General features: G+C 60.7%; 60 protein-coding genes, 2 tRNA genes and 1 pseudogene (1 of these 63 only partly in view). 56 read left to right on the forward strand and 7 right to left on the reverse strand.

Features of this window, described 5'->3' with window-relative positions; all coding sequences use genetic code 11:
- The 44 genes from MF6396_RS22945 to bfr all read left to right on the forward strand — a co-directional run.
- Positions 1-852: elongation factor Tu (locus MF6396_RS22945; RefSeq protein ID WP_078481645.1), on the forward strand; the 852-nt coding region annotated here is incomplete at its 5' end.
- A 53-nt stretch (positions 853-905) separates the two neighbouring features.
- Positions 906-981 (forward strand) — tRNA-Trp (locus tag MF6396_RS22950).
- A 45-nt stretch (positions 982-1,026) separates the two neighbouring features.
- Positions 1,027-1,395, forward strand: coding sequence for a preprotein translocase subunit SecE (gene secE / locus MF6396_RS22955; protein WP_043861940.1), 369 nt, complete (start codon positions 1,027-1,029; stop codon positions 1,393-1,395).
- 9 nt (positions 1,396-1,404) lie between these two features.
- Complete coding sequence (gene nusG / locus MF6396_RS22960; RefSeq protein WP_043861939.1) at positions 1,405-1,938, forward strand: transcription termination/antitermination protein NusG; 534 nt, start codon at positions 1,405-1,407, stop codon at positions 1,936-1,938.
- A 119-nt stretch (positions 1,939-2,057) separates the two neighbouring features.
- The gene (gene rplK, locus MF6396_RS22965; RefSeq protein ID WP_028944937.1) at positions 2,058-2,489 is read left to right on the forward strand and encodes a 50S ribosomal protein L11; all 432 of its coding nucleotides are present in this window, start codon (positions 2,058-2,060) and stop codon (positions 2,487-2,489) included.
- Complete coding sequence (gene rplA, locus MF6396_RS22970; RefSeq protein WP_043861938.1) at positions 2,489-3,184, forward strand: 50S ribosomal protein L1; 696 nt, start codon at positions 2,489-2,491, stop codon at positions 3,182-3,184. The genes rplK and rplA overlap by 1 nt, the downstream gene beginning before the upstream one ends.
- 200 nt (positions 3,185-3,384) lie before the next feature.
- Positions 3,385-3,885: a 50S ribosomal protein L10 gene (rplJ, locus tag MF6396_RS22975; protein WP_043861937.1), complete on the forward strand. Its 501-nt coding sequence runs from the start codon at positions 3,385-3,387 to the stop codon at positions 3,883-3,885.
- 78 nt (positions 3,886-3,963) lie between these two features.
- A complete protein-coding gene (gene rplL, locus MF6396_RS22980) occupies positions 3,964-4,329 on the forward strand; it encodes a 50S ribosomal protein L7/L12 (RefSeq protein WP_043861936.1) in 366 nt (121 codons plus the stop codon).
- A 219-nt stretch (positions 4,330-4,548) separates the two neighbouring features.
- Positions 4,549-8,622 carry a DNA-directed RNA polymerase subunit beta gene (gene rpoB / locus MF6396_RS22985; RefSeq protein ID WP_043861935.1) on the forward strand — a complete coding sequence of 1,358 codons (4,074 nt, stop codon included), beginning with the start codon at positions 4,549-4,551 and terminating at the stop codon, positions 8,620-8,622.
- A 64-nt stretch (positions 8,623-8,686) separates the two neighbouring features.
- The gene (gene rpoC, locus MF6396_RS22990) at positions 8,687-12,886 is read left to right on the forward strand and encodes a DNA-directed RNA polymerase subunit beta' (protein ID WP_054916698.1); all 4,200 of its coding nucleotides are present in this window, start codon (positions 8,687-8,689) and stop codon (positions 12,884-12,886) included.
- 203 nt (positions 12,887-13,089) lie between these two features.
- Positions 13,090-13,461: a 30S ribosomal protein S12 gene (rpsL, locus tag MF6396_RS22995; protein ID WP_003186084.1), complete on the forward strand. Its 372-nt coding sequence runs from the start codon at positions 13,090-13,092 to the stop codon at positions 13,459-13,461.
- A gap of 120 nt (positions 13,462-13,581) precedes the next feature.
- Positions 13,582-14,052 (forward strand): 30S ribosomal protein S7, encoded by a 471-nt coding sequence (gene rpsG / locus MF6396_RS23000; RefSeq protein ID WP_008089143.1) that lies wholly within the window; start codon positions 13,582-13,584, stop codon positions 14,050-14,052.
- 30 nt (positions 14,053-14,082) lie between these two features.
- Positions 14,083-16,230, forward strand: a complete 2,148-nt coding sequence (gene fusA, locus MF6396_RS23005; RefSeq protein ID WP_043861933.1) for an elongation factor G — start codon at positions 14,083-14,085, stop codon at positions 16,228-16,230.
- Between the two features lie 30 nt (positions 16,231-16,260).
- Positions 16,261-17,454: an elongation factor Tu gene (gene tuf / locus MF6396_RS23010; protein WP_043861932.1), complete on the forward strand. Its 1,194-nt coding sequence runs from the start codon at positions 16,261-16,263 to the stop codon at positions 17,452-17,454.
- 143 nt (positions 17,455-17,597) lie between these two features.
- Entirely contained in the window at positions 17,598-17,909 is a 312-nt protein-coding gene (gene rpsJ, locus MF6396_RS23015) for a 30S ribosomal protein S10 (RefSeq protein WP_003186070.1), read from the forward strand.
- 81 nt (positions 17,910-17,990) lie between these two features.
- A complete protein-coding gene (gene rplC, locus MF6396_RS23020; RefSeq protein ID WP_043861931.1) occupies positions 17,991-18,626 on the forward strand; it encodes a 50S ribosomal protein L3 in 636 nt (211 codons plus the stop codon).
- Positions 18,627-18,638: 12 nt separating this feature from the next.
- Positions 18,639-19,241: a 50S ribosomal protein L4 gene (rplD, locus tag MF6396_RS23025; RefSeq protein WP_010220305.1), complete on the forward strand. Its 603-nt coding sequence runs from the start codon at positions 18,639-18,641 to the stop codon at positions 19,239-19,241.
- The gene (rplW, locus tag MF6396_RS23030) at positions 19,238-19,537 is read left to right on the forward strand and encodes a 50S ribosomal protein L23 (protein ID WP_009397515.1); all 300 of its coding nucleotides are present in this window, start codon (positions 19,238-19,240) and stop codon (positions 19,535-19,537) included. Before rplD ends, rplW begins: the two co-directional genes overlap by 4 nt.
- A gap of 14 nt (positions 19,538-19,551) precedes the next feature.
- Complete coding sequence (gene rplB / locus MF6396_RS23035) at positions 19,552-20,376, forward strand: 50S ribosomal protein L2 (protein ID WP_078481646.1); 825 nt, start codon at positions 19,552-19,554, stop codon at positions 20,374-20,376.
- Between the two features lie 16 nt (positions 20,377-20,392).
- On the forward strand, positions 20,393-20,668 hold the full coding sequence (gene rpsS / locus MF6396_RS23040; RefSeq protein WP_002555486.1) for a 30S ribosomal protein S19: 276 nt from the start codon (positions 20,393-20,395) through the stop codon (positions 20,666-20,668).
- 11 nt (positions 20,669-20,679) lie between these two features.
- The gene (gene rplV, locus MF6396_RS23045) at positions 20,680-21,012 is read left to right on the forward strand and encodes a 50S ribosomal protein L22 (RefSeq protein WP_003103908.1); all 333 of its coding nucleotides are present in this window, start codon (positions 20,680-20,682) and stop codon (positions 21,010-21,012) included.
- Between the two features lie 13 nt (positions 21,013-21,025).
- Positions 21,026-21,712 (forward strand): 30S ribosomal protein S3, encoded by a 687-nt coding sequence (rpsC, locus tag MF6396_RS23050; protein ID WP_010220308.1) that lies wholly within the window; start codon positions 21,026-21,028, stop codon positions 21,710-21,712.
- Positions 21,713-21,724: 12 nt separating this feature from the next.
- Positions 21,725-22,138 (forward strand): 50S ribosomal protein L16, encoded by a 414-nt coding sequence (gene rplP / locus MF6396_RS23055; protein ID WP_003255479.1) that lies wholly within the window; start codon positions 21,725-21,727, stop codon positions 22,136-22,138.
- Positions 22,138-22,329 (forward strand): 50S ribosomal protein L29, encoded by a 192-nt coding sequence (gene rpmC / locus MF6396_RS23060; protein WP_002555481.1) that lies wholly within the window; start codon positions 22,138-22,140, stop codon positions 22,327-22,329. Before rplP ends, rpmC begins: the two co-directional genes overlap by 1 nt.
- Before the next feature lie 2 nt (positions 22,330-22,331).
- Entirely contained in the window at positions 22,332-22,598 is a 267-nt protein-coding gene (rpsQ, locus tag MF6396_RS23065) for a 30S ribosomal protein S17 (RefSeq protein ID WP_008374160.1), read from the forward strand.
- 23 nt (positions 22,599-22,621) lie between these two features.
- Entirely contained in the window at positions 22,622-22,990 is a 369-nt protein-coding gene (rplN, locus tag MF6396_RS23070) for a 50S ribosomal protein L14 (RefSeq protein ID WP_002555479.1), read from the forward strand.
- Between the two features lie 11 nt (positions 22,991-23,001).
- Positions 23,002-23,316 (forward strand): 50S ribosomal protein L24, encoded by a 315-nt coding sequence (gene rplX / locus MF6396_RS23075; protein ID WP_008374158.1) that lies wholly within the window; start codon positions 23,002-23,004, stop codon positions 23,314-23,316.
- Between the two features lie 20 nt (positions 23,317-23,336).
- The gene (gene rplE / locus MF6396_RS23080) at positions 23,337-23,876 is read left to right on the forward strand and encodes a 50S ribosomal protein L5 (protein ID WP_043861930.1); all 540 of its coding nucleotides are present in this window, start codon (positions 23,337-23,339) and stop codon (positions 23,874-23,876) included.
- A gap of 13 nt (positions 23,877-23,889) precedes the next feature.
- Positions 23,890-24,195: a 30S ribosomal protein S14 gene (gene rpsN, locus MF6396_RS23085; protein WP_043861929.1), complete on the forward strand. Its 306-nt coding sequence runs from the start codon at positions 23,890-23,892 to the stop codon at positions 24,193-24,195.
- Positions 24,196-24,403: 208 nt separating this feature from the next.
- Complete coding sequence (rpsH, locus tag MF6396_RS23090; protein WP_010220313.1) at positions 24,404-24,796, forward strand: 30S ribosomal protein S8; 393 nt, start codon at positions 24,404-24,406, stop codon at positions 24,794-24,796.
- Between the two features lie 12 nt (positions 24,797-24,808).
- Entirely contained in the window at positions 24,809-25,342 is a 534-nt protein-coding gene (gene rplF / locus MF6396_RS23095) for a 50S ribosomal protein L6 (protein ID WP_043861928.1), read from the forward strand.
- Positions 25,343-25,352: 10 nt separating this feature from the next.
- Positions 25,353-25,703 (forward strand): 50S ribosomal protein L18, encoded by a 351-nt coding sequence (gene rplR / locus MF6396_RS23100; protein ID WP_043861927.1) that lies wholly within the window; start codon positions 25,353-25,355, stop codon positions 25,701-25,703.
- A 3-nt stretch (positions 25,704-25,706) separates the two neighbouring features.
- Positions 25,707-26,207, forward strand: a complete 501-nt coding sequence (rpsE, locus tag MF6396_RS23105) for a 30S ribosomal protein S5 (RefSeq protein WP_043861926.1) — start codon at positions 25,707-25,709, stop codon at positions 26,205-26,207.
- Positions 26,208-26,209: 2 nt separating this feature from the next.
- Positions 26,210-26,386, forward strand: a complete 177-nt coding sequence (gene rpmD / locus MF6396_RS23110) for a 50S ribosomal protein L30 (protein WP_010220317.1) — start codon at positions 26,210-26,212, stop codon at positions 26,384-26,386.
- A 3-nt stretch (positions 26,387-26,389) separates the two neighbouring features.
- Positions 26,390-26,824, forward strand: coding sequence for a 50S ribosomal protein L15 (gene rplO / locus MF6396_RS23115; protein WP_010220318.1), 435 nt, complete (start codon positions 26,390-26,392; stop codon positions 26,822-26,824).
- Positions 26,825-28,156, forward strand: coding sequence for a preprotein translocase subunit SecY (secY, locus tag MF6396_RS23120; protein ID WP_043861925.1), 1,332 nt, complete (start codon positions 26,825-26,827; stop codon positions 28,154-28,156).
- A gap of 28 nt (positions 28,157-28,184) precedes the next feature.
- Positions 28,185-28,301: a 50S ribosomal protein L36 gene (gene rpmJ / locus MF6396_RS23125; protein WP_002555468.1), complete on the forward strand. Its 117-nt coding sequence runs from the start codon at positions 28,185-28,187 to the stop codon at positions 28,299-28,301.
- A 131-nt stretch (positions 28,302-28,432) separates the two neighbouring features.
- Positions 28,433-28,789 carry a 30S ribosomal protein S13 gene (gene rpsM, locus MF6396_RS23130; RefSeq protein ID WP_043861924.1) on the forward strand — a complete coding sequence of 119 codons (357 nt, stop codon included), beginning with the start codon at positions 28,433-28,435 and terminating at the stop codon, positions 28,787-28,789.
- 30 nt (positions 28,790-28,819) lie between these two features.
- The gene (gene rpsK, locus MF6396_RS23135; RefSeq protein WP_002555466.1) at positions 28,820-29,209 is read left to right on the forward strand and encodes a 30S ribosomal protein S11; all 390 of its coding nucleotides are present in this window, start codon (positions 28,820-28,822) and stop codon (positions 29,207-29,209) included.
- 15 nt (positions 29,210-29,224) lie between these two features.
- A complete protein-coding gene (rpsD, locus tag MF6396_RS23140) occupies positions 29,225-29,845 on the forward strand; it encodes a 30S ribosomal protein S4 (RefSeq protein WP_043861923.1) in 621 nt (206 codons plus the stop codon).
- A 22-nt stretch (positions 29,846-29,867) separates the two neighbouring features.
- Positions 29,868-30,869 carry a DNA-directed RNA polymerase subunit alpha gene (locus MF6396_RS23145; RefSeq protein ID WP_003186012.1) on the forward strand — a complete coding sequence of 334 codons (1,002 nt, stop codon included), beginning with the start codon at positions 29,868-29,870 and terminating at the stop codon, positions 30,867-30,869.
- 43 nt (positions 30,870-30,912) lie between these two features.
- A complete protein-coding gene (gene rplQ / locus MF6396_RS23150) occupies positions 30,913-31,299 on the forward strand; it encodes a 50S ribosomal protein L17 (RefSeq protein ID WP_002555463.1) in 387 nt (128 codons plus the stop codon).
- Positions 31,300-31,474: 175 nt separating this feature from the next.
- Positions 31,475-32,923 (forward strand): catalase, encoded by a 1,449-nt coding sequence (locus MF6396_RS23155; protein WP_078481647.1) that lies wholly within the window; start codon positions 31,475-31,477, stop codon positions 32,921-32,923.
- A 155-nt stretch (positions 32,924-33,078) separates the two neighbouring features.
- A complete protein-coding gene (gene bfr, locus MF6396_RS23160; protein WP_043861921.1) occupies positions 33,079-33,543 on the forward strand; it encodes a bacterioferritin in 465 nt (154 codons plus the stop codon).
- 99 nt (positions 33,544-33,642) lie between these two features.
- Here bfr and uvrA read toward each other — a convergent pair whose 3' ends face one another.
- Positions 33,643-36,477, reverse strand: a complete 2,835-nt coding sequence (gene uvrA / locus MF6396_RS23165; RefSeq protein ID WP_043861920.1) for an excinuclease ABC subunit UvrA — start codon at positions 36,475-36,477, stop codon at positions 33,643-33,645.
- 129 nt (positions 36,478-36,606) lie between these two features.
- Here uvrA and MF6396_RS23170 point away from each other — a divergent pair, with 129 nt between their 5' ends.
- Together MF6396_RS23170 and MF6396_RS23175 are read left to right on the forward strand one after the other, a co-directional pair.
- The gene (locus MF6396_RS23170; protein ID WP_054916437.1) at positions 36,607-38,001 is read left to right on the forward strand and encodes an MFS transporter; all 1,395 of its coding nucleotides are present in this window, start codon (positions 36,607-36,609) and stop codon (positions 37,999-38,001) included.
- A gap of 9 nt (positions 38,002-38,010) precedes the next feature.
- Entirely contained in the window at positions 38,011-38,526 is a 516-nt protein-coding gene (locus MF6396_RS23175) for a single-stranded DNA-binding protein (protein WP_043861918.1), read from the forward strand.
- A 174-nt stretch (positions 38,527-38,700) separates the two neighbouring features.
- Here the strand turns inward: MF6396_RS23175 and MF6396_RS23180 are convergent, their stop codons facing one another.
- Positions 38,701-39,273, reverse strand: coding sequence for a hypothetical protein (locus MF6396_RS23180; protein WP_052504272.1), 573 nt, complete (start codon positions 39,271-39,273; stop codon positions 38,701-38,703).
- A 193-nt stretch (positions 39,274-39,466) separates the two neighbouring features.
- On the opposite strand from MF6396_RS23180, the gene fdnG reads away from it, so the two are divergent.
- The 7 genes and pseudogenes from fdnG to MF6396_RS23220 all read left to right on the forward strand — a co-directional run bounded on the left by fdnG (position 39,467) and on the right by MF6396_RS23220 (position 48,572).
- On the forward strand, positions 39,467-42,532 hold the full coding sequence (fdnG, locus tag MF6396_RS23190) for a formate dehydrogenase-N subunit alpha (protein ID WP_153046111.1): 3,066 nt from the start codon (positions 39,467-39,469) through the stop codon (positions 42,530-42,532).
- Positions 42,532-43,479 carry a formate dehydrogenase subunit beta gene (gene fdxH, locus MF6396_RS23195; RefSeq protein ID WP_043861915.1) on the forward strand — a complete coding sequence of 316 codons (948 nt, stop codon included), beginning with the start codon at positions 42,532-42,534 and terminating at the stop codon, positions 43,477-43,479. Before fdnG ends, fdxH begins: the two co-directional genes overlap by 1 nt.
- Positions 43,476-44,129, forward strand: coding sequence for a formate dehydrogenase subunit gamma (locus MF6396_RS23200; protein WP_078481649.1), 654 nt, complete (start codon positions 43,476-43,478; stop codon positions 44,127-44,129). Before fdxH ends, MF6396_RS23200 begins: the two co-directional genes overlap by 4 nt.
- Positions 44,126-45,033, forward strand: a pseudogene (fdhE, locus tag MF6396_RS23205) (formate dehydrogenase accessory protein FdhE). The gene MF6396_RS23200 and the pseudogene fdhE overlap by 4 nt, the downstream one beginning before the upstream one ends.
- A 102-nt stretch (positions 45,034-45,135) precedes the next feature.
- Positions 45,136-46,560: an L-seryl-tRNA(Sec) selenium transferase gene (selA, locus tag MF6396_RS23210; protein WP_078481650.1), complete on the forward strand. Its 1,425-nt coding sequence runs from the start codon at positions 45,136-45,138 to the stop codon at positions 46,558-46,560.
- Entirely contained in the window at positions 46,557-48,470 is a 1,914-nt protein-coding gene (selB, locus tag MF6396_RS23215) for a selenocysteine-specific translation elongation factor (protein ID WP_078481651.1), read from the forward strand. The genes selA and selB overlap by 4 nt, the downstream gene beginning before the upstream one ends.
- 6 nt (positions 48,471-48,476) lie before the next feature.
- A tRNA-Sec gene (locus tag MF6396_RS23220) sits at positions 48,477-48,572 on the forward strand.
- A 14-nt stretch (positions 48,573-48,586) separates the two neighbouring features.
- Here MF6396_RS23220 and MF6396_RS23225 read toward each other — a convergent pair.
- Positions 48,587-49,579, reverse strand: a complete 993-nt coding sequence (locus MF6396_RS23225; RefSeq protein ID WP_078481652.1) for an asparaginase — start codon at positions 49,577-49,579, stop codon at positions 48,587-48,589.
- A gap of 79 nt (positions 49,580-49,658) precedes the next feature.
- On the reverse strand, positions 49,659-51,107 hold the full coding sequence (locus tag MF6396_RS23230; RefSeq protein WP_078481653.1) for an alanine/glycine:cation symporter family protein: 1,449 nt from the start codon (positions 51,105-51,107) through the stop codon (positions 49,659-49,661).
- Between the two features lie 168 nt (positions 51,108-51,275).
- On the opposite strand from MF6396_RS23230, the gene MF6396_RS23235 reads away from it, so the two are divergent.
- On the forward strand, positions 51,276-52,094 hold the full coding sequence (locus tag MF6396_RS23235) for a helix-turn-helix domain-containing protein (RefSeq protein ID WP_078481654.1): 819 nt from the start codon (positions 51,276-51,278) through the stop codon (positions 52,092-52,094).
- A gap of 12 nt (positions 52,095-52,106) precedes the next feature.
- Here the strand turns inward: MF6396_RS23235 and MF6396_RS23240 are convergent, their stop codons facing one another.
- Complete coding sequence (locus MF6396_RS23240) at positions 52,107-52,949, reverse strand: alpha/beta hydrolase (protein ID WP_054916428.1); 843 nt, start codon at positions 52,947-52,949, stop codon at positions 52,107-52,109.
- A 254-nt stretch (positions 52,950-53,203) separates the two neighbouring features.
- Between MF6396_RS23240 and MF6396_RS23245 the strand changes: the two genes are divergently transcribed.
- Positions 53,204-54,088: a sugar nucleotide-binding protein gene (locus MF6396_RS23245; protein ID WP_043861906.1), complete on the forward strand. Its 885-nt coding sequence runs from the start codon at positions 53,204-53,206 to the stop codon at positions 54,086-54,088.
- Positions 54,081-55,010, forward strand: a complete 930-nt coding sequence (locus tag MF6396_RS23250; protein WP_078481655.1) for an NAD-dependent epimerase/dehydratase family protein — start codon at positions 54,081-54,083, stop codon at positions 55,008-55,010. The genes MF6396_RS23245 and MF6396_RS23250 overlap by 8 nt, the downstream gene beginning before the upstream one ends.
- 102 nt (positions 55,011-55,112) lie before the next feature.
- Here the strand turns inward: MF6396_RS23250 and MF6396_RS23255 are convergent, their stop codons facing one another.
- Entirely contained in the window at positions 55,113-55,796 is a 684-nt protein-coding gene (locus MF6396_RS23255; protein ID WP_078481656.1) for an OmpW/AlkL family protein, read from the reverse strand.
- 110 nt (positions 55,797-55,906) lie between these two features.
- Positions 55,907-56,169, reverse strand: partial view of a DUF3299 domain-containing protein gene (locus MF6396_RS23260; RefSeq protein ID WP_043861948.1) — the 3' portion only. Its footprint extends 250 nt past the window's final position; the window shows 263 of its 513 coding nt (coding positions 251-513); the start codon falls outside the window, past its right edge — the gene reads right to left on this strand; it ends in the stop codon at positions 55,907-55,909.

Below are 56,169 nucleotides of genomic sequence, written 5' to 3' on the forward strand. Positions count from 1 at the left end.
CAAACCCGTGAGCACATCCTGCTGTCCCGTCAGGTTGGCGTTCCGTACATCGTGGTCTTCCTGAACAAGGCTGACCTGGTAGACGACGCTGAGCTGCTGGAGCTGGTCGAGATGGAAGTTCGCGACCTGCTGTCCACCTATGATTTCCCAGGCGACGATACCCCGATCATCATTGGTTCGGCTCGTATGGCGCTGGAAGGCAAAGCCGATAACGAAATGGGCACCACCGCTGTCAAGCGTCTGGTCGACACCCTGGATAGCTACATTCCAGAGCCTGAGCGCGCTATCGACAAGCCGTTCCTGATGCCAATCGAAGACGTATTCTCGATCTCGGGTCGTGGTACCGTTGTTACCGGTCGTATCGAGCGTGGCATCGTCCGCGTTCAAGACGCCCTGGAAATCGTTGGTCTGCGTGACACCACCACCACCACCTGCACCGGTGTTGAGATGTTCCGCAAGCTGCTGGACGAAGGTCGTGCTGGCGAGAACTGCGGCGTGCTGCTGCGCGGCACCAAGCGTGACGACGTTGAGCGTGGCCAGGTTCTGGTCAAGCCGGGTTCGGTCAAACCGCACACCAAGTTCACCGCAGAAGTCTATGTTCTGAGCAAGGAAGAAGGCGGCCGTCACACTCCGTTCTTCAAAGGCTACCGTCCACAGTTCTACTTCCGTACTACTGACGTGACTGGTAACTGCGAGCTGCCAGAAGGCGTTGAAATGGTAATGCCAGGTGACAACATCCAGATGACTGTCACTCTGATCAAGACCATCGCGATGGAAGACGGTCTGCGCTTCGCTATCCGTGAGGGCGGTCGTACCGTCGGTGCGGGTGTAGTAGCAAAGGTTATTGAATAAGTAGTTGATTTCTCTCGATCAGGCCGGCATAATGGTCGGCCTGATAAGCTTTTAGGTCAGTAGCTCAATTGGCAGAGCGACGGTCTCCAAAACCGTAGGTTGGGGGTTCGATTCCCTCCTGACCTGCCAGATTCACCTTGTGTGTCTGGCTTTCTTTTCACAGGATCCTCCTAGATGACTCCCAAGTCTGAAGCCCAAGACTCTCGTTTTGATCTGCTCAAGTGGCTGGCTGTTGTCGCTTTGGTGGTGGTAGGCGTGGTCGGAAATCAATATTACTCCGCTTCGCCGATTCTGTATCGCGTTATTGCACTCCTCGCTCTTGCTGCTGTTGCTGGCTTTGTTGCCTTGCAGACTGCAAAGGGCAGGTCGTTCTTTGCGCTGGCAAAGGAAGCTCGCACCGAGATTCGTAAAGTCGTATGGCCAACCCGCCAAGAGACCATGCAGACCACCCTTATTGTGGTGGCTGTTGTCCTGGTCATGGCGCTGCTGTTGTGGGGGCTCGATTCCCTGCTCGGCTGGTTGATTTCCTTGATTGTTGGCTAAGGGTGTCCTGTGGCTAAGCGTTGGTATGTTGTGCATGCTTACTCGGGTTACGAGAAGCATGTGATGCGCTCGCTCATCGAGCGCGTAAAGCTGGCTGGCATGGAAGATGGCTTCGGCGAGATTCTGGTCCCCACTGAAGAAGTGGTTGAAATGCGCAATGGCCAGAAGCGCAAAAGCGAGCGTAAGTTCTTCCCGGGCTACGTGCTGGTTCAGATGGACATGAACGAAGGGACTTGGCACTTGGTCAAGGACACCCCTCGTGTCATGGGCTTCATTGGTGGTACCGCAGACAAGCCTGCACCCATCACCGATAAAGAAGCCGAGGCCATTCTGCGTCGCGTTGCCGATGGCAGCGACAAGCCGAAGCCGAAAACGCTGTTCGAGCCAGGTGAAGTGGTTCGTGTTGTAGACGGTCCGTTTGCTGATTTCAACGGCACGGTCGAAGAGGTTAACTACGAGAAGAGCCGGCTCCAGGTAGCGGTGCTCATCTTCGGTCGCTCTACTCCGGTGGAGCTTGAGTTCAGCCAGGTCGAAAAGGTCTAGCAGAACGACGCATCCCATACCCCGCAGCCCTATGTGCTGCGGGGTTTTGTCGTCACTGGGATAAAACGCAAGTAATCCGGGGAGCCTTCTGGCGCTTGTACCCGATATTGGAGTAGCTCATGGCTAAGAAGATTCAGGCTTACATCAAGCTGCAAGTAAAGGCCGGCCAGGCCAACCCAAGTCCACCCGTCGGCCCAGCACTGGGTCAACACGGTGTGAACATCATGGAATTCTGCAAGGCCTTCAACGCCCGTACCCAGGGTCAAGAAGCCGGCCTGCCGACTCCTGTGATCATCACTGTATACAGTGACCGTAGCTTCACTTTCGAAACCAAAAGCACCCCTGCTTCGGTTCTGCTGAAGAAAGCAGCTGGCCTGACCAGCGGTTCTGCGCGTCCGAACACCGTCAAAGTCGGTACTGTGACCCGTGCTCAGCTGGAAGAGATCGCAAAAACCAAAAATGCTGATCTGACCGCTGCTGACATGGAAGCGGCCGTGCGTACCATCGCCGGTTCCGCTCGCAGCATGGGCCTCAACGTGGAGGGTGTGTAATGGCTAAGCTGACCAAGCGCCAAAAGGCTATCGCTTCGAAAATCGAAGCGGGCAAAGTCTACAACTTCGAAGAAGCAGCAGTGCTGCTGGCCGAACTGTCTACCGTGAAGTTCAGCGAGTCCTTCGACGTAGCCGTTAACCTGGGCGTTGACCCACGTAAATCCGACCAGGTCGTTCGTAGCGCTACCGTGCTGCCACACGGCACTGGCAAGACCGTACGTGTTGCCGTGTTCACCCAGGGGCCAGCTGCCGAGGCCGCTCTGGCTGCCGGCGCTGACCGTGTAGGCATGGACGATCTGGCTGCCGAAATGAAAGGCGGCGACCTGAACTATGACGTCGTTATTGCCTCCCCGGACGCAATGCGTGTTGTAGGTCAGCTGGGTCAGGTTCTGGGTCCTCGCGGCCTGATGCCTAACCCTAAAGTTGGCACCGTAACTCCAGACGTAGCCACCGCGGTCAAAAACGCCAAGGCTGGTCAGGTTCGCTACCGTACCGACAAAAACGGCATCATCCACACTTCCGTTGGCAAGATCGGCTTTGAAGCCGTCAAGCTGAAGGAAAACGTTGAAGCCCTGATCGCTGATCTGAAGCGTATCAAGCCAGCTTCCTCGAAAGGTATCTACGTCAAGCGCGTTACCCTGAGCACCACCATGGGCCCAGGTCTGGTAATCGATCAAGGTTCCCTGAACGCGTAAGACCGCGATGGGCGCGAGCAATTGCGCCCGTCAGCAAAAATTGGGGTCCCTGCCTGGCGGGGGCTATCCAAGACCGTAGGCGGCGCAAGCCTTAAACCTCAAGCCTACGCAGATGGTGCCCCTGATTCCTTACCGAGTCAGACACCAAAACGACATTCGGCTTCGGCTGGATGAAACGGTAACAAGCAGGAGTTTTACCCGTGGCAATTAAACTCGAAGACAAGAAGGCCATCGTCGCTGAAGTCAACGAGGCTGCCAAAGTCGCTCTGTCCGCTGTCGTGGCTGATGCCCGTGGTGTGACTGTAGGCGCAATGACCGGACTCCGTAAAGAGGCTCGTGAAGCTGGCGTTTACGTACGTGTTGTACGTAACACCCTGCTCAAGCGCGCTGTTGCCGACACTGAATTCAGTGTCCTCAACGACGTGTTCACCGGCCCTACCCTGATCGCGTTCTCCAACGAACACCCGGGCGCTGCTGCCCGTCTGTTCGCTGAGTTCGCCAAGGGTCAGAGCAAGTTCGAGATCAAGGCAGCTGCGTTCGACGGCAAGTTCCTTGCCGCAAACCAGATCGACGTGTTGGCTTCCCTGCCGACCCGCGACGAGGCCATTGCGAAGCTGATGAGCGTGATCCAAGGCGCGACCAGCAAGCTGGCTCGTACTCTGGCAGCCGTTCGCGACCAGAAAGAAGCTGCTGCTGCCTAAGGCACCGCAAGCCCTTTCGAAATCATACGTTTAATTTGATGGCTGCGTAGGCTGTCACCCCAATACAGGATTTAAGTCATGTCTCTGACTAACGAGCAAATCATCGAAGCAATCGGCCAGAAAACCGTTCTGGAAGTTGTTGAGCTGATCAAAGCAATGGAAGAAACCTTCGGCGTTACCGCTGCTGTTGCCGCTGCTGGCCCAGCTGCTGCCGCTGCCGTTGTTGAAGAACAAACCGAGTTCAACGTTGTTCTGGTTGCCGCTGGCGACAAGAAAGTAAACGTGATCAAGGCTGTTCGTGAACTGACCGGCCTGGGCCTGAAAGAAGCCAAGGAAAAGGTTGATACCGCTCCTCAAGTCGTTGCTGAAGGCGTTTCGAAAGAAGCCGCTGACAAAGCCAAGGCTGACCTGGAAGCAGCAGGCGCTACCGTCGAACTGAAGTAATTTCGACTGTGCGTCTCCAGCCCGAGCGACAAGCGAAAGGCTGATGGCTGGTGGCTTTTGCCACCGGCCTTTTTCCGTTATTGGCAGCCGATCAGGTCGGCGCCGATGACGAGCGGTAACCACCGATGACGGTGGCGCAAACCATGGGGTTTGCACGATTTTCTGGCTGCTCCCGTCGGGAGAAGCCAAACAAGCAGGTGACCAAGCTGGGGAACGCTGATGGCTTACTCATACACTGAGAAAAAACGTATCCGCAAGGACTTTAGCAAGTTGCCGGACGTCATGGATGTGCCTTACCTCCTGGCCATCCAGCTGGATTCGTATCGTGAATTCTTGCAGGCGGGAGCGACTAAAGATCAGTTCCGCGACGTGGGCCTGCATGCGGCCTTCAAATCGGTTTTCCCGATCATCAGCTACTCCGGCAATGCTGCCCTGGAGTACGTTGGCTATCGTCTGGGCGAACCGGCCTTTGATGTCAAAGAATGCGTACTGCGCGGGGTAACCTACGCGGTACCGCTGCGCGTGAAAGTCCGCCTGATCATTTTCGACAAAGAATCGTCGAACAAAGCGATCAAGGACATCAAAGAGCAAGAAGTCTACATGGGTGAAATCCCCCTGATGACTGAAAACGGTACCTTCGTAATCAACGGTACCGAGCGTGTTATCGTTTCCCAGCTGCACCGCTCGCCAGGCGTGTTCTTCGACCACGACCGTGGCAAGACGCACAGCTCGGGCAAGCTGCTGTACTCGGCGCGGATCATTCCTTACCGCGGCTCGTGGCTGGACTTCGAATTCGATCCGAAAGACTGTGTATTCGTCCGTATCGACCGTCGTCGCAAGCTGCCGGCTTCCGTGCTGCTGCGCGCGCTGGGCTACACCACCGAAGAAGTGCTGAACGCGTTCTACACCACCAACGTATTCCACGTGGCGGGCGAAAAGCTCAGCCTGGAACTGGTGCCACAGCGCCTGCGTGGTGAAATCGCGGTCATGGACATCCATGACGACAGCGGCAAGGTGATTGTCGAGCAGGGTCGTCGTATTACCGCTCGCCACATCAACCAGCTGGAAAAGGCTGGTGTCAAATCCCTGGACGTGCCGCTGGAATACGTTCTGGGCCGCACCACCGCCAAGGCGATCGTGCACCCGGCTACCGGTGAAATCCTGGCCGAATGCAACACCGAGCTGACCACCGAAGCACTGGTGAAGATCGCCAAGGCTCAGGTCGTTCGCATCGAGACCCTGTACACCAACGACATCGACTGCGGTCCGTTCATCTCGGATACCCTGAAGATCGACTCCACCAGCAACCAACTGGAAGCGCTGGTCGAGATCTATCGCATGATGCGTCCTGGCGAGCCGCCAACCAAGGACGCCGCAGAGACCCTGTTCAACAACCTGTTCTTCAGCGCCGAGCGTTACGACCTGTCGGCTGTTGGTCGCATGAAGTTCAACCGTCGTATCGGTCGTACCGAGATCGAAGGTTCGGGCGTGCTGAGCAAGGAAGATATCGTCGAGGTCCTCAAGACCCTGGTCGACATCCGTAACGGCAAAGGCATCGTCGACGACATCGACCACCTGGGTAACCGTCGCGTGCGCTGTGTCGGCGAAATGGCCGAGAACCAGTTCCGCGTTGGTCTGGTGCGTGTAGAGCGCGCGGTCAAAGAGCGTCTGTCCATGGCTGAAAGCGAAGGCCTGATGCCGCAAGACCTGATCAACGCCAAGCCGGTAGCGGCGGCGGTGAAGGAGTTCTTCGGTTCGAGCCAGCTGTCCCAGTTCATGGACCAGAACAACCCGCTGTCCGAGATCACCCACAAGCGTCGTGTCTCGGCACTCGGCCCTGGTGGTCTGACCCGTGAGCGCGCAGGCTTCGAAGTCCGTGACGTACACCCGACCCACTACGGCCGCGTGTGCCCGATCGAGACCCCTGAAGGTCCGAACATCGGTCTGATCAACTCCCTGGCGGCCTATGCCCGCACCAACCAGTACGGTTTCCTTGAGAGCCCGTACCGCGTGGTGAAAGAGGGTGTGGTTACCGACGACATCGTGTTCCTGTCGGCGATCGAAGAAGCTGATCACGTCATCGCACAGGCTTCGGCCACGATGGACGCGAAGAAGCAACTGATCGACGAACTGGTAGCGGTCCGTCACCTGAACGAATTCACCGTCAAGGCGCCGGAAGACGTCACCCTGATGGACGTTTCGCCAAAGCAGGTAGTTTCTGTTGCCGCGTCGTTGATTCCGTTCCTCGAGCACGACGACGCCAACCGTGCGTTGATGGGTTCGAACATGCAGCGTCAGGCTGTACCGACTCTGCGTGCCGACAAGCCGCTGGTAGGTACCGGCATGGAGCGCAACGTTGCGCGTGACTCCGGCGTTTGCGTCGTGGCTCGTCGTGGCGGTGTGATCGATTCCGTCGACGCCAGCCGTATCGTGGTGCGTGTTGCAGATGACGAAGTTGAAACCGGCGAAGCTGGTGTCGACATCTACAACCTGACCAAGTACACCCGCTCGAACCAGAACACCTGCATCAACCAGCGTCCGCTGGTGAGCAAGGGTGATGTGGTTCAGCGTAGCGACATCATGGCCGACGGCCCGTCCACCGACATGGGTGAACTGGCTCTGGGTCAGAACATGCGCATCGCGTTCATGGCGTGGAACGGCTTCAACTTCGAAGACTCCATCTGCCTGTCCGAGCGTGTGGTTCAGGAAGACCGCTTCACCACGATCCACATCCAGGAACTGACCTGTGTGGCCCGTGACACCAAGCTTGGCCCAGAGGAAATCACCGCGGACATCCCGAACGTGGGTGAGGCTGCGCTGAACAAGCTGGACGAAGCCGGTATCGTCTACGTGGGTGCCGAAGTCGGCGCTGGCGACATTCTGGTCGGCAAGGTCACGCCAAAAGGCGAGACCCAGCTGACGCCAGAAGAAAAACTGCTGCGTGCGATCTTCGGCGAGAAGGCCAGCGACGTCAAAGACACCTCCCTGCGTGTGCCGACCGGCACCAAGGGTACTGTCATCGACGTACAGGTCTTCACTCGCGATGGCGTCGAGCGCGACAGCCGTGCGCTGTCCATCGAGAAGATGCAGCTGGACGAGATCCGCAAGGACCTGAACGAAGAGTTCCGCATCGTTGAAGGCGCAACCTTCGAACGTCTGCGCAGCGCCCTGAACGGTCAGGTCGTCGAAGGTGGTGCCGGCCTGAAGAAAGGTTCGGTCATCTCCAACGAAGTGCTGGACGGTCTGGAGCACGGCCAGTGGTTCAAACTGCGCATGGCCGAAGACGCGCTGAACGAGCAACTCGAGAAGGCCCAGGCCTACATCGTTGATCGTCGCCGTCTGCTGGACGACAAGTTCGAAGACAAGAAGCGCAAGCTGCAGCAGGGCGATGACCTGGCACCGGGCGTACTGAAGATCGTCAAGGTCTACCTGGCAATCCGTCGTCGCATCCAGCCGGGCGACAAGATGGCCGGTCGTCACGGTAACAAGGGTGTGGTCTCCGTGATCATGCCGGTCGAAGACATGCCGCACGACGCCAACGGTACGCCGGTGGACGTGGTACTCAACCCGTTGGGTGTACCTTCGCGTATGAACGTCGGTCAGATCCTCGAAACCCACCTGGGCCTGGCGGCCAAGGGCCTGGGCGAGAAGATCAACCGCATGCTCGAAGAGCAGCGCAAGGTCATCGAGCTGCGCAAGTTCCTCACCGAGATCTACAACGAGATCGGTGGTCGTCAGGAAAGCCTGGAAGACTTCTCCGACCAGGAAATCCTCGACCTGGCGAAGAACCTCAAAGGCGGTGTGCCAATGGCCACTCCAGTCTTCGACGGTGCCAAGGAAAGCGAAATCAAGGCCATGCTGAAACTGGCAGACATGCCGGAAAGCGGTCAGATGCAGCTGTTCGACGGTCGTACCGGCAACAAGTTCGAGCGTCCAGTGACCGTTGGTTACATGTACATGCTCAAGCTGAACCACTTGGTGGACGACAAGATGCACGCGCGTTCCACTGGTTCTTACAGCCTGGTTACCCAGCAGCCGCTGGGTGGTAAGGCGCAGTTCGGTGGTCAGCGTTTCGGGGAGATGGAAGTGTGGGCGCTGGAAGCATACGGCGCGGCATACACCCTGCAAGAAATGCTCACAGTGAAGTCGGACGATGTGAACGGTCGGACCAAGATGTACAAGAACATCGTGGACGGCGATCACCGTATGGAGCCGGGCATGCCCGAGTCCTTCAACGTGTTGATCAAAGAGATTCGTTCGCTCGGTATCGATATCGATCTGGAAACCGAATAACACGTGACGCGAATCGGGAGCGCGGCTGAAAAGCCCGCTCCCTGCTCCGCCAGGAGGAAAGGCCTTGAAAGACCTACTGAATTTGCTGAAAAACCAGGGTCAAGTCGAAGAGTTCGACGCCATCCGTATCGGATTGGCCTCGCCTGAGATGATCCGTTCGTGGTCGTTCGGTGAAGTAAAAAAGCCGGAAACCATCAACTACCGTACGTTCAAGCCTGAGCGTGACGGCCTGTTCTGCGCCAAGATCTTTGGCCCAGTCAAGGACTACGAGTGCCTGTGCGGCAAGTACAAGCGCCTGAAGCACCGTGGCGTGATCTGCGAGAAGTGCGGTGTTGAAGTCGCGCTGGCAAAAGTTCGTCGTGAGCGCATGGCGCACATCGAGCTGGCCTCGCCTGTTGCCCACATCTGGTTCCTGAAGTCGCTGCCGTCGCGTATCGGCCTGCTGATGGACATGACCCTGCGTGATATCGAGCGCGTTCTCTATTTCGAGAGCTATGTCGTTATCGACCCGGGCATGACCACCCTGGAAAAAGGTCAGCTGCTGAACGACGAGCAGTACTTCGAAGCGCTGGAAGAGTTCGGCGATGACTTCGACGCCCGCATGGGTGCCGAGGCCGTCCGCGAACTGCTGCACGCTATCGACCTGGAGCACGAGATTGGCCGCCTGCGCGAAGAGATTCCGCAGACCAACTCGGAAACCAAGATCAAGAAGCTGTCCAAGCGACTGAAGCTGATGGAGGCCTTCCAGGGCTCGGGCAACCTGCCTGAGTGGATGGTCCTGACCGTTCTGCCGGTTCTGCCGCCAGACCTGCGTCCACTGGTTCCGCTGGATGGCGGTCGTTTCGCGACCTCCGACCTGAACGACCTGTACCGTCGAGTGATCAACCGTAACAACCGTCTGAAGCGCCTGCTCGACCTGTCTGCGCCTGACATCATCGTGCGCAACGAAAAGCGCATGCTGCAGGAAGCGGTCGACGCACTGCTCGACAACGGCCGTCGCGGCCGCGCCATCACCGGCTCGAACAAGCGTCCTCTGAAATCCCTGGCCGACATGATCAAGGGTAAGCAAGGTCGTTTCCGTCAGAACCTGCTCGGTAAGCGCGTTGACTACTCGGGTCGTTCGGTAATTACCGTAGGTCCGACCCTGCGTCTGCACCAGTGCGGTCTGCCGAAGAAAATGGCCCTCGAGCTGTTCAAGCCGTTCATTTTCGGCAAGCTGGAAATGCGTGGTCTGGCGACCACCATCAAGGCTGCCAAGAAGATGGTCGAGCGCGAGTTGCCAGAGGTGTGGGACGTTCTTGCCGAAGTGATTCGCGAACACCCCGTACTGCTCAACCGTGCACCGACCCTTCACCGTCTGGGTATCCAGGCGTTCGAGCCGGTACTGATCGAAGGCAAGGCCATCCAACTGCACCCGCTGGTCTGTGCCGCGTACAACGCCGACTTCGACGGTGACCAGATGGCCGTGCACGTGCCGCTGACGCTGGAAGCCCAGCTCGAAGCGCGTGCGCTGATGATGTCGACCAACAACATCCTGTCGCCAGCCAACGGTGAGCCGATCATCGTTCCTTCGCAGGACGTTGTACTGGGTCTGTACTACATGACCCGCGAAGCCATCAATGCCAAGGGCGAAGGTCGCGTATTCGCCGACCTGCAGGAAGTCGACCGCGTATTCCGCGCCGGCGAAGCGGCCCTGCACGCCAAGATCAAGGTTCGTATCAACGAAACCGTGAACGATCGTGATGGCGGCAGCGTCAAGAACACCCGCATCGTCGACACCACTGTCGGCCGTGCACTGCTGTTCCAGGTTGTACCGCCAGGTCTGTCGTACGACGTGGTCAACCAGCCGATGAAGAAAAAGGCGATCTCCAAGCTGATCAACCAGTGCTACCGCGTGGTTGGCCTGAAAGAGACCGTCATCTTCGCTGACCAGCTGATGTACACCGGTTTTGCCTACTCGACCATCTCCGGCGTTTCCATCGGTGTTAACGACTTCGTTATCCCGGATGAAAAAGCCCGCATCATCGGTGCTGCCACCGACGAAGTGAAAGAGATCGAGAGCCAGTACGCCTCCGGCCTGGTAACCCAGGGCGAGAAGTACAACAAGGTCATCGACCTGTGGTCCAAGGCGAACGACGAAGTGTCCAAGGCGATGATGGCCAACCTCTCGAAAGAGAAGGTCATCGACCGCGAAGGCAACGAAGTCGAGCAGGAGTCCTTCAACTCGATGTACATGATGGCTGACTCCGGTGCCCGGGGTTCGGCAGCTCAGATTCGTCAGTTGGCCGGTATGCGTGGTCTGATGGCCAAGCCGGACGGCTCGATCATCGAGACGCCGATCACCGCGAACTTCCGCGAAGGTCTGAGCGTACTGCAGTACTTCATCTCGACTCACGGTGCGCGTAAGGGTCTTGCGGATACCGCGTTGAAAACCGCGAACTCCGGTTACCTGACCCGTCGTCTGGTAGACGTGGCGCAGGATCTGGTGGTTACCGAGATCGACTGTGGCACCGAGCAGGGTCTGGTCATGACCCCGCACATCGAAGGCGGCGACGTTGTAGAGCCGCTGGGTGAGCGCGTACTGGGTCGTGTAATCGCCCGTGACGTGTTCAAGCCTGGCACTGACGACGTCATCGTTCCGGCCGGTACCCTGGTCGACGAGAAGTGGGTCGAGTTCATCGAGCTGAACAGCATCGACGAAGTGATCGTGCGTTCGCCGATCAGCTGCGAAACCCGCTACGGCATCTGCGCCAAGTGCTACGGTCGCGACCTGGCTCGCGGTCACCAGGTGAACATCGGTGAAGCTGTCGGCGTTATCGCTGCACAGTCGATCGGTGAGCCGGGTACCCAGCTGACCATGCGTACGTTCCACATCGGTGGTGCTGCAAGCCGTACCTCGGCTGCCGACAGCGTCCAGGTGAAGAACGGCGGTATGGTTCGTCTGCACAACCTCAAGCAGGTTGAGCGTGCCGACGGCAACCTGGTTGCCGTATCGCGTTCCGGCGAGTTGGCGATTGCCGACGAGTTCGGTCGTGAGCGCGAGCGTTACAAGCTGCCTTACGGCGCCGTGATTTCGGTGAAGGAAGGCGACAAGGTCGACGCTGGCGCCATCGTCGCCAAGTGGGACCCGCACACCCACCCGATCGTTACCGAAATGAAAGGTACCGTGACCTTCGTGGGCATGGAAGAAGGCATCACGATCAAGCGTCAGACCGACGAATTGACCGGCCTGACCAACATCGAGGTTCTGGACGTCAAAGACCGTCCGGCTGCAGGCAAGGAAATCCGTCCTGCAATCAAGATGGTCGACGCCAGCGGCAAGGATCTGCTGTTGCCAGGTACCGACGTACCGGCTCAGTACTTCCTGCCAGCCAACGCCCTGGTCGGTGTGGCTGACGGTGCACAGATCGGTGTTGGTGACGTTATCGCGCGTATCCCGCAAGAAACGTCCAAGACCCGTGACATCACCGGTGGTCTGCCGCGCGTTGCCGACCTGTTCGAAGCGCGCCGTCCGAAAGAAGCCTCGATTCTGGCTGAAGTCAGCGGTACCATCGCCTTCGGTAAAGAGACCAAGGGCAAGCGCCGTCTGGTCATCACCCCGAACGATGGCAGCGATCCGTACGAAGAGCTGATTCCGAAGTGGCGTCACCTGAACGTCTTCGAAGGCGAACAAGTGAACCGCGGCGAAGTCATCTCGGACGGTCCTAGCGATCCGCACGACATTCTGCGTCTGCTGGGTGTTAGCGCGCTGGCCAAGTACATCGTCAACGAGATCCAGGACGTTTACCGTCTGCAAGGCGTGAAGATCAACGACAAGCACATCGAGACCATCCTGCGTCAGATGCTGCGTAAGGTCGAGATTGCCGAGTCGGGCGACTCCAGCTTCATCAAGGGCGACCAGATGGAACTGACCCAGGTACTGGTAGAGAACGAGCGCCTTGGCGCGGAAGACAAGTTTGTCTCCAAGTTCACTCGTGTACTGCTGGGTATCACCAAGGCCTCGCTGTCCACCGAATCGTTCATCTCGGCGGCTTCCTTCCAGGAAACCACCCGCGTACTGACCGAAGCGGCGGTAACCGGCAAGCGCGACTACCTGCGCGGCCTGAAAGAAAACGTGGTCGTGGGTCGTCTGATCCCGGCCGGTACCGGTCTGGCCTACCACAGCGAGCGCAAGCGTCGCCGTGATGCCGACAAGCCGTTGCGTGTTAGCGCCAGTGAAGTGGAAGCTGCACTGACCGAAGCGCTGAACTCCAGCGGCAACTAAAGCGTAGGGCCCTGGCGGCCCTCACCCGATCTTCGCGACATAATCTGTTGCGAAGGGGAGGGTGGGGGATGTCGGGGCCTTGCCTTGACGAGGGGCAAGATCCTCTTTAGACTCTTGTACCCCTAAATTTGGTGGGACTTCGTCCTGCCATTTTGCTTTTCTTGCAAGACAATAGCGTCGCAAGACAACAGTGGAGCTAGTAGATGGCAACTATCAACCAGCTGGTACGTCAGCCGCGTAAGCGTATCGTCGAGAAATCCGACGTTCCTGCGCTGCAGAACTGCCCGCAACGTCGTGGCGTGTGCACCCGTGTGTACACCACCACGCCGAAAAAACCTAACTCGGCACTGCGTAAAGTATGCCGTGTGCGTCTGACCAACGGTTTCGAGGTTTCCTCGTACATCGGTGGTGAAGGCCACAACCTGCAAGAGCACAGCGTGGTACTGATCCGCGGCGGTCGTGTAAAAGACTTGCCAGGTGTTCGTTACCACACCGTTCGCGGCTCCCTGGATACCTCCGGCGTCAAAGGTCGTAACCAAGGTCGTTCGAAGTACGGTACCAAGCGTCCGAAGTAATCGGCCGTTTGCAGCAATTTGCAGTTATCAATTTTATTGAGTCGATAAGAGTAAGGTCGGGCACGCAACCTCTGGGTTCCCTGTCCCGAGCTAACCTGAAGACCGTTTGAGGGCTTATCAATGCCAAGACGTCGTGTAGCAGCCAAGCGTGAGATTCTGGACGATCCAAAATACGGATCGCAGATTCTCGCCAAGTTCATGAACCACGTGATGGAAAGCGGCAAGAAGGCCGTTGCCGAGCGTATCGTTTACGGTGCGCTGGACAAGGTCAAAGAACGCAAGAACAGCGATCCCCTGGAAATCTTCGAGAAAGCTCTCGACGCCATCGCTCCGCTGGTCGAAGTGAAGTCGCGCCGTGTTGGCGGTGCTACTTACCAGGTTCCGGTCGAAGTTCGTCCGTCCCGTCGTAACGCCCTGGCAATGCGCTGGTTGGTAGACTACGCGCGCAAGCGCGGCGAGAAGTCTATGGCCCTGCGCCTGGCCGGCGAATTGCTGGATGCTGCTGAAGGCAAAGGTGCTGCAGTCAAGAAGCGTGAAGACGTACACCGTATGGCCGAAGCCAACAAAGCGTTCTCGCACTACCGCTTCTAATTCAGGCATCACTATTTTTGCGAGGGCTCTATGGCTCGTACTACACCAATCAACCGCTACCGTAACATTGGTATTTGCGCGCACGTTGACGCGGGCAAGACCACTACTACCGAGCGGATCCTGTTCTACACAGGCCTGAGCCACAAACTGGGCGAGGTGCATGATGGCGCCGCGACCACCGACTGGATGGTGCAGGAGCAGGAGCGGGGTATCACCATTACCTCCGCTGCTGTCACTACCTTCTGGAAAGGCTCCAAGGGTCAGTATGACAACTACCGCGTAAACGTCATCGATACCCCCGGCCACGTTGACTTCACCATTGAAGTTGAGCGTTCGCTGCGTGTACTCGACGGCGCTGTCGTTGTGTTCTGCGGTACCTCCGGCGTTGAGCCACAGTCCGAAACCGTATGGCGTCAAGCCAACAAGTACGGCGTTCCACGTGTTGTATACGTGAACAAGATGGACCGTGCCGGTGCCAACTTCCTGCGCGTCGTAGGTCAGATCAAGAACCGTCTGGGTCACACCCCGGTTCCTGTTCAGCTGGCCATCGGTTCGGAAGAGAACTTCCAGGGTCAGGTCGATCTGATCAAGATGAAGGCTATCTACTGGAACGAAGACGACAAAGGCACCACCTATCGCGAGGAAGAAATTCCTGCCGATATGCTGGAGCTGGCTCAAGAGTGGCGCTCCAACATGGTTGAAGCGGCTGCCGAGTCCAGCGAAGAGCTGATGAACAAGTACCTGGAAGGCGAAGAGCTGACCGTCGAAGAAATCAAGGCCGGTCTGCGCGCGCGTACCCTGGCCAGCGAGATCGTTCCGGCTGTCTGTGGTTCGTCGTTCAAGAACAAGGGCGTTCCCCTGGTTCTCGACGCCGTTATCGACTTCCTGCCTGCTCCTACCGAGATTCCTGCGATCAAGGGTATCCACCCTGACCTGATCGAGAAGCCAAAGGAAGAGCTGGTCGACGCCGACTACGACGAGCGTCATGCCGACGACAACGAGCCGTTCTCGGCTCTGGCGTTCAAGATTGCCACCGACCCGTTCGTTGGTACTCTGACTTTTGTCCGTGTTTACTCGGGTATGCTGCAGTCCGGCGACTCCGTGATCAACTCGGTCAAGGGCAAGAAAGAGCGCGTTGGTCGTATGGTGCAGATGCACGCCAACCAGCGTGAAGAAATCAAGGAAGTACTGGCCGGCGACATCGCTGCTCTGATCGGCATGAAGGACGTCACCACTGGTGACACCCTGTGCAACGCCGACAAGCCGATCATCCTCGAGCGTATGGACTTCCCTGAGCCTGTGATTTCGGTAGCTGTCGAGCCGAAAACCAAGCAGGACCAGGAAAAGATGGGTATCGCACTGGGCAAGCTGGCTCAGGAAGACCCGTCGTTCCGCGTCAAGACCGACGAAGAAACCGGCCAGACCATCATCTCGGGTATGGGCGAGCTTCACCTGGACATCCTCGTTGACCGCATGAAGCGCGAATTCAACGTCGAAGCCAACATCGGTAAGCCGCAGGTTTCCTATCGCGAGCAGATCACCAAAGACAACGTCGAAATCGAAGGCAAGTTCGTTCGTCAGTCCGGTGGTCGCGGTCAGTTCGGTCACTGCTGGATCCGCTTCTCGCAGCCAGACGTGGACGCACACGGCAACATCACCGAAGGCCTGGTTTTCACCAACGAGGTTGTGGGTGGTGTGGTTCCGAAGGAATACATCCCGGCGATCCAGAAGGGTATCGAAGAGCAGATGAAGAACGGCATCGTTGCCGGCTATCCGCTGATCGGCCTGAAGGCAACCGTGTTTGATGGTTCCTACCACGACGTCGACTCTAACGAGATGGCGTTCAAGGTGGCGGCCTCCATGGCGACCAAGCAACTCGCAGCCAAAGGCGGCGGTAAGGTGCTTGAGCCGATCATGAAGGTAGAAGTTGTGACCCCTGAGGACTACATGGGTGACGTGATGGGTGACCTGAACCGTCGTCGTGGTCTGATCCAGGGTATGGAAGATTCGGTGTCCGGCAAGGTTGTCCGTGCTGAAGTTCCGCTCGGAGAGATGTTCGGTTATGCGACCGACGTTCGTTCCATGTCCCAGGGTCGCGCGAGCTACTCCATGGAATTCTCCAAATACGCTGAGGCTCCGTCGAACATCGTCGAAGCGCTCGTTAAAAAACAAGGCTGATTCAGTCCTTTAGGCTAGGAGTTAATTGTCGTGGCTAAAGAAAAATTTGATCGTTCCCTTCCGCACGTCAACGTTGGCACCATCGGTCACGTTGACCACGGTAAAACCACTCTGACCGCAGCTCTGACTCGCGTCTGCTCCGAAGTTTTCGGTTCCGCAGTCGTTGAATTCGACAAGATCGACAGCGCTCCAGAAGAGAAAGCTCGCGGTATCACCATCAACACCGCTCACGTTGAGTACAACTCGACCATTCGTCACTACGCTCACGTCGACTGCCCAGGTCACGCTGACTACGTGAAGAACATGATCACCGGTGCTGCCCAGATGGACGGCGCGATCCTGGTTTGCTCGGCTGCCGATGGTCCGATGCCACAAACCCGTGAGCACATCCTGCTGTCCCGTCAGGTTGGCGTTCCGTACATCGTGGTCTTCCTGAACAAGGCTGACCTGGTAGACGACGCTGAGCTGCTGGAACTGGTCGAGATGGAAGTTCGCGACCTGCTGTCCACCTACGACTTCCCAGGCGACGATACCCCGATCATCATCGGTTCGGCTCGTATGGCGCTGGAAGGCAAAGACGACAACGAAATGGGCACCACCGCTGTCAAGAAGCTGGTTGAGACTCTGGATACCTACATCCCAGAGCCTGAGCGCGCTATCGACAAGCCGTTCCTGATGCCAATCGAAGACGTATTCTCGATCTCGGGTCGTGGTACCGTTGTTACCGGTCGTATCGAGCGTGGCATCGTCCGCGTTCAAGACGCCCTGGAAATCGTTGGTCTGCGTGACACCACCACCACCACCTGCACCGGTGTTGAGATGTTCCGCAAGCTGCTGGACGAAGGTCGTGCTGGCGAGAACTGCGGCGTGCTGCTGCGCGGCACCAAGCGTGACGACGTTGAGCGTGGCCAGGTTCTGGTCAAGCCAGGTTCGGTCAAGCCGCACACCAAGTTCACCGCAGAAGTCTATGTTCTGAGCAAGGAAGAAGGCGGCCGTCACACTCCGTTCTTCAAAGGCTACCGTCCACAGTTCTACTTCCGTACTACTGACGTGACTGGTAACTGCGAGCTGCCAGAAGGCGTTGAAATGGTAATGCCAGGTGACAACATCCAGATGACTGTCACTCTGATCAAGACCATCGCGATGGAAGACGGTCTGCGCTTCGCTATCCGTGAAGGCGGTCGTACCGTCGGCGCCGGCGTCGTAGCCAAAATCATCGAGTAATCGTTGATCGTTTAGAAAGGCCCCCGCTTTTGCGGGGGCTTTTTTATTGGGTTGACACTCAGTGGGGGTGTCTATAGAATCACGCCTCCTTTTAACGGGCGTAGTGCGCCCGGTGGGAATAGCAGCCTGGAGTCTGAAATCCAATGCAAAATCAGCAAATCCGTATCAGGTTGAAGGCTTTTGACCATCGCCTGATCGACCAATCCACCCAGGAAATCGTGGAAACCGCGAAACGTACTGGTGCTCAAGTGCGTGGTCCAATTCCACTGCCTACCCGTAAAGAGCGGTTCACCGTTCTGGTCTCCCCGCACGTCAACAAAGACGCGCGTGACCAGTACGAGATCCGTACTCATAAGCGCGTACTGGACATCGTCCAACCAACGGATAAAACCGTTGATGCTCTTATGAAGCTCGATCTTGCGGCAGGCGTGGAAGTGCAGATCAGCCTCGGCTAAGACTCGGGTCTTAGTCGTGTAACGCTCTGAAATGGGCGGCCATAGCGGGTGAAAGCCCCGTACACTCATGAGGTTTACAACATGACTATTGGTGTAGTCGGTCGTAAATGCGGTATGACCCGTATTTTCACCGAAGAAGGTGTCTCCATTCCGGTCACGGTCATTGAGATCGAGCCGAATCGCGTCACCCAGTTCAAAACCGAAGAAACTGATGGCTATCGCGCAGTGCAAGTCACTGTTGGCGAGCGTCGCGCTTCGCGTGTGACTGCTGCTCAAGCAGGTCACTTCGCTAAAGCGAACGTTGCCGCTGGTCGCGGTGTCTGGGAATTCCGTCTTGAAGAAGGCGAGTACCAGGCTGGCGACTTGATCAATGCAGAAATCTTCGCTGCTGGCCAAATGGTAGACGTTACCGGTCAGTCGAAAGGTAAAGGCTTTGCCGGTACCATCAAGCGTTGGAATTTCCGCGGTCAAGACAATACCCACGGTAACTCCGTTTCCCACCGCGTCCCGGGCTCTATCGGCCAGTGCCAGACTCCTGGTCGTGTATTCAAGGGCAAAAAAATGTCCGGTCACATGGGCGCCGAGCGCGTGACCGTTCAGTCCCTCGAAGTAGTGCGCGTCGACGCTGAACGCAATCTGTTGCTGGTCAAGGGTGCCGTTCCTGGCGCTACTGGCGGCAATCTGGTTGTGCGTCCGGCTGCCAAGGCTCGCGGTTAAGGGGAAGCTGACATGCAACTAAATGTAAATGACGCTCAAGCGATCGAAGTTTCCGAACTGACTTTCGGCGGCGAATTCAACGAGACGCTGGTACACCAAGCAGTCGTGGCCTACATGGCCGGCGGCCGTCAGGGCACCAAGCAGCAGAAAACCCGTTCCGACGTTGCTGGTGGCGGCAAGCGCCCATGGCGTCAGAAAGGCACTGGCCGCGCTCGTGCCGGTACTATCCGTAGCCCAATCTGGCGTGGCGGCGGTACCACTTTCGCAGCTCGTCCTCAAGACCACTCGCAGAAGCTCAACAAGAAGATGTACCGCGCAGCAATGCGTTCCATCCTCGCCGAGCTGGTGCGTACCGACCGTCTGGTCGTGGTTCAGGACTTCGCTGTTGAAGCACCGAAAACCAAAGACCTGCTGAACAAACTGAACGGCATGGGTCTGAGCGACGTACTGATCGTTTCTGATGCTGTTGATCAGAATCTGTACCTGGCTGCTCGCAACCTGCCGCACGTCGACGTACGTGACGTACAGGGTTCCGATCCGGTCAGTCTGATCGCATACGACAAGGTGTTGATCACCGTGTCGGCCGTGAAGAAATTCGAGGAGCTGCTGGGATGAACCAGGAACGCGTATTTAAAGTTCTACTTGGCCCGCACGTTTCCGAGAAGGCCACGGTTCTGGCTGACAAGAAAGGCCAGTTCGTTTTCAAGGTTGCTACCGACGCAACCAAGCTGGAAATCAAGAAGGCCGTCGAAAGCCTGTTCAGCGTGAAAGTGGAAAGCGTGACTACCCTGAACGTTCTGGGTAAGACCAAGCGTACCGCTCGCGGTCTGGGCAAGCGTAATGACTGGAAGAAGGCGATCATCTCCCTTCAACCCGGCCAAGATCTCGATTTCAGCAGCAGTGCTGAGTAAGGAAGGGGTGCATCATGGCAATCGTTAAATGCAAACCGACTTCCCCTGGCCGCCGTTTCGTGGTCAAGGTGGTCAACAAGGAGCTGCATAAAGGCGCTCCTCACGCACCGCTGCTCGAGAAGAAATCGAAGTCTGGTGGTCGTAACAACAATGGCCGCATCACTACGCGTCACGTAGGTGGTGGTCATAAGCAGCATTACCGTATGGTCGACTTCCGTCGCAACGACAAGGACGGCATCGTCGCCACTGTCGAGCGTATCGAATACGACCCGAACCGTACTGCTCACATCGCACTGCTCTGCTACGCAGACGGCGAGCGCCGCTACATCATCGCCCCTAAAGGCGTGAGTGCTGGCGACCAGCTGATTGCAGGTGCTCTGGCTCCAATCAAGCCAGGCAACTCCCTGCAACTGCGCAACATTCCAGTGGGTAGCACCATTCACGGCATCGAACTGAAGCCGGGCAAAGGTGCACAGATCGCTCGTTCCGCTGGTGCTTCGGCTCAGCTGATCGCTCGCGAAGGTGTCTATGTGACCCTGCGTCTGCGCTCTGGTGAAATGCGTAAAGTCCTGGCTGAGTGCCGTGCGACCCTGGGCGAAGTCTCGAACTCCGAGCACAGCCTGCGTTCGCTGGGTAAAGCTGGTGCCAAACGCTGGCGTGGCGTTCGCCCAACCGTTCGTGGTGTTGCCATGAACCCGGTTGACCACCCACATGGTGGTGGTGAAGGTCGTACCTCCGGTGGTCGTCATCCGGTATCGCCATGGGGCTTCCCGACTAAGGGCGCGAAGACTCGTGGTAATAAGCGTACCGACAAAATGATCGTCCGTCGTCGCAAGTAAATAGAGGGATACGACAGTGCCACGTTCTCTGAAAAAAGGTCCTTTTATCGATCTTCACCTACTGAAGAAGATCGAAGTGGCGGCGGAAAAGAACGATCGCAAACCAGTTAAGACCTGGTCGCGCCGTTCGATGATCCTGCCACAAATGGTCGGTCTGACCATCGCGGTACACAACGGTCGCCAACACGTCCCAGTTCTCGTGAACGAAGACATGGTCGGCCATAAACTGGGCGAGTTCGCCGGTACCCGCACCTACCGCGGGCACGTGGCTGACAAGAAAGCCAAGCGTTAAGGGGTAAGGAAATGGAAGTAGCCGCTAAGTTGTCGGGCGCTCGCATCTCCGCCCAGAAAGCCCGCTTGGTCGCCGACCAGATCCGCGGGAAGAAGGTGGGCGAAGCGCTCAACCTGTTGGCCTTCAGCAGCAAAAAAGCCGCTGAAATCATGAAGAAAGTCCTCGAGTCGGCCGTAGCCAACGCCGAGCATAACGAAGGCGCAGACGTTGATGACCTGAAGGTCTCCACCGTTTTCGTCAACGAAGGGCGTTCGCTGAAGCGCATCATGCCGCGTGCCAAAGGCCGCGCTGATCGCATCGTCAAGCGGTCTTGCCATATCACTGTCAAGGTTGCGGACAAGTAACGGAGTCGATCAGATGGGTCAGAAAGTACATCCCACTGGCATTCGCCTGGGAATCGTCAAGGAGCACACCTCCGTCTGGTACGCAGACGGTCGGACTTATGCGGACTATTTGCTCGCAGATCTGAATGTGCGTGAGTACCTCCAAGACAAACTAAAAAGCGCGTCCGTTAGCCGTATCGATATCCATCGTCCGGCTCAAACTGCACGCATCACCATCCACACCGCTCGTCCAGGTATCGTTATCGGGAAGAAAGGTGAAGATGTTGAGAAACTGCGTCAGGACCTGACCAAGCAAATGGGTGTGCCTGTGCACATCAATATCGAAGAGATCCGCAAGCCGGAACTCGACGGTATGCTGGTAGCTCAGAGCGTAGCTCAGCAGCTGGAGCGTCGTGTGATGTTCCGTCGCGCCATGAAGCGCGCCGTACAGAACGCCATGCGTATTGGTGCCAAGGGCATCAAGATCCAGGTGAGCGGTCGTCTCGGCGGTGCTGAAATCGCACGTACTGAATGGTATCGCGAAGGTCGTGTGCCACTGCACACCCTGCGTGCCGACATCGACTATGCCACTTACGAAGCTCACACCACTTACGGTGTGATCGGTGTGAAGGTTTGGATTTTCAAAGGCGAAGTTATTGGTGGTCGCCAAGAAGAACTGAAACCACAAGCACCAGCGCCTCGTAAAAAAGCTGCTAAGTAAGGGGTACGCCAAATGTTGCAACCAAAGCGTACAAAATTCCGCAAGCAGATGACTGGCCACAACCGTGGTCTGGCACTGCGCGGTAGCAAAGTCAGCTTCGGCGAGTTTGCTCTGAAAGCTGTTGCTCGCGGTCGTCTCACCGCTCGCCAGATCGAATCGGCACGTCGTGCCCTGACCCGTCACGTAAAACGTGGCGGCAAGATCTGGATCCGTGTATTCCCGGACAAGCCGATCTCCAAGAAGCCTCTCGAAGTGCGGATGGGTAAAGGTAAGGGTTCCGTGGAGTACTGGGTTGCCCAGATCCAGCCAGGCAAGGTCCTGTACGAGATCGAGGGTGTTTCTGAAGAGCTGGCGCGTGAGGCATTCGCCTTGGCGGCTGCAAAGCTGCCTCTCGCCACCTCCTTTGTTAAGCGGACGGTGATGTGATGAAAGCGAATGAACTTCGTGAAAAATCAGCACAGCAGCTGAACGAGCAACTGCTCGGCTTGCTGCGCGACCAGTTCAATCTGCGTATGCAGAAGGCAACTGGCCAGTTGGGGCAGTCGCACCTGCTCTCGCAAGTTAAGCGTGACATCGCTCGCGTGAAAACTGTGCTCAACCAGCAGGCAGGTAAGTGATCATGGCTGAAGCTGAAAAAACCGTCCGTACGCTGACTGGCCGTGTCGTCAGCGACAAGATGGACAAAACCATCACCGTACTGATCGAGCGTCGCGTAAAGCACCCGATCTACGGTAAATACGTTAAGCGTTCGACTAAGCTGCACGCGCACGACGAAACCAACCAGTGCCACATCGGCGACAAGGTCTCCATCCGCGAGACTCGTCCGCTGGCCAAGACCAAGTCCTGGGCACTGGTTGAAGTTCTCGAACGCGCTGTTGAAGTCTAAGGGCTAGGGGTCGGAGAAATTTTATGATTCAGACTCAATCCATGCTCGATGTGGCCGATAACAGCGGCGCTCGTCGCGTCATGTGCATCAAGGTGCTCGGCGGTTCGCACCGTCGCTACGCCGGTATCGGTGACATCATCAAGGTAACCGTCAAGGAAGCAATTCCTCGCGGTAAAGTGAAGAAAGGCCAGGTGATGACTGCTGTTGTAGTCCGCACTCGCCACGGTGTCCGTCGTGCTGACGGCTCCATCATCCGCTTTGATGGCAATGCTGCTGTTCTGCTGAACAACAAGCAAGAGCCGATCGGCACCCGTATCTTTGGGCCAGTGACCCGTGAACTTCGTACTGAGAAGTTCATGAAGATCGTCTCGCTCGCCCCAGAAGTGCTGTAAGGAGATCCGACATGCAAAAGATTCGTCGTGACGACGAGATCATCGTGATCGCCGGCAAAGACAAAGGTAAGCGCGGTAAGGTGCTCAAGGTTCTCGCTGACGACCGTCTGGTCGTTGGTGGGATCAACCTGGTGAAGCGTCATACCAAGCCTAACCCTATGTCGGGCGTACAAGGCGGTATCGTCGAGAAAGAAGCGCCACTGCACGCTTCCAACGTCGCCATCTTCAACGGCGAAACCAACAAGGCTGACCGCGTTGGTTTCAAAGTAGAAGAAGGCAAAAAAATTCGTGTCTTCAAGTCGACCCAAAAAGCGGTTGATGCTTGAACACTGCTAGGTAGAAGACCATGGCACGACTGAAAGAGATTTACCGGAAGGAAATTGCTCCCAAGCTTAAGGAAGAACTTAAGCTGGCGAACGTGATGGAAGTTCCGCGCGTTACCAAGATCACCCTGAACATGGGTCTGGGCGAAGCTGTCGGCGACAAGAAAGTCATCGAGCACGCTGTAGCTGACCTCGAGAAGATCACCGGTCAAAAAGCCGTTGTGACTTTCGCTCGGAAATCCATCGCGGGCTTCAAAGTCCGTGAGGGCTGGCCGATCGGCGTCAAAGTCACTCTGCGCCGTGATCGTATGTACGAATTCCTGGACCGCCTGCTGGCGATCTCCCTGCCTCGGGTTCGCGACTTCCGCGGCCTGAATGCCAAGTCCTTCGACGGTCGTGGCAACTACAGCATGGGCGTGAAAGAGCAGATCATCTTCCCGGAAATCGACTACGACAAGATCGATGCTCTGCGCGGTCTGGACATTACCCTGACCACCACTGCTCGTACGGATGACGAAGGTCGCGCTCTGCTGCGCGCTTTCAAATTCCCGTTCCGCAACTGATTGGAGTAGGAAAATGGCCAAGAAGAGCATGAAAAACCGCGAGCTGAAGCGTCAGCTCACGGTTGCTAAATACGCCAAGAAGCGTGCTGAGCTCAAAGCTACCATCGTTAATCTGAATGCAACTCCAGAAGAACGTTGGGCAGCCTCGATCGCTCTGCAGAAGCAGCCACGTGACGCAAGCGCCTCGCGCATGCGTAACCGCTGCCGCATCACCGGTCGTCCACACGGCGTTTACCGCAAGTTCGGCCTCGGCCGTAACAAGCTGCGTGAAGCAGCAATGCGCGGTGACGTTCCAGGTCTGGTCAAAGCCAGCTGGTAAGACGTACCGGCAGGGCCCTGGCGGCGGGGGAGTGATCTTCCGACCGCCGGTGATCTTGCAACGAAACAAGCCCCTTATGGGGCTTGTTTCGTTTCTGGGATGTGTCTAGAATGACCGGCTCACCTGAGCCCGGGTTTTTTGCCCGTTGTGTTCAGGTGACTGTAGTAGCCGAAAGGCTAATTTTTCTTGTATCAGGAGCGTCTAGCCCATGAGTATGCAGGACCCGTTAGCGGACATGCTAACTCGAATCCGTAATGCCCAGATGGCTGAAAAGTCCGTCGTAAGCATGCCGTCCTCGACCCTGAAGGTGGCTGTAGCCAAAGTTCTGAAAGACGAAGGTTACATCGCGGGTTATCAGGTCAGCAGTGAAGTCAAACCTTCGCTGTCCATCGAGCTGAAATACTTCGAAGGCCGTCCGGTCATCGAGGAAGTCAAGCGCGTAAGTCGTCCAGGCCTGCGTCAGTACAAGTCCGTCGAAGAGCTGCCGAAAGTACGTGGCGGTCTGGGCGTGTCTATCGTCTCCACCAACAAAGGTGTGATGACTGATCGTGCTGCGCGCGCTGCCGGTGTCGGCGGCGAAGTACTCTGCACAGTGTTCTAAGGGGGGATAAGCATGTCTCGCGTCGCTAAGAACCCCGTTAAGCTGCCAGCCGGTGTCGAAGTCAAATTCGTCGGCCAACAGCTTTCGGTGAAGGGTGCCAAGGGCACTCTCGAACTGAACGTTCACTCGTCCGTTGAAGTTGTTGAAGAAGCTGGTGAGCTGCGTTTCGCTGCTCGCAACGGCGACCAACAAACTCGCGCAATGGCCGGCACTACCCGTGCACTCGTGAACAACATGGTCCAGGGCGTAAGCCAAGGCTTCGAGCGCAAGCTCCAGCTGGTCGGTGTTGGTTACAAGGCGCAAGCCAAGGGCACCGTGCTGAACCTGGCGCTCGGCTTCTCGCACCCAGTGGATTATGAACTGCCTGAGGGCATCACCGCTGAGACCCCTAGCCAGACCGACATCCTGATCAAGGGTATCGACAAGCAGCTGGTAGGTCAGGTGGCCGCTGAAATCCGCGACTTCCGTCCACCAGAGCCGTACAAAGGCAAGGGTGTGCGTTACGCGGACGAAGTCGTCCGTCGTAAAGAAGCCAAGAAGAAGTAGGGCATAGCAAATGACCGACAAAAAAGTTACTCGACTGCGTCGCGCTCGCAAAGCACGCCTGAAAATGCACGAACTCGAAGTCGTGCGTCTCTGCGTGTTCCGCTCCTCGCAGCACATCTATGCCCAGGTCATTTCGGCCGACGGCAGCAAAGTCCTGGCCAGCGCCTCGACTTTGGACAAAGACCTGCGTGATGGCGCCACTGGCAACATCGACGCGGCCACTAAGGTTGGCAAGCTGGTAGCTGAGCGCGCGAAAGCCGCCGGTGTATCTCAAGTTGCCTTTGACCGTTCTGGCTTCAAGTACCACGGCCGCGTTAAAGCGCTGGCAGATGGTGCTCGTGAAGGCGGACTGGAGTTCTAAGTTATGTCAAATAACGATCAAAAGCGCGACGAAGGCTACATCGAGAAGCTGGTTCAAGTTAACCGCGTAGCCAAAACCGTAAAAGGCGGCCGTATCTTCACTTTCACCGCGTTGACCGTGGTAGGTGATGGCAAGGGTCGCGTTGGTTTCGGCCGTGGCAAATCGCGCGAAGTACCTGCTGCGATCCAGAAAGCCATGGAAGCTGCCCGTCGCAACATGATTCAGGTAGACCTGAACGGCACCACTCTGCAGTACGCCACCAAGTCCGCCCATGGCGCTTCGAAGGTGTACATGCAGCCTGCTTCCGACGGTACCGGTATCATCGCCGGTGGCGCGATGCGTGCTGTCCTGGAAGTTGCTGGCGTTCAGAACGTCCTGGCCAAGTGCTACGGCTCGACCAACCCAGTGAACGTGGTTCATGCCACTTTCAAGGGTCTGAAGGCTATGCAATCTCCTGAATCCATTGCTGCCAAGCGCGGCAAGAGCGTCGAGGAGATCCGCTGATCATGGCTACCGTCAAAGTAACGCTGATCAAAAGCACCGCCGGCCGTCTCCCTAACCACAAACTGTGTGTTAAGGGTCTGGGTCTGCGCCGCATCGGTCACACTGTAGAAGTCCTGGATACTCCCGAGAATCGCGGGATGATCAACAAGGCTTACTACATGCTGCGCGTCGAGGGTTAATCGATGAAACTCAATGATCTGAGTCCAGCGCCGGGTTCCCGTCGCGAGAAGCATCGTCCGGGTCGTGGTATCGGTAGTGGTTTGGGCAAGACCGGTGGCCGTGGCCACAAAGGTCAGACCTCCCGCTCCGGTGGCACCATCGCTCCAGGCTTTGAAGGCGGTCAACAGCCGCTGCACCGTCGTCTGCCGAAATTCGGCTTCGTTTCCCTGAAAGCCATGGACCGCGCAGAAGTGCGTCTGTCCGAGCTGGCCAAAGTGGAAGGCGACGTTGTCACCGTGCAATCCTTGAAGGATGCCAACGTGATTAACCAAAACGTACAGCGTGTGAAAATCATGCTGTCCGGCGAAGTTACTCGCGCGGTCACCATCAAGGGTATCGCAGCCACCAAAGGTGCGCGTGCGGCTATCGAAGCAGCTGGCGGCAAGTTCGAGGAATAAATGGCTAAGCAAGGTGCTCTCTCTTCGCTCGGTAAAGGCGGGATGTCTGAACTTTGGGCTCGTCTGCGTTTTCTGTTTCTGGCGATCATCGTCTATCGGATAGGCGCACACATCCCAGTTCCAGGCATCAACCCGGACCGGCTGGCGGAACTGTTTCGACAGAATGAGGGGACCATTCTTAGCTTGTTCAACATGTTTTCCGGCGGCGCGCTTGAACGGATGAGCATCTTTGCACTGGGGATCATGCCGTACATTTCGGCATCGATCATCATGCAGCTGATGACCGCCGTCAGCCCGCAGCTGGAGCAGTTGAAGAAGGAAGGTGAAGCTGGCCGTCGCAAGATCAGCCAGTACACCCGCTACGGCACCGTTATCCTGGCGCTGGTCCAGGCTGTTGGCATGTCCATCGGCCTGGCCGGTCAGGGTGTAGCGTTTTCTGCTGACTTTGGCTTCCATTTCGTCGCTGTCTCCACGTTTGTGGCGGGTGCGATGTTCATGATGTGGCTGGGTGAGCAAATCACGGAGCGCGGTGTAGGCAACGGTATCTCGATGTTGATTTTCGCAGGTATCGTCGCCGGTCTTCCGAGAGCAATCGGGCAGTCTTTCGAGTCTGCACGTACGGGCGATATCAACATTTTCGCTCTGGTCGCTATCGGTTTGCTGGCAGTAGCGATTATCGGTTTTGTGGTGTTCATTGAGCGTGGTCAGCGTCGAATCGCCGTTCACTACGCCAAGCGTCAGCAGGGCCGCAAGGTCTTCGCTGCGCAGACTAGCCACTTGCCGCTGAAGGTGAACATGGCCGGGGTCATCCCAGCCATTTTCGCAAGCAGCATTTTGCTGTTCCCGGCTTCGCTGGGTGCCTGGTTTGGTCAGTCTGAAGGTATGGGCTGGCTGCAGGACATCTCGCAGTCGATCGCTCCTGGTCAGCCGTTGAATATTCTGCTGTTTAGTGCAGGGATTATTTTCTTCTGCTTCTTCTATACGGCGTTGATGTTCAATCCGAAAGACGTAGCGGAAAACCTGAAGAAGTCCGGTGCCTTTATTCCGGGCATCCGTCCAGGCGAGCAGTCGGCGCGCTACATTGATGGCGTTCTGACCCGCTTGACCATGTTCGGTGCTCTTTATATGACGGCCGTGTGTCTGTTGCCCCAGTTCCTGGTGGTAGCGGCAAACGTTCCGTTCTACCTTGGCGGGACCTCGTTGCTGATTGTGGTAGTGGTTGTGATGGACTTCATGTCCCAAGTACAATCGCACCTCGTTTCGCACCAGTACGAATCCCTGATGAAGAAAGCCAACCTGAAAGGCTACGGTGGCAGCGGAATGCTGCGCTGAGAGACCCTTAAGGTTCGAGGAGTTGGTGATGAAAGTTCGTGCATCGGTGAAAAAGCTGTGCCGTAACTGCAAAATTATTCGCCGCGAAGGTGTTGTGCGAGTGATTTGCAGCGCGGAACCACGTCACAAGCAGCGCCAAGGCTGAGTGTGATCTGTGCTTCAAACCCAGCAGCTAGTGCGCTGCTGGGTTGATTATTTGTTTCTACAGCGATATTATCTCGCGCCCTATTTCTTGGCTTCCGGGGCGTAGGTAGCTGTCAATTGGAGTCCCACTGAATGGCCCGTATTGCAGGCGTTAACATTCCAGATAACAAGCACACTGTTATCTCGCTGACCTACATCTATGGTGTCGGTCGCACAACTGCACAGAAAATCTGTGCAGACACTGGGGTCAACCCAGCCGTGAAGATCAAAGATCTGAGCGACGAGCAGATTGAACAGCTGCGTAGCGAAGTTGCGAAGTTCACCACTGAAGGTGACCTGCGTCGCGACATCAACATGAAAATCAAGCGGTTGATGGACCTGGGTTGCTACCGCGGCCTGCGTCATCGTCGGGGTCTGCCAGTACGCGGTCAGCGTACCAAGACCAACGCGCGTACCCGTAAAGGTCCGCGTAAGCCGATCCGCAAGTAATCGCACCAGCGAATCGACAGGAATATAGACATGGCAAAACCTGCTGCTCGTCCTCGTAAAAAAGTTAAAAAGACAGTGGTTGATGGCATCGCCCACATCCATGCGTCCTTTAACAACACCATCGTGACCATTACCGATCGTCAAGGTAACGCCCTGTCCTGGGCTACCTCCGGCGGTTCGGGTTTCCGCGGTTCCCGCAAGTCCACCCCGTTCGCTGCTCAAGTAGCTGCTGAGCGTGCTGGTCAAGCTGCGCTGGAATATGGTCTGAAGAACCTCGACGTCAACGTCAAGGGTCCAGGTCCAGGTCGTGAGTCCGCTGTTCGTGCTCTGAACGGCTGTGGCTACAAGATCGCCAGCATCACCGACGTGACGCCAATCCCGCATAACGGGTGCCGTCCGCCGAAGAAGCGCCGCGTGTAATCAGGAGACAGATAAATGGCACGTTACATTGGTCCAAAATGCAAACTGTCTCGTCGTGAAGGCACCGATCTGTTCCTGAAGAGCGGCGTTCGCGCTCTGGAATCGAAGTGCAACATCGAAGCAGCCCCAGGTATTCACGGTCAGCGCCGCGGTCGTCAGTCCGACTACGGCACCCAGCTGCGTGAAAAGCAAAAAGTCCGTCGTATCTACGGCGTGCTCGAGCGTCAGTTCAGCGGTTACTACAAGCAAGCGGCCTCCTCGAAGGGCGCTACTGGTGAGAACCTGCTGCAACTGCTCGAATGCCGTCTGGATAACGTCGTTTATCGTATGGGCTTTGGCGCTACTCGTGCCGAATCCCGTCAGCTGGTTTCGCACAAAGCGATCAGCGTTAACGGCAAGACTGTAAACGTTCCGTCCTACCAAGTTCGTCCGGGTGACGTGGTCGCGGTTCGCGAGAAGTCGCTGAACCAGCTGCGCATTGTTCAAGCCCTTGAACTGTGCGCCCAGCGTGGCCGCGTTGAGTGGGTAGATGTAGACACCGCGAAGAAGTCGGGCGTTTTCAAGAACGTTCCTGCTCGCAGTGATCTGTCTGCCGACATCAACGAAAGCCTGATTGTCGAGCTCTACTCCAAGTAAGGGCTAGAAAATAGGTGCATCCATGCAGATTTCGGTAAATGAGTTCCTGACGCCCCGCCACATCGATGTGCAGGTCGTCAGTCCAACCCGCGCTAAAATCACTCTCGAGCCTCTCGAGCGTGGTTTTGGCCATACCCTGGGCAACGCGCTGCGCCGCATCCTGTTGTCCTCCATGCCTGGCTGTGCAGTAGTCGAGGCCGAGATCGACGGTGTACTCCACGAGTACTCCGCCATCGAAGGTGTTCAGGAAGACGTCATTGAAATCCTGTTGAACCTGAAAGGCCTGGCTATCAAACTGCACGGTCGTGACGAAGTTACGCTGACCTTGTCGAAGAAGGGTTCGGGGGTGGTTACCGCTGCCGATATTCAGCTGGATCATGATGTCGAGATCGTTAACCCCGATCACGTAATCGCTAACCTGGCGTCCAATGGCGCCTTGAACATGAAGCTCACCGTAGCTCGTGGTCGTGGTTATGAACCGGCCGATTCGCGTCAGAGCGATGAAGACGAAAGCCGCAGCATTGGTCGCTTGCAGCTCGACTCTTCGTTCAGCCCGGTTCGCCGTATCGCATACGTGGTGGAAAACGCCCGTGTCGAGCAGCGTACTAACCTGGACAAGCTGGTTATTGATCTGGAAACCAACGGTACTCTGGATCCTGAAGAGGCAATCCGTCGTGCTGCAACCATCCTGCAACAGCAGTTGGCTGCATTCGTCGACCTCAAGGGCGACAGCGAACCAGTGGTAGTCGAACAGGAAGACGAGATCGATCCGATCCTGCTTCGTCCGGTTGACGATCTGGAATTGACCGTGCGTTCGGCCAACTGCCTTAAGGCGGAGAACATTTACTACATCGGCGACCTGATTCAGCGTACCGAAGTAGAACTGTTGAAGACTCCGAACCTGGGCAAGAAATCCTTGACCGAAATCAAGGACGTTCTGGCCTCCCGTGGTCTGTCCCTCGGCATGCGCCTCGACAACTGGCCGCCTGCAAGTCTTAAGAAGGACGACAAGGCGACTGCCTGATCGTCGTAATCACCGAACGTAGTGTTTGGTAAGGAATGAACCCATGCGTCATCGTAAAAGTGGACGTCACCTGAGCCGTACCAGCTCTCACCGTAAGGCCATGTTCCAGAACATGGCGGTGTCGCTGTTCGAGCACGAGCTGATCAAAACTACTCTGCCAAAAGCCAAGGAACTGCGCCGCGTTGCCGAGCCGCTGATCACCCTGGCCAAGGAAGACAGCGTTGCTAACCGTCGTCTGGCTTTCGACCGTACCCGTTCGAAAGAAATCGTCGGTAAGCTGTTCAACGATCTGGGCAAGCGCTATGCCACCCGTCAGGGCGGCTACCTGCGTATCCTCAAGTGCGGTTTCCGCGCTGGCGATAACGCACCTATGGCGTACGTCGAGCTGGTTGATCGTCCTGTTGGTGGCTCGGTTGAAGCTGCTGAGTAAGGCGAACAGTCTGTAACAAGGAACCGGGCCCAGTGCCCGGTTTTTTGTTTCTGTATGAATTGAAATAATCTATTGATCTCAGTCATGTAATGAATTTGATGGTGTCATGTTCCTGGTCGATACTTCTGTCTACGCCGATTAGCCGGCCGCAAAAGTCTGATTAAGGAGAGAGTGCATGAGCCAGAACAAAACGCTGACCACCGCCAGTGGCGCGCCGGTCGCCGACAACCAGAACTCGCGTTCGGCAGGCCCGCGGGGTCCGTTGTTGCTGGAAGACTTCCACCTGATTGAAAAGCTTGCGCACTTCAACCGCGAGAACATCCCTGAGCGCCGTGTACACGCCAAGGGGTCGGGTGCCTATGGCACGTTTACCGTCAGCCGCGATATCACCCAGTACACCTGCGCCAAGCTGTTCAGCAGCGTCGGCAAGCAGACCGAGACCTTCCTGCGTTTCTCCACAGTGGGTGGCGAGCGGGGTTCGGCCGATACCGAGCGTGACCCTCGGGGTTTTGCACTCAAGTTCTACACCGAGGAAGGCAACTGGGACATCGTGGGCAACAACACGCCGGTGTTCTTCATCCGTGATCCATTGAAGTTCCCGGACTTCATCCACACCCAGAAGCGCCTGCCTCAAAGCAACCTGAAAAGCCCGCAGATGATGTGGGACTTCTGGTCGCATTCGCCCGAATCGCTGCACCAGGTCACCATCCTGTTTTCCGACCGCGGCATCCCGGACGGTTACCGTCACATGCACGGTTTCGGCAGCCACACCTACAGCCTGATCAACGCACAGGGCCAGCGTACCTGGGTCAAGTGGCACTTCAAGACCAAGCAGGGCATCAAGAACCTGGCGCCTGCCGAGGCGGCCCGCCTGGCCGGTACCGACCCGGATTACGCCCAGCGCGACCTGTTCGAAGCAATCGAGCGCGGTGACTTCCCGAAATGGAGCGTGTGCATCCAGGTAATGAGCGAAGCCGAGGCCGCCAGCCGTGCCGAGAACCCGTTCGACGTGACCAAGACCTGGTCGCAGAAGGACTATCCGCTGATCGAGGTGGGCGAACTGGAGCTCAACCGCAACCCGCTCAACTATTTTGCCGAAGTCGAGCAGGCCGCGTTCGGCCCCAGCAACATGATCCCGGGTGTGGGGCTGTCGCCAGACCGCATGCTGCAGGGCCGCGTATTCGCCTACGCAGACGCTCACCGTTACCGTGTGGGTACCAACCACCAGCAACTGCCGGTAAACGCCCCACGCAGCCCGGTGAACAGCTACCAGCGCGATGGTTCGATGGCCTTTGGCAGCAACGGCGGCGCGGCGCCCAACTACGAGCCCAACAGCTACGCCGACGCACCCAAGCAGGCCCCGCAGTACGCTGAGCCTGCACTGGCCCTCGGTGGTGCAGCAGACCGTTACGATCATCGTGAAGACACCGACTACTACAGCCATGCCGGTGCGCTGTTCCGCCTGATGAACGATGAGCAGAAGGCCCTGCTGATCGCCAACATCGCCGGCACCATGGCCAGCGTCTCGCGCGATGTCGTGGATCGTCAGCTGCAGCACTTCTTCAAGGCCGATCCGGCCTACGGAGGGGGAATCGCAAAGGCATTGGGTCTCAATCTGGCCTAAGTCGAAGTGATAAGAAGAACCGCCCTCATCTGGGCGGTTTTTCAATGCAATTGACTACTGTTTACCCACTTTTTTAGCGGTTTTAGCGCAATTTGCAGTGACCTTACAGTCATCCTGGTTCAAACTATGGCTTTCACACAGGGAGAGTCAGGGCAATGCAAGGTCACCCGGACGTAATCGATTATCTCAACACGTTGCTGACGGGCGAACTGGCGGCACGTGACCAATACTTCATCCACTCGCGCATGTACGAAGACTGGGGCTTCAGCAAGCTCTACGAGCGAATCAACCACGAGATGGAAGAAGAGGCACAACACGCCGACGCCCTGATGCGCCGCATTCTCATGCTCGAAGGCACCCCGCGCATGCGCCCGGACGACCTGGACATCGGCACCACCGTGCCCGAGATGATCGCTGCCGACCTGCGCCTTGAGTACAAGGTGCGCGCTGCGCTGTGCAAAGGCATCGAGCTGTGCGAGCTGCACAAGGACTACGTCAGCCGTGACATCCTGCGCGTGCAGTTGGCCGACACCGAAGAAGATCACACTTACTGGCTGGAGAAGCAGCAGGGTCTGATCAAGTCGCTGGGCCTGGAGAACTACCTGCAATCGCAGATGTAATCCACCGCGCAACGAACAAGGCCATCGGGGCGTACCCGATGGCCTTTTTTTGTGCCCGCATGCCGCTGTGCAGGAGCCGGCCTGGCCGGCTCCTGCAGTTCAGGCCCGGTCGCGCGCCAGCAGCGGCTTGAGGTAATACCCCGTGTGCGACTGCTTCATCTCGGCCAGCTCCTCCGGCGTGCCGCAGGCGATGATCTGTCCGCCCTTGGAGCCGCCTTCCGGCCCAAGGTCTACCAGCCAGTCGGCGGTCTTGATCACGTCCAGGTTGTGCTCGATCACCACCACGGTGTTGCCGTGGTCACGCAGGCGATGCAGCACGTCCAGCAGTTGCTGGATATCGGCAAAGTGCAGGCCAGTGGTCGGCTCATCGAGGATGTACAGCGTCTTGCCGGTATCGCGCTTGGACAGCTCGCGTGACAGCTTGACCCGCTGCGCCTCACCACCGGACAGCGTGGTCGCCGACTGGCCCAGCTTGATGTACGACAGGCCCACGTCCATCAGCGTCTGCAGCTTGCGCGCCAGTGCCGGCACCGCATCGAAGAACTCGCGGGCTTCCTCGATGGTCATTTCCAGCACCTCGTGGATGTTCTTGCCCTTGTACTTGATCTCCAGCGTTTCGCGGTTGTAGCGCTTGCTCTTGCACACGTCGCACGGCACGTAGATGTCGGGCAGGAAGTGCATCTCGACCTTGATCAGGCCATCGCCCTGGCACGCCTCGCAGCGCCCGCCCTTGACGTTGAACGAGAAACGCCCCGGCCCGTAGCCGCGCGAGCGCGACTCCGGCACGCCGCTGAACAGCTCGCGGATCGGCGTGAACAGCCCGGTGTAGGTCGCCGGGTTGGAGCGCGGTGTACGCCCGATCGGGCTCTGGTCGATGTCCACCACCTTGTCCAGGTGCTGCAGGCCATCGCAGCTGTCGTGGGCCGCAGCTTCCAGCGTGCTGGCACCGTTGAGCGCGGTTGCCGCCAGCGGGAACAGGGTGTTGTTGATCAGCGTCGACTTGCCCGAACCGGACACGCCGGTCACGCAGGTCAGCAGGCCGATCGGGATCTCCAGGTCGACGTTCTGCAGGTTGTTGCCGCGTGCGCCCTTGAGCTTGAGCGACAGCTTCTTGTTGCGCGGGGTGCGCTTGGCCGGCACGGCGATCTTCACGCGGCCCGACAGGTACTTGCCGGTCAGCGAGTCCGGGTGCGCCATCACCTCGGCCGGGGTGCCCTCGGCCACGATCTGGCCGCCATGCACGCCCGCGCCCGGGCCGATATCCACCACGTAGTCGGCCATGCGGATGGCGTCCTCGTCGTGCTCCACCACGATCACCGTGTTGCCGATGTCGCGCAGGTGGTTGAGGGTGCCCAGCAGGCGATCGTTGTCGCGCTGGTGCAGGCCGATGGATGGCTCGTCGAGAATGTACATCACCCCCACCAGGCCGGCGCCGATCTGGCTGGCCAGGCGGATACGCTGGGCCTCGCCGCCCGACAGGGTATCGGCGCTGCGATCCAGCGTCAGGTAGTCCAGGCCCACGTTCACCAGAAACTGCAGGCGTTCGCAGATTTCCTTGAGGATCTTGTCGGCGATCTCGCCACGGCGCCCGGTCAGCTTGAGGCCGCCGAAGTAGTCGCTGGCATCGCCGATCGGCAGGTTGGTAACCGCTGGCAGGGTCTTCTCGCCAACCCACACATGGCGCGCCTCGCGGCGCAGGCGGGTGCCGCGGCAGTCGGGGCAGGGCTGGGTGCTGAGGAACTTGGCCAGCTCTTCACGCACGGTGGCCGATTCGGTCTCGCGGTAGCGCCGCTCCAGGTTCGGCACGATGCCCTCGAAGGGGTGTGAGCGCTTGACGATATCGCCCCGGTCGTTGAGGTACTTGAAGTCGACGTTGTGCTTGCCACTGCCGTTCAGGATCACCTTCTGCTGGTCGGCCGGCAGCTCGTTGAACGGCACCTCCAGGCTGAACCCGTAATGCGCGGCCAGCGAGCCGAGCATCTGGAAGTAATACACATTGCGCCGGTCCCAGCCGCGAATCGCGCCCTCGGCCAGGGTCAGCTCGCCGTTGACCAGGCGCTTGATGTCGAAGAACTGCTTCACGCCCAGGCCGTCGCAGGTCGGGCAGGCGCCGGCCGGGTTGTTGAAGGAGAACAGCTTGGGCTCCAGCTCGCTGATCGCGTGGCCGCAGATCGGGCAGGCGAAGCGCGCCGAGAAGATCATCTCTTCACCCGGCTCGTCGTCCATCGGCGCCACCAGGGCGATGCCATCGGCCAGCTTAAGGGCCGTCTCGAACGATTCGGCCAGGCGCTGCTGCAGGTCGTCGCGCACCTTGAAGCGGTCGACCACCACATCGATGCTGTGCTTCTTCTGCTTGTCGAGCTTGGGCAACTCGTCCAGCTCGTACAGCTTGCCGTTGACCCGTGCGCGCACGAAGCCCTGGGCACGCAGCTCTTCGAACACCGCCAGGTGCTCGCCCTTGCGCTCGCGAATCACCGGAGCCAGCAGCATCAGCTTGCTGCCCTCGGGCTGGGCCAGCACCAGGTCGACCATCTGGCTGACAGTCTGGGCTTCGAGCGGGATGTCGTGGTCGGGGCAGCGTGGGGTGCCCACACGGGCATACAGCAGGCGCAGGTAATCGTAGATCTCGGTGATGGTGCCCACGGTCGAGCGCGGGTTGTGCGAGGTCGACTTCTGCTCGATCGAGATGGCCGGCGACAGCCCCTCGATGGTGTCGACGTCTGGCTTTTCCATCATCGACAGGAACTGGCGGGCATACGCCGACAGCGATTCCACGTAGCGACGCTGGCCTTCGGCATACAGGGTGTCGAACGCCAGCGATGACTTGCCGGACCCGGACAGACCGGTGATGACGATCAGTTTGTCCCGGGGCAGGGTCAGGTCGATGTTCTTAAGGTTGTGGGTACGTGCCCCACGTATCAGGATCTTGTCCACTGCGGCCTCGCTTGGCGGGCATAAACGGAGGAGTATACGGCGCGCTGCCACCACGCGGCAAAGCGTCGCGTATATGCCGTTAACCGATCCGACTGGTAGAATCGCCGCCGGTTCACACGAGGTTTATCCATGCACGATCCCCACAGCGAACGCATGAGCGGCAGCGAGACCCGCGCCGCAGGCGGCCTGGCCCTGGTGTTCGCCTTCCGTATGCTGGGCATGTTCATGGTGCTGCCGGTACTGGCCACCTATGGCATGGACCTGGCGGGCGCCACGCCGGCGCTCATCGGCCTGGCCATCGGTGCCTATGGCCTGACCCAGGCCGTATTGCAGATTCCGTTCGGGGTCATTTCCGACCGCATCGGCCGTCGGCCGGTGATCTACCTGGGGCTGGTGATCTTTGCCCTGGGCAGCGTGCTGGCAGCGCAGGCCGACTCGATCTGGGGCGTGATCGCCGGGCGCATCCTGCAGGGTGCGGGCGCCATCTCCGCCGCGGTCATGGCGTTGCTCTCGGACCTCACCCGCGAACAGCACCGCACCAAGGCCATGGCCATGATCGGCATGAGCATCGGCCTGTCGTTCGCCGTGGCGATGGTCGTGGGGCCACTGGTAACGCGGGCCTTCGGCCTGTCGGGGTTGTTCCTGGCCACCGCAGCGATGGCGGTGGTGGGCATCGGCCTGATCGCCTTCGTGGTTCCGGCCTCCAACGGCCCGCTGGCGCATCGCGAGTCGGGCGTGGCCAAGCAGGCCCTGGGGCCGACCCTGCGTCACCCCGACCTGCTGCGCCTGGACGTCGGCATCTTCGTGCTGCACGCCATCCTCATGGCCAGCTTCGTCGCCTTGCCGCTGGCGTTCGTGGAGCGTGGCGGGTTGCCGAAAGAGGAGCACTGGTGGGTCTACCTCACCGCCTTGCTGGTTTCATTCTTCGCAATGATTCCGTTCATCATCTACGGTGAAAAAAAGCGCAAGATGAAACGTGTCCTGCTGGGCGCGGTCAGTGTGCTCATGCTCACAGAGCTGTTTTTCTGGGAGCTGGGCAACAGCCTGCAGTCACTGGTGATCGGCACGGTGATCTTCTTCACCGCCTTCAACCTGCTCGAAGCCTCGTTGCCTTCGCTGATCAGCAAGGTGTCGCCGGCCGGTGGCAAGGGCACGGCGATGGGGGTGTATTCCACCAGCCAGTTCCTGGGGGCGGCGCTGGGCGGGATCATGGGTGGCTGGTTGTTCCAGCATGGCGGCTTGAGCGTGGTTTTCCTGGGGTGCGCAGGCCTCTGTGCCCTTTGGTTGGCCATAGCTGTTACTATGCGCGAACCACCTTACGTGACGAGCCTGCGCTTGCCGTTGTCGCCAGAAGCGATGCGCGAAGCGGGCTTGACCGAGCGCCTCAAGGCCGTGCCGGGTGTGACCGACGCAGTGGTGGTGGCAGAGGAAGCCGCCATCTATATCAAACTGGATACACAAATTTTGGATCGTACGGCCCTGGAGCTGCTGGTAAACCCGGCGCCCGCGGCGTGCCAAGCCTAGGAGAACGTTATGGCCCGTGGGGTTAACAAAGTCATTTTGGTCGGCACTTGCGGCCAGGACCCTGAAGTTCGCCACCTGCCCAACGGCAACGCGGTGACCAACCTCAGCCTGGCCACCAGCGAGCAGTGGACCGACAAGCAGACCGGCCAGAAGGTCGAGCGTACCGAGTGGCACCGTGTGTCGATGTTCGGCAAGGTTGCCGAGATTGCCGGCGAGTACCTGCGCAAGGGTTCGCAGGTGTACATCGAGGGCAAGCTGCAGACCCGCGAGTGGGAAAAGGACGGCATCAAGCGTTACACCACCGAGATCATCGTCGACATGCAGGGCACCATGCAGCTGCTGGGTGGTCGTCCGCAGAACCAGGACGGTTCGCAGCAGGGTGGCAACAACTACAACCAGGCCCCACGTCAGCAGGCGCCTCAGCAGCGTCCGCAGCAGGCCCCTCAGCAGCGCCCTGCGCCGCAACAGCCTGCGCCGCAGCCGGCTGCCGACTTCGACAGCTTCGATGACGACATCCCGTTCTGAGCCCTGGCCAACGCCGCGCTTCAAGACAAACGCCCGATGCGCTGCATCGGGCGTTTTGCGTTCTGGGGAAACCTCGGTGGGCGGTGGCCCTGACACGCTTGCGATGTTCAGCGCACGTGCGGGCCTCGCGGTACCTCTAGCGGGCCGCCAGGAGGTGAAGCGGCCCGTGAGCACTCACGCCGCGGCCACGCCTTGGCCCACCAGCCCCGCCAGTGCATTGAGCATCGGTGCGCGATACTCCACGTCCTTCTCGTTCCAGTACACATGACCGGCTGGCAGGTCGACATTGAAGAAGCTTTCGTAGTAGCTGCCTGGCGCCGAATCCGAACGGTCGTTGCCGAACACCTTCAGGCGCACCGCACCCGCTTCAAGCCCGGTGTCCGCCTGGTGCAGCGCAATCACGCTGAAGCGCTCGCCGACCGCCCCGGGGCCATCGACCAGCTCGATTTCATACAGCTGTGCCAGCGCCTCGATGAACCGCTCGGTCTCCAGGCCCAGCGACGAGATCTCGAGCCCGTCGCTGTAGAAGTGCGCCTGTATCACGTTCATCTCGCCATCGAACCCCGGCTGCACGTCGCGCCGCAGCCGCGCCCGCACACCCACCGAGTGCCCGGCGAACGCGGCACGCAGGTCAAAGTGGTAGTGCACGTCATCCTGCATCAGGTGCTGCACCTGAAACACGCAGTCCACAAAACCTTCTTCGCCAAACTGCTCCAGCAGCGGCAACCCGTTCTTGTCCAATTGCATCATGCAGTCCCTTGGCGATGGTGGTCAGGCTGGCGATTATGCACCCGTTGCGCGCATCGATAATCCGTTTTAATGGTGCTTGGCCCGATCTTGGCTAGAGTGAATATTGACGACCACCCAGTGGCCGCCACCGTGACTGTTCACGAGACGCCGGCAATGCTCCGCGCGTCCACCACCTGATCAGGAGTGCACGATGGATCTCAACCGTCGGCAATTTTTCAAGGTCGCCGCCATCGGCCTTGGAGGTTCGAGCCTGGCGGCGCTGGGCATGGCCCCCGCGCCGGCCTTCGCCGAACAGATACGCCACTTCAAGCTGGCCCGCACCAAGGAAACCCGCAACACCTGCCCCTACTGCTCGGTCGGCTGCGGCCTGATCCTGTACAGCCAGGGCGATGCGGGCAAGAACGTGGCGCAGAGCATCATCCACGTCGAAGGCGACGCCGATCACCCGGTCAACCGCGGCACCCTGTGCCCCAAAGGTGCAGGCCTGCTGGACTTTATCCACAGCCCCAGCCGCCTGCAGTACCCGCAGGTGCGCAAGCCGGGCAGCAACGAGTGGACGCGCGTCAGCTGGGATGAGGCCATGGACCGAGTGGCCGAGCTGGTCAAGGCCGACCGCGACGCCAACTTCATCGAGAAGAACGCCCAGGGCCAGACCGTCAACCGCTGGCTCAGCACCGGGTTCCTCGCGGCCTCGGCGGCTTCCAGCGAAGCCGGCTACCTGACCCACAAGGTCATTCGCAGTTTGGGCATGCTGGGGTTCGACAACCAGGCGCGTGTCTGACACGGCCCGACGGTGGCAAGTCTTGCCCCGACGTACGGCCGTGGTGCCATGACCAATCACTGGACCGATATCGCCAACGCGAACCTGATCCTGGTGATGGGCGGCAACGCAGCAGAAGCGCACCCGTGCGGTTTCAAATGGGTGACCGAAGCCAAGGCGCACAACCAGGCGCGGCTGATCGTGGTCGACCCACGGTTTACCCGTACCGCCTCGGTGGCCGATTACTACGCGCCGATTCGCACCGGCAGCGACATCGCCTTCATGGGCGGCCTGATCAACTATCTGCTCAGCACTGACCAGATCCAGCACGAGTACGTGCGCAACTACACCGACGTGTCGTTCATCGTCAAAGCCGGCTTCGGCTTCGAGGACGGGCTGTTCAGTGGCTACGATGCGGCCAAGCGTACCTATGCCGACAAGTCCGGCTGGGGCTACGAACTGGGTGAAGACGGTTTCGCCAAGGTCGACCCGACCCTGCAGGACCCGCGCTGCGTCTACCAGCTGATGAAGCAGCACTACAGCCGCTACACCCCGGAGCTCGCCAGCATGACCTGCGGCATGCCCCAGGCCAGCATGCAGAAGATCTGGGAAGAGATCGCCACCTGCTCCACACCCGGCAAGACCATGACCATCCTCTATGCCCTGGGCTGGACCCAGCATTCGATCGGCGCGCAGATCATCCGCAGCGCGGCGATGGTGCAACTGCTGCTGGGCAACGTCGGCATGCCGGGTGGCGGGGTCAACGCCCTGCGCGGGCACTCCAACATCCAGGGCCTGACCGACCTGGGCCTGCTGTCCAACTCCTTGCCGGGCTACCTGACTCTGCCCGGTGATGCCGAGCAGGACTACGACGGCTACATCGCCAAACGCGCCCTCAAGCCGCTGCGCCCAGGGCAGCTGTCGTACTGGCAGAACTACGGCAAGTTCCACGTCAGTCTGATGAAGGCCTGGTATGGCGCCAACGCCACTGCCGAGAACCACTGGGGCTACGACTGGCTGCCCAAGCTCGACATCCCAGGCTACGACGTGCTCAAGATGTTCGACATGATGGGCAGGGGCGAGGTGCACGGCTACATGTGCCAGGGCTTCAACCCGATTGCCGCGCTGCCCGACAAGAACCGCGTCACTGCCGCGCTCAGCAAGCTCAAGTGGCTGGTGGTGATGGACCCGCTGGCCACCGAAACCTCGGAGTTCTGGCGCAACGCAGGGCCGTACAACGACGTCAGCACGGCCGACATCGCCACCGAGGTCATCCGCCTGCCCACCACCTGCTTCGCCGAGGAGGACGGTTCGCTGGTCAACAGCAGCCGCTGGCTGCAGTGGCACTGGAAGGGCGCCGACGGCCCGGGCGAAACCCGTACCGACGTGCGCATCATGAGCGACCTGTTCCTGCGCCTGCGTGAACGCTACCGCGCCGAGGGTGGCGCGTTTGCCGAACCGCTGCTCAACCTCAGCTGGCCGTACAAGGTCGCCGATGAACCCTCCCCCGAAGAGCTGGCCAGGGAGCTCAACGGCGTGGCCGTGACCGATCAGGTCGATGCCACCGGCGCCGCGCTCAAGGGCGGCCAGCAACTGTCGGGGTTCGCCCAGCTCAAGGACGATGGCAGTACCGCGTCCGGCTGCTGGATCTTCTGCGGCAGCTGGACCGAGCAGGGCAACCAGATGGCTCGGCGCGACAACAGCGACCCGTATGGCATGAAGCAGAACCTGGGCTGGGCCTGGGCCTGGCCGATGAACCGGCGAATCCTCTACAACCGTGCCTCGGCCACTCCGCAAGGCCAGCCCTGGGACCCGAAAAAACGCCTGGTATGGTGGAACGGCAAGGCCTGGACCGGCACCGACAGCCCGGACTACAAGGCCGACGTGCCCCCCGAGGCGGGCATGAACCCGTTCATCATGAACCCCGAAGGGGTGGCCCGGTTCTTCGCCGTCGACAAGATGGCCGAAGGCCCGTTCCCCGAGCACTACGAACCCTTCGAGACGCCGATCGGGATCAACCCGCTGCACCCCACCAACAAGAAGGCCACCAGCAACCCGGCCGGACGCATCTTCGACTCGGTGTGGGACACCCTCGGCCAGGCCAAGGACTACCCCTACGCGGCCACCACCTACCGGCTGACCGAGCACTTTCACTTCTGGAGCAAGCATGCGCGCCTGAACGCCATCGCCCAGCCCGAGCAGTTCGTCGAGATCGGTGAAGTGCTGGCGCAGCAGAAGGGTATCCAGGCCGGCGACCGGGTGCGGGTGAGTTGCAAGCGTGGGCATATCGAGGCGGTGGCGGTCGTCACCAAGCGGATTCGTCCGCTGCAGGTCAACAACCAGACCGTGCACCAGGTCGGTATCCCGCTGCACTGGGGCTTCACCGGGCTGACGCGGCATGGCTACCTGACCAACACCCTGGTGCCGTTCCTCGGCGATGGCAATACACAGACCCCGGAATCGAAGTCGTTCCTGGTCAACGTGGAGAAAATCTGATGGCCAGCCAAGACATCATTGCCCGTTCGGCCACCACCACGCTGCCCCCCTCGGTGCGCCAGCAGGAGCAGGTCGCCAAGCTGATCGACACCACCAAGTGCATCGGCTGCAAGGCCTGCCAGGTGGCGTGTTCGGAATGGAACGAGCTGCGCGACGAGGTGGGTCACAACCACGGCACCTATGACAACCCGCAGGACCTCAGTGCTGAAAGCTGGACGCTGATGCGCTTCACCGAGCACGAGACCGCCGACGGCAACCTGGAGTGGCTGATCCGCAAGGACGGCTGCATGCACTGCGCCGACCCCGGCTGCCTCAAGGCCTGTCCCAGCCCGGGGGCGATCATCAAGCACGCCAACGGCATCGTCGACTTCAACCAGGACCACTGCATCGGCTGCGGCTACTGCATCACAGGCTGCCCGTTCAACATCCCGCGCATCTCGCAGAAGGACCACAAGGCCTACAAGTGCACCCTGTGTTCCGACCGCGTGGCCGTGGGGCTGGAGCCGGCCTGCGTGAAGACCTGTCCCACCGGCGCCATCGTGTTCGGCAGCAAGACCGACATGCAGGAGCACGCCGCCGAACGCATCGTCGACCTCAAGTCGCGGGGCTTCGAGCATGCCGGCCTGTACGACCCGGACGGCGTGGGTGGCACCCATGTGATGTACGTGCTGCACCACGCCGACACGCCGCGCGTGTACGCGGGGTTGCCCGACAACCCGGTGATCAGCCCGCTGGTCGGGCTGTGGAAGGGCGTGAGCAAACCGCTGGCGCTGCTGGCCATGGGGGCGGCGGTGCTGGCCGGGTTCTTCCACTACGTGCGCATCGGCCCGCAGCGGGTCGAGGAAGAGGATGACGAGCATCCTGACACCAGCGTGCATCAGGTCGACCCGTCGGTGCATGTGTATGACCCGGGCAAGCCCACCGCACCAGGGGAGCAACGGCCATGAAGCACAAGCCGATACTGCGTTACTCCGCCAACGAGCGCACCAACCACTGGCTGGTGGCGATCCTGTTCTTCATGGCGGCACTGTCGGGGCTGGCGCTGTTTCATCCGGCGCTGTTCTGGCTCAGCCACCTGTTCGGCGGCGGGCCGTGGACACGCATCCTGCACCCGTTCATGGGCGTGCTGATGTTCGTGCTGTTCCTGGGGCTGGTGCTGCGCTTCTGGCGGGCCAACTTCATCACCGCCACCGACCGGCAGTGGCTGCGCCGGGTCGACCGGGTGATCCGCAACGAGGAGGAGGGCGTACCACCGGTGGGCAAGTACAACGCCGGGCAGAAGCTGCTGTTCTGGACCCTGCTGGCGTGCATGCTGGTGCTGCTGGTGAGTGGCGTGGTGATCTGGCGTGCCTACTTCAGCGCGTACTTCGGTATCGACACCATTCGCCTGGCCACCCTGCTGCATGCCCTGGCCGGCTTCGTGCTGGTGCTGAGCATCATCGTGCACATCTATGCCGGCATCTGGATCAAGGGCTCGGTCAGCGCCATGCTGCATGGCTGGGTCAGCCGCGCGTGGGCGCGCAAGCACCATGCGCTATGGTACCGGGAGGTCACTCGGGACGAGCGGCCCGACACGCACAAAGGAGCCAAGCCTTGAGTACCGTGATGGAACCCGATCAGATCCAGGCTTCGGCCAGTTCGCCGCCGTTTCTGCACCCGCCACCGCCCCAGCTGTTTGCGCTGCGTGCCGAACGCCTCGACCTGCTGGCCGAGGGGCATGCGCTGGGCGACTACCTGCGCTTCGTGGCCGGGTTGTGCCGCGTGCAGCAGGGGTTGCTGGACAACCCACCGGCAGCGGCCCTGCCCGACCCGCAGCGCCTGCAGCTGTGCGTGACCCACGGCCTGGCGCCCCTGGCCGCCGCCAGCCTGGTGCGCGAGGGCGCCTGGCCGGGCTGGCTGGATGCCCTGTTGCAACGCTACGAGGCGTCTTCGCCGCTGGCGCATCAGGCCCAGACGCAATTGCGCGAGGCCGGGGCAGGGCAGCGCATGGTGTGGGCGCTGGCACTGCTGGGCGGGCAGTACAGCGCGGTGCCGGCGGCGCTGGTGCCGTTTCTGGGGGCCGCGCTGCAGGCGGCGTGGAGCCATTGGCTGCTGGCCATGCCCGGCGTCGAACTCAAGCCCGGCGACAGCCTGGGGCAGTGCCCGGCATGTGGTTCGCCGGCGATGGCGGGGGTAATCCGCCACCGCGGCAAGTACAACGGCCTGCGCTACCTGGTGTGTGCGTTGTGTGCCTGTGAATGGCATGCGGTGCGGGTCAAGTGCGTGTATTGCGAGCAAAGCAAGGGCTTGCAGTACTTCAGCCTGGAGGATGACCGCCATGTCGCCGGGCAGGCGCCGTTGCGGGCCGAATGCTGCCTCGAATGCAGCTGGTCTACCTTGAAAGCGATGCGCAATCGGAGGCCCTGTCGGCAGACCTGGCCAGCCTGGCACTGGACATGCGCCTGGATCAGGAGGGGTACCAGCGCCTGGCGCCGAACCTGTTGCTGGCCCCGGGCCTGTAGGGCGGCCTTGCGCGAAGGGCGCACTACACTGTGGGATCCGACCCTGCGCGGTGTTCCATTCGCCGGCAAGGCCGGCTCCTACATAGGCCGGAGCGTTTTTGCATGTCCTCCAACGTCACTCAGTGCACCCACCGTCTACCCTCCATCGACACCCTCCTGCGCAGCCCTGCCTGCGTTCCCCTGGTGGACCGCTACGGCCGCGACGCCGTGCTCGCCACCTTGCGCCAACTGCTCGATGACCTGCGCGAGCCCGCCCGCCACGGCCAGCTCGGCGCTGCCGAACTGGCCCCCGAGGTGCTCGCCGGCCGCACCAACGAACGCCTCGCCGCCCGGCACCGCAGCCACATCCGCCGGGTGTTCAACCTCACCGGCACCGTGCTGCACACCAACCTGGGCCGCGCGCTGCTGCCCGAAGCCGCCATCGAGGCCGTCCAGCTTGCCGCGCGCCACCCCCTCAACCTCGAGTTCGACCTGGACAGCGGCAAGCGCGGCGACCGTGACGACCTGATCGAAGGCCTGATCCGCGAGCTCACCGGCGCCGAGGCCGTGACCGTGGTCAACAACAATGCCGCCGCCGTGCTGCTGGCGCTCAACAGCCTGGGCGCGCGCAAGGAGGGCATCATTTCGCGCGGTGAACTGATCGAGATCGGTGGTGCGTTCCGCATCCCCGACATCATGGCCCGCGCCGGGGTCAGGCTGCACGAGGTGGGCACCACCAATCGCACCCACGCCCGCGACTACGAAGCGGCAATCAACCCGCGCAGCGGCCTGCTGATGCGCGTGCATTGCAGCAACTACAGCATTGAAGGCTTCACCAGCCATGTGCCCACCGCCGAGCTGGCGCAACTGGCCCACCAGCACGGCCTGCCGCTGCTCGAAGACCTGGGCAGCGGCAGCCTGATCGACCTGACCCGCTGGGGCCTGCCCGCCGAACCCACGGTGCGTCAGGCCCTGGCCGATGGCGCCGATATCGTCACCTTCAGCGGCGACAAGCTGCTCGGCGGTCCGCAGGCCGGGATCATCGTGGGCAGCAAGGCGCTGATCGCGCGCATCAAGAAGAACCCGCTCAAGCGTGCCCTGCGGGTCGACAAGTTGACCCTCGCCGCGCTGGAAGCGGTGCTGGGCCTGTACCGCGACCCCGACCGCCTGGCCGAGCGCCTGCCCAGCCTGCGCCTGCTGACCCGGCCGCAAGCCGAGATCCTGGCCCAGGCCGAACGCCTGGCGCCGCGCATGGCACAGGCGTTGGGCGCGTCGTGGAGCGTTGCCGTGCTGCCTGCACTGGGCATGATCGGCAGCGGCAGCCAGCCGGTGGCACGCCTTCCCAGTGCTGCGCTGTGCATGCGCCCACAGGTGTCCAAGCGCCTGCGCGGGCGCAGCCTGCTGGCGCTGGAAGCGGCCTTGCGCGCGTTGCCCGTCCCGGTGCTCGGGCGCCTGGACGACGACGCGCTGTGGCTCGACCTGCGCCAGCTGGATGACGAACCCGCGTGGCTGGCGCAGCTGGCGCAATTGGCGGTACTGCCCACGTGATCGTCGGCACCGCCGGGCACATCGACCATGGCAAGACCGCGCTGCTCGAAGCCCTCACCGGCCAGGCTGGCGATCATCGGCGCGAAGAGCGTGAACGCGGCATCACCATCGACCTTGGCTACCGTTATGCAGCGCTGGCGGCGGATGCGCCGTTGACCGGCTTTGTCGACGTGCCGGGCCACGAGCGGTTTATCCACAACATGCTGGCCGGCGCCCAGGGTATCGACCTGGTGCTGCTGGTGGTGGCGGCCGACGACGGGGTGATGCCCCAGACCCGCGAGCACCTGGCCATTGTCGAACTGCTGGGCATCGCGCAGGCGCTGGTGGCCATCACCAAATGCGACCGGGTCGAGCCGGCGCGGGTGCAGGCGGTGCAGGCCCAGGTGCGCGGGCTGCTTGCGCCGGGACCGTATGCCGGGGCGGCGCAGTTCGCGGTGTCGAGTGCCAGCGGCCAGGGTATCGAGGCACTGCGTCAGGCATTGCTCGCCGCGCAGCACGCCCTGCAGCCGCGTAGCCAGGGTGGCGCTTTTCGCCTGGCCATCGACCGGGCCTTCAGCGTGGCCGGGGCCGGTATCGTGGTCACGGGCACTGCGTTGTCCGGGCAGGTTCAGGTGGGCGACAGCCTGTTGCTGGGCAAGGCGGGCAAACCGGTGCGGGTGCGCGGCCTGCACGCGCAGAACCAGGTCGCGACCCAGGCCTTCGCCGGGCAGCGCGTGGCCCTGAACATCAGCGCCGGGCGGCTGGCGCTGGAGCATATCCACCGCGGTGACTGGCTGCTGGCCGAGTGGCTGTATGCGCCTACTCAGCGGCTGGATATCGAACTGCACCTGCTGGCCGGGGAAGCCCGTGCACTCGAGCATTTCAGCCCGGTGCACCTGCACCTGGGCACCCAGGATGTCACCGCCCGCGTGGCATTGCTGGAGGGCGAGCGGCTGGCGCCCGGGGCGCGCATGTTCGCGCAGCTGCTGGTCAACGCGCCGGTGCAGGCGGTGCATGGCGACCCCGTGGTGCTGCGCGACCAGAGTGCCCAGCGCACCCTTGGCGGCGGGCGCGTACTCGATCCGTTTGCCCCGGCCCGCCAGCGCCGCAGCCCGCAGCGGCTGGCGCAGCTGCAGGCAATGGCGGCGGCCGACAGCCTGGAACAGGCCTTGCCGGCGCTGCTTGCGCAAGGCACGGGTGGGCTCGACCCGCAGCGCCTGGAGCGCCAGTTCAATCGCTTGCGCAGCCACTGGCGGCTGGATGCGCAGGTGCAGGTGGTGGCCACGCGGCAGGGGCCGCTGCTGTTCGACACGACGCAATGGCAGGCGCTCAAGGCCCGGGTGCTGGCGCAACTGGCGCGCTTTCACGAGCTCGAACCCGACCAGATCGGCCCTGACCGCGACCGCCTGCGCCGTTTCGCCAGCCTGGCACTGGAGCGGCCGGCGTTCATCAGCCTGGTGGACGAGTTGCTGGGCGAGCAGGCGATTGCCAGCAGCGGCCCGTGGCTGCACCTGCCCACGCACCAGGCGCGCCTGAACGAGGCCGACACGGCGCTCTGGCAACAGGTGCAACCGTTGCTGCTGGCGGCGCGTTTCGATCCGCCCTGGGTGCGCGACCTGGCCCGCGCCACCGGCAGCGAAGAAGCCGAGGTACGGCTGCTGCTGCGCAAGATGGCGCGTCTGGGCCAGGTGCACCAGGTGGTGCGCGATCTGTTCTTTCCCGAGGCCACAGTGCGGCAAATGGCGGCTATGCTGTTGCGCATGGCGGGTGATGAGGTGCAGGTGACGGTTTTTCGTGATGCGCTGGGTATCGGGCGCAAGCGCAGCATCCAGGTGCTGGAATACTTCGATCGCATCGGCCTGACCCGGCGCCTGGGCGACCAGCGCCGCATTCGCCGCGACAATGCCCTGGCTCAACCGGGCGACAACTGAATTCAAGGAAGGCAATCGCGCCCGGTGGCGCGGCCGGGCTTCAAACCCGGTTGGGGACGGCAGCCGTTCCCGGGCAGGTTCGACTCCGGCTGCCTTCCGCCATTTTTCGCGGGGCCTCAGGCCACCCGTTCACCGCACAGGTCCAGGGCGAACCAGTGCTCGGCGGTGTCGATGTCCAGCCCCGCGCCCAGCAGGGCGAACAGCTTGCCCAGCGCCGCCTCGCGGGTCATGCCACCGCCCGATACCAGGCCGGTCTCGCGCAGGCGGCTGCCGGCGGCGTAGGTATCGAACAGCACACTGCCCTCGATGCACTGGCTGATGGCGGCAATCAGCACGCCACCCTGGCGCGCCTTCTGCAACGCCTGCATCAGTGCTGCATCTTCCGATGGGCCGGTGCCGCTGCCATAGCATTCAAGCAGCAGGCCGCGCACGCCGCTCACCACCAGTGCCTGCACCTGCTCGGCCTGCAAGCCGGGGTACACCGGCAGCACCGCCAGTTTCACCGGCACCCGCGGCTGGGCATAGCCGAGTACCGCGGGCAACGCGCTGGCGCGGCTGCCTTCGCGGTGGCGCGCCGGCGCGGCAAACGCATCGAAGGCCTCGCTGCGCAGTTTGCTGGCCCGTGCGCCGTGCAGCAACTGGCCTGCGAAATACAGCTGCACGCCGCTTTGCAGGCCGCTTTCGAACAGGGCCAGGGCGCCGTGCAGGTTGTCCCAGGCGTCGCTGTGCGGTGCGCCGGCCGGCAGCATCGAGCCGGTGAGCACTACCGGCACATCCAGCCCCAGCAGCAGGAACGACAACGCTGCTGCGCTGTAGGCCAGGGTGTCGGTGCCGTGCAGCAGCAGGATGCCGTCGTGGCCATCACGCGTCACCGCCGTGACGATGGCCGCCTGCATGGCCAGCCAGTTGGCCTGCTGCATGTTGGCGCTGTCGAGCAGCGGTGACATCTCCTGCAGGCGCCAGTGCACCCGGGGTGGCGTCGGGTGCGTGTCCAGCCAGGCGCGCATGCGTGCCTCGAAGCCACCGGCCGGCGCCAGGCCATGGGGCGTTTGCAGCATGCCGATGGTGCCGCCGGTGTAGAGGACGAGAAGGTTCTTGACCGCGCGCATGGTGAGCATTCCAGGCAGGTGAGAAAGGGGCATCGCGAATCGGCTGCCGCCCGCGAACGGGGCGGCGGCACAGGGTTGCTCAGCGTTGCGCTTGAGCTTGAGCTTCGCCCACGCTGGCAGGGCGTGCGCTTTCAGCGGGCTGGACAGCAGGCCAGGCCTGGGTGTCCAGGTCCAGGTCGGGGAACCTGGCCGAGTCGAATACCGGCTGCTTGATGCCTGCCTTGCGCTGGTCGTCGTAGTCGCGCATCACGCGCAGGCCGATCTTGAACAGCAGCGCCAGGGCGATCAGGTTGACGAAGGCCAGGCACGTCATGGTGATGTCGGCGAAGGCGAACACGGTCGACAGGTTCTGGACCGAGCCCCACACGATCAGCGCCAGCACCAGGGCACGGTAGACCATCAGCACCGCACGGTTGCGGGTCAGAAACTGCAGGCTGTTTTCGCCCAGGTAGTAGTTGTAGAGGATGCAGGTGAACACGAACAGCGACAGCGCCACGCTGACGAACAGGCGACCCCAGTCACCGACCACGGCAGCCAGCGAGTTCTGGGTCAGCACGATGCCGTCACCTTCGAAGCCCGGGGTGTAGAAGCCCGACAGCAGAATCAGCAGCGCGGTGCAGGTGCAGATCACGAAGGTATCGAGGAACACGCTGAATGCCTGCACCACGCCCTGGGCGCCCGGGTGTTTCACTGCCGCCACGGCGGCCACGTTGGGCGCACTGCCAAGGCCCGCTTCGTTGGCGAACACGCCACGCTTGACGCCCATCACGATGGCACTGCCCAGCAGGCCACCGAAGGCAGGGTCCAGGCCGAAGGCGCTCTTGAAGATGGTTTCGAGCATGGCCGGCACGTGTTCGATCTGGCTGCCGATCACGTACAGGGTAACGCCGATGTAGGCCAGGGTCTTGACCGGCACCAGCAGGTCGGACACCGAGGCGATGCGCTTGATCCCGCCCAGGAACACGATGGCCAGCAGTACGGCCAGGGCAATCCCGGTGTGCTCCGGGGCGAAGCCGAAGGCGTTCTGCAGCGAGTGGGTCACGGTGTACGACTGCAGGCCGTTGAAGGCGAAGCCGTAGGTCACCAGCAGCAACACCGAGAACACCACTGCCATGGCGCGCAGGTTGAGGCCGTGCAGGATGTAGTAGGCCGGGCCGCCGCGGTACAGGCCATCACCGTCGGCGCGCTTGTAGACCTGCGCCAGGGTGCATTCGAAGAAGCTGCTGGACATGCCCACCAGCGCCGTCACCCACATCCAGAACACCGCGCCCGGGCCGCCCAGGGTCACGGCGATACCGACACCGGCGATGTTGCCGGCACCCACGCGCCCGGCCAGGCTCAGCATCAGTGCCTGGAACGAACTCAACTGGCCCGCCTGGCCGCGCAACGATTCCTTGAATACGCCGAACATATGGATGAAATGGCGAAACTGCACAAATCGCGAGCGCAGGGTGAAATAGCTTCCCAGTCCGACGATAAGCACAATAAGGAGCTTCCCCGAAAGGAAATCGTTGAGCACTTCGAGCATGGCGTGACCTCGGTTCTTGTTCTGAATGACAGTGGCTGACGGCGTGCGCCGTTTGCCTGGGGGCGCATGGTTGGTCATGACAAACGTCGTTACAATTTCGCGGGTTGCTCTGAATTGATGCGACCTGATGCTAAACTGGCGCCTATCGCATCAATCGGTACCTGATCAATGAGTCAACACCTGGGCCCCAACCTCAAGCTGGCGTGCAGCCATTACCGCTCTATTTCCGAGGTTTGCCGGCAGCTGTCGATCAACCGGGCGCAGTTCAACAAGTACCTGAGCGGGCAGAGCCAGCCGACGGCGTACAACCTCAAGCGCATCGGCGACTTCTTCGGCGTCGAGGACTACGAACTGGGCCTGCCGCCGGAACAGTTCGCGCGCCTGATCGGTGCGCGCAGCTCGGCGCTTGCCAGCCCGGCCCAAGCCGACCCGTTGCTGGAACTGCTGCGCCCGCTGCGCGAGCACGAGGGCAATCTGTCGCGCTACTGCGGCTACTACTTCGAATATTCCAACTGCATGTCGGTGCCGGGCAGCATCCTGCTGTCGCTGGTGCACCTGCGCGAAGAACGCGGCACGTTCCTGTTCGAGCGCCAGGAACGCCAGGAGCGCTCCAGCAGCACCGACGTGCAGGCCGAAGACTGGGTGCGCTGCCGCTACCTGGGCGCGGCCTTTCAGTTGCAGGACCGGGTGTTTCTGATCGACTACGAATCGCTGACGGTCAACGAGATGAGCCAGACCATCCTGATTCCCAGCTTCAAGAGCCGCATCACCCGGCTCAACGGCCTCAAGACCGGCGTCTCCAGCGGTGACCGGCGCACTCCGGCGTGTACCCGCGTGGTGTGGGAATACCTGGGCGCGGAAATCAACCGCATCAATGCCTACCGCCAGGTCCGGCTGTACCGCCCGGATGACCCGCGCATCGATGACGATGTGCGCGCACGGCTCAACGTCGGGCCGATTCGCAACGGCCTGTTCGAGATCGAGTGAAGGGTGCCGTGCTCAGCGGCGAATGAATGCCGCCACCTGCTGCGCCAGGGCCCCGGCCTGTGGGGGATGGGCGCGCAGGTGGGCGGCGATGCCGTGGTCGCAGTCGGGCAGGGTCAGCTGTTCGAAATGCCCGGGGGGTAGGGTGTCGCTCAGCGCCTGGATGACTTCGGCCGGGATCGGGCTGTAGCGCAGCATGCCGTCGATTTCCACATGGCCTGCCGACGTGCCCGGGGTTCGCCCATGGTGGGCGGCCAGCAGGCCATCGTATTGTCCCAGCACCAGCAGCACCTGGCCGCGATAGCTGCGCAGGAACTTGTAGCTGTCGCTGTCGAGAAATCCGTGGGGGGTGCTGATGGCGCGGGTGAAGGCCGGGCCGAACGGTGCATCGTAGGCGCTGTCGGCATAGACCGCCGGGCACAGCAGCACCAGCTTGTTCACCTGGCGTGCATGGTGCGCTGCCACTTTCAGCGCCAGCGCTGCGCCCAGGCTGTGGCCAATCACGGTGTTGCAGCGATGCTCGACGTGGCGAAAGAAGCGCAGCGCCTCGGCCAGGTTGGTGTGCAGCGAGGGCGCCCGGGCCCCCGGCAGGCTGGCCAGGCTGTGCCCCGACAGGTTGCCGGTCAGCGAGCCGATGCCCAGGGCCTGCAGGCGGTACAGCAGCGGGTTGAGGTGGGTGAAGTCGCTGCGTGCGCCGCCGAGCATGAACAGCGGCGGCGCGTGCTCGATATCGGGGATCAGCAGCCGACCTTCCTGGCTGTAGCCGTCGAACGTTTCGACCACCAGGCACTCGCGGCCCGGGCTGGGTTCGTCGAATTGCCAACGCTCACGTCCGTGTGCGGCCGTCTTGATCGGCATGAAGCGGTCCTCTTGCCCGGGGTGAAGGGTCGACAAGTCGACATGAACCAGCGAGGCTGACGCTTTTACAGTAGATGCAGTCGGGCATTTCTGGTGGGCGCGCAGGTTATTTCTTGAACTACGTTGAACCCGTCACACTTTGCGCTGACACACTCTAGACTTTGGCGTCAGTCGGCCCCGCGTTGGACTTCGCTTGCTGGAAGCCGCAAAATATCCGCTTTCCCTCAATTTATCTGACCGGACCTGCTGACTCTATGCGAATGCGCCTGATGCTGTTGGGTGGTGGAAATGCCCTTGGGCAAGCGCTGATTCGCCTCGGGGCCGAGGAAGATATCGGCTTTCTGGCGCCGCGCCCACCTGACCAGGGCTGGGATGCCGCGAGCCTGACCCAGCTGCTCGATGACACCCGCCCCGATGCGCTGATCAATCTGGCCTACTACTTCGACTGGTTCCAGGCCGAATCGGTGAGCGAGCAGCGCCTGGCTTCGCAGGAGCGTGCGGTCGAGCGCCTGGCCGAACTGTGCCAGCACCACAACATCATCTTGCTGCAACCCTCCAGCTACCGGGTATTCGACGGTTCGCGGGCCACGGCCTACAGCGAAAAGGACGAGCCGGTACCGCTCGGCCAACGTGGCCAGGCGTTGTGGCGCATCGAACAGAGCGTGCGCGCGACCTGCCCGCAGCACGTGCTGCTGCGCTTTGGCTGGGTGCTCGACGACAGCGTCGACGGCGTGCTGGGGCGTTTTCTGACCCGCGCCGAGCACTCGCAGGAACTGCTGCTGGCCGACGACCGGCGTGGCAACCCGACCCCGGTCGACGATGCAGCGCGGGTGATCCTGGCGGTGCTCAAGCAACTGGACTGTGGCGCGCCACTATGGGGCACCTACCATTACGCCGGCAACGAGGCGACCACGCCGCTGGCGCTGGGTCAGGCGATCCTCAGCGAAGCCGGGCAACTGCGTCAGCTGGCCGTCGAAGCGCCCACTGCGCAGGCCCACGCCGCCCGCCCGGATGCTGCCGAAGAACCCCAGCACGCAGTGCTGGCCTGCAAGAAAATCCTCCACACCTTCGGCATCAAGCCGCGTGCCTGGCGCGCCGGCCTGCCGACCCTACTGGACCGGTTCTATCGTCATGGCTGATGCTCCTATCCTGATTACCGGGGGGGCCGGCTTCATCGGCTCCCACCTGAGCGACGCGCTGCTGGCCAAGGGGTACGCGGTGCGCGTGCTCGACGACCTGTCTACCGGCCGGCGCCTGAACCTGCAGCTGGACAACCCGCGCCTGCAACTGATCGAGGGCGACGTGGCCGATGCCGCCCTGGTGGCCCGGGCCGCCGAGGGCTGCCAGGCCGTGGTGCACCTGGCGGCGGTGGCCTCGGTGCAGGCCTCTGTGGAAGACCCGGTCAGGACCCACCAGAGCAACTTCATCGGCACGCTGAACGTGTGCGAGGCGATGCGTGTGGCCGGCATCAAGCGCGTGCTGTTTGCCTCCAGCGCTGCGGTGTACGGCAACAACGGTGAAGGCCAGGCCATCGACGAGGACACGCCCAAGGCGCCGCTGACCCCCTATGCGGTGGACAAGCTGGCCAGCGAGCAGTACCTGGACTTCTATCGTCGCCAGCATGGGCTGGAGCCGGTGGTGTTTCGCTTCTTCAATATCTTCGGGCCACGCCAGGACCCGTCGTCGCCGTATTCGGGAGTGATCAGCATCTTCTGCGAGCGCGCCCTCAACGGCACGCCGATCAACCTGTTTGGCGATGGCGAGCAGACCCGTGACTTCCTGTATGTGGCCGACCTGGTGGCGGTGCTGGTGCAGGCGCTGGAGCAGGCGCAGGTGCAGGAGGGCGCGGTGAACGTGGGGCTGAACCGCGCCACCACGCTGAACCAGTTGCTCGACGCACTGCGCAAGGTGGTAGGGCCGTTGCCCGAGGTCAATCACGGGCCGGCGCGCGCGGGTGATATCCGTCATTCGCGGGCCGACAATACGCGGCTGCTGGCGCGCTTCGACCTGCCCGAGCCGACGCCACTGGCCGATGGGCTGGCGCACCTGCTGGGGCGCTGAACGTAAAAAGCTTCGCCGGCAACGCCGGCTGCTGCAGGCGGTATCTCCCTGACGGGAATCGCAGCCAAAAAAAAGCCCCGAATGATCGGGGCTTTTTCATGGTCAGAACTTGTAACCCACACCCACCATGTAGATCCATGGGTCCACATCCACGCTCACCTTGGTCTTGCCCACGCCCAGCGCGCTTGGGCCGTCGATGGTGGCCTTGGTGTCGATGTCCACGTACCAGACCGCGGCGTTGACCAGCAGGTTGTCGGTCAGCATGTAGTCCATGCCCAGTTGGCCGGCCAGGCCGACCGAGTCCTTGAGCTTCATGTTGCTGAAGCCCTGGGCCTTGCGGCTGCTGCTCAGGTCTTCATCGAAGAACAGGGTGTAGTTAAGACCGATACCGGCGTAAGGCTGGAACTTGGAGGTCGGCTCCATCGGGTAGTACTGCAGCGACAGGGTCGGTGGCAGTTGCTTGATGTTCGCCAGCTTGCCGTCCAGGCCCGCGCCCAGGCCCTTGACGCCCACTTCGTGCTGGAACGGGGTGGCTGCCAGCAGTTCCAGGCCGATGTGGTCGGTCAGCATGTAGGCAAAGGCCAGGCCCAGCTGGGTGTCGCTGTCCAGGGTGGCCTTGGTGCCGCCAACCTTGGTGCCGTCGAGCTTGATATCGCCGCTGTCTTCGTTCGGTGCGATGGTGATCGCACCGGCACGCAGAATGAAATCGCCCGCCTGGTGGGCGTGGGCAACAGGGGCTGCAAGCGCGAGGGCAATGAGCGAGGCGCTGAGCAAGGACTTGTTCATGGAAGCTCCCAAAGGACGTTTAGAATTTAATGTGTCCAATGGTAAGGAGCTGACAGGCGGTGATTCTTGACGCAGCTCAATGAAACCGCAAACGCCCTGGCGCGGGGCTTCTATTGTAGTTCATAGGCGTAGATCTTCTCGGCTTCCATCTGGTAGCCGGCCTCGGCCAGCTCGCTGCTGGAAGCCTTGACCTGCATCGGCCCCTCGATCCAGTAGGGCTGGTACAGCTCCTCGACCTTGATGCCGATTTCGCTGAACACGTGCACGATCTGGTTCGACGGTGGGGGCGGCACGTGAATGCACGCGCCGTAGTACGGCACCAGCAGGAACTCGGTGGTACGGCCTTCCTCGCTGACTTCCAGTGGCACGATGT

It is taken from the genome of Pseudomonas sp. MF6396, assembly GCF_002018915.1.
Taxonomy (GTDB): Bacteria; Pseudomonadota; Gammaproteobacteria; order Pseudomonadales; family Pseudomonadaceae; genus Aquipseudomonas; species Aquipseudomonas palmensis.

Coding starts and splice junctions, on each gene's coding strand:
- rpmD (WP_010220317.1), top strand. CDS start 26,210: ATGGCTACCGTCAAAGTAACGCTGATCAAAAGCACCGCCGGCCGTCTC.
- rplN (WP_002555479.1), top strand. CDS start 22,622: ATGATTCAGACTCAATCCATGCTCGATGTGGCCGATAACAGCGGCGCT.
- rpsH (WP_010220313.1), top strand. CDS start 24,404: ATGAGTATGCAGGACCCGTTAGCGGACATGCTAACTCGAATCCGTAAT.
- rpoB (WP_043861935.1), top strand. CDS start 4,549: ATGGCTTACTCATACACTGAGAAAAAACGTATCCGCAAGGACTTTAGC.
- rpmC (WP_002555481.1), top strand. CDS start 22,138: ATGAAAGCGAATGAACTTCGTGAAAAATCAGCACAGCAGCTGAACGAG.
- rplD (WP_010220305.1), top strand. CDS start 18,639: ATGCAACTAAATGTAAATGACGCTCAAGCGATCGAAGTTTCCGAACTG.
- rplA (WP_043861938.1), top strand. CDS start 2,489: ATGGCTAAGCTGACCAAGCGCCAAAAGGCTATCGCTTCGAAAATCGAA.
- MF6396_RS23230 (WP_078481653.1), bottom strand. CDS start 51,107: ATGCTCGAAGTGCTCAACGATTTCCTTTCGGGGAAGCTCCTTATTGTG.
- rplR (WP_043861927.1), top strand. CDS start 25,353: ATGACCGACAAAAAAGTTACTCGACTGCGTCGCGCTCGCAAAGCACGC.
- rplE (WP_043861930.1), top strand. CDS start 23,337: ATGGCACGACTGAAAGAGATTTACCGGAAGGAAATTGCTCCCAAGCTT.
- rplX (WP_008374158.1), top strand. CDS start 23,002: ATGCAAAAGATTCGTCGTGACGACGAGATCATCGTGATCGCCGGCAAA.
- rplV (WP_003103908.1), top strand. CDS start 20,680: ATGGAAGTAGCCGCTAAGTTGTCGGGCGCTCGCATCTCCGCCCAGAAA.
- rpsD (WP_043861923.1), top strand. CDS start 29,225: ATGGCACGTTACATTGGTCCAAAATGCAAACTGTCTCGTCGTGAAGGC.
- rpsK (WP_002555466.1), top strand. CDS start 28,820: ATGGCAAAACCTGCTGCTCGTCCTCGTAAAAAAGTTAAAAAGACAGTG.
- MF6396_RS23235 (WP_078481654.1), top strand. CDS start 51,276: ATGAGTCAACACCTGGGCCCCAACCTCAAGCTGGCGTGCAGCCATTAC.
- rpsQ (WP_008374160.1), top strand. CDS start 22,332: ATGGCTGAAGCTGAAAAAACCGTCCGTACGCTGACTGGCCGTGTCGTC.
- rplO (WP_010220318.1), top strand. CDS start 26,390: ATGAAACTCAATGATCTGAGTCCAGCGCCGGGTTCCCGTCGCGAGAAG.
- rplP (WP_003255479.1), top strand. CDS start 21,725: ATGTTGCAACCAAAGCGTACAAAATTCCGCAAGCAGATGACTGGCCAC.
- secE (WP_043861940.1), top strand. CDS start 1,027: ATGACTCCCAAGTCTGAAGCCCAAGACTCTCGTTTTGATCTGCTCAAG.
- rplC (WP_043861931.1), top strand. CDS start 17,991: ATGACTATTGGTGTAGTCGGTCGTAAATGCGGTATGACCCGTATTTTC.
- MF6396_RS23225 (WP_078481652.1), bottom strand. CDS start 49,579: ATGCGCGCGGTCAAGAACCTTCTCGTCCTCTACACCGGCGGCACCATC.
- rpsL (WP_003186084.1), top strand. CDS start 13,090: ATGGCAACTATCAACCAGCTGGTACGTCAGCCGCGTAAGCGTATCGTC.
- MF6396_RS23170 (WP_054916437.1), top strand. CDS start 36,607: ATGCACGATCCCCACAGCGAACGCATGAGCGGCAGCGAGACCCGCGCC.
- rpsE (WP_043861926.1), top strand. CDS start 25,707: ATGTCAAATAACGATCAAAAGCGCGACGAAGGCTACATCGAGAAGCTG.
- MF6396_RS23180 (WP_052504272.1), bottom strand. CDS start 39,273: ATGCAATTGGACAAGAACGGGTTGCCGCTGCTGGAGCAGTTTGGCGAA.
- MF6396_RS23145 (WP_003186012.1), top strand. CDS start 29,868: ATGCAGATTTCGGTAAATGAGTTCCTGACGCCCCGCCACATCGATGTG.
- rpmJ (WP_002555468.1), top strand. CDS start 28,185: ATGAAAGTTCGTGCATCGGTGAAAAAGCTGTGCCGTAACTGCAAAATT.
- rplB (WP_078481646.1), top strand. CDS start 19,552: ATGGCAATCGTTAAATGCAAACCGACTTCCCCTGGCCGCCGTTTCGTG.
- rplK (WP_028944937.1), top strand. CDS start 2,058: ATGGCTAAGAAGATTCAGGCTTACATCAAGCTGCAAGTAAAGGCCGGC.
- rplQ (WP_002555463.1), top strand. CDS start 30,913: ATGCGTCATCGTAAAAGTGGACGTCACCTGAGCCGTACCAGCTCTCAC.
- rplL (WP_043861936.1), top strand. CDS start 3,964: ATGTCTCTGACTAACGAGCAAATCATCGAAGCAATCGGCCAGAAAACC.
- rplW (WP_009397515.1), top strand. CDS start 19,238: ATGAACCAGGAACGCGTATTTAAAGTTCTACTTGGCCCGCACGTTTCC.
- rpsC (WP_010220308.1), top strand. CDS start 21,026: ATGGGTCAGAAAGTACATCCCACTGGCATTCGCCTGGGAATCGTCAAG.
- MF6396_RS23155 (WP_078481647.1), top strand. CDS start 31,475: ATGAGCCAGAACAAAACGCTGACCACCGCCAGTGGCGCGCCGGTCGCC.
- fusA (WP_043861933.1), top strand. CDS start 14,083: ATGGCTCGTACTACACCAATCAACCGCTACCGTAACATTGGTATTTGC.
- rpsM (WP_043861924.1), top strand. CDS start 28,433: ATGGCCCGTATTGCAGGCGTTAACATTCCAGATAACAAGCACACTGTT.
- rpsG (WP_008089143.1), top strand. CDS start 13,582: ATGCCAAGACGTCGTGTAGCAGCCAAGCGTGAGATTCTGGACGATCCA.
- rpsJ (WP_003186070.1), top strand. CDS start 17,598: ATGCAAAATCAGCAAATCCGTATCAGGTTGAAGGCTTTTGACCATCGC.
- MF6396_RS23240 (WP_054916428.1), bottom strand. CDS start 52,949: ATGCCGATCAAGACGGCCGCACACGGACGTGAGCGTTGGCAATTCGAC.
- secY (WP_043861925.1), top strand. CDS start 26,825: ATGGCTAAGCAAGGTGCTCTCTCTTCGCTCGGTAAAGGCGGGATGTCT.
- MF6396_RS23250 (WP_078481655.1), top strand. CDS start 54,081: ATGGCTGATGCTCCTATCCTGATTACCGGGGGGGCCGGCTTCATCGGC.
- selA (WP_078481650.1), top strand. CDS start 45,136: ATGTCCTCCAACGTCACTCAGTGCACCCACCGTCTACCCTCCATCGAC.
- MF6396_RS23255 (WP_078481656.1), bottom strand. CDS start 55,796: ATGAACAAGTCCTTGCTCAGCGCCTCGCTCATTGCCCTCGCGCTTGCA.
- fdxH (WP_043861915.1), top strand. CDS start 42,532: ATGGCCAGCCAAGACATCATTGCCCGTTCGGCCACCACCACGCTGCCC.
- rpsN (WP_043861929.1), top strand. CDS start 23,890: ATGGCCAAGAAGAGCATGAAAAACCGCGAGCTGAAGCGTCAGCTCACG.
- MF6396_RS23245 (WP_043861906.1), top strand. CDS start 53,204: ATGCGAATGCGCCTGATGCTGTTGGGTGGTGGAAATGCCCTTGGGCAA.
- rplF (WP_043861928.1), top strand. CDS start 24,809: ATGTCTCGCGTCGCTAAGAACCCCGTTAAGCTGCCAGCCGGTGTCGAA.
- bfr (WP_043861921.1), top strand. CDS start 33,079: ATGCAAGGTCACCCGGACGTAATCGATTATCTCAACACGTTGCTGACG.
- MF6396_RS23175 (WP_043861918.1), top strand. CDS start 38,011: ATGGCCCGTGGGGTTAACAAAGTCATTTTGGTCGGCACTTGCGGCCAG.
- MF6396_RS23200 (WP_078481649.1), top strand. CDS start 43,476: ATGAAGCACAAGCCGATACTGCGTTACTCCGCCAACGAGCGCACCAAC.